This is a genomic window from Actinoplanes sp. NPDC048988 (assembly GCF_043197815.1).
Lineage (GTDB): Bacteria > Actinomycetota > Actinomycetes > Mycobacteriales > Micromonosporaceae > Actinoplanes.
The window spans coordinates 542,713-597,318 of sequence record NZ_JBICTW010000004.1; the positions used below are offsets into that span (position 1 = coordinate 542,713).

Consider the following 54,606-nt stretch of genomic DNA (forward strand, 5'->3'; position numbering starts at 1 on the left):
GGCTACCGGGTGGTGCTGCTGCACTCGGGCGACGACGCACCGACGAAGGCCCTGACGAAGGGCGTCCGCGACTGGGCGAAGGACGAGGACGTCGACCTGCGCGAGGTGGCGGCCGACCCCGGCAACCCGATCGACGACATCGTCACGGCGATGAACCTGAAACCGGACCTGATCGTCAGCGCCGGCAACCCCCTGATCGACGCCCTGACCACCGTCAGCGCCAACCACCTGGACCAGCACTTCCTGGTCGTCGGAGCCGAACTGGCCGAACCCACGGTCAACGTGACAGCGGCCGACTGGTCCGGCGCCTCGTTCCGCGGCGAGGGCCTGGGCATGTCCTCGGCCTACGACCCGGCGTCGTTCACCGAGTCCCGCTGCGCCGCCGCCATCCGAGCCGGCGTGGCCGCGGTCCTCACCGGCACCACCGGCATCGTCCTCTGGCTGGACAAGGTCTAAGTCTCAGAACAGGGTGGTCCCCAGTTCTCGCCTCAGTTTTGAGTAGAGTGTGACTGACTCTGGCCCGGTGCGAACCCACATGAGCGCCCCCGTGAGTATCCGATCGACGTTGGCAGGAAGGTCTGCCCAACGGCCGGGCGTGAGCCGCGTGTCCAATTGTTCGTCATCATCCCACTGGGATTCCTTCACGACGCCCCTGCTCCGCAGCAGATCCGCAATCGCGTACCAGGCCGAAGAAGACCATCCGGCCGGGAAGTCGTCCTTCGCCCCAGCCCAGTCCGCCAGATTGTCCAAGCTGCCAAAGAGACAGACGCCGACGCGTTCACCTTCTGAGGTGGCGACTTCGGTGTAGGTCACCACGCCGTTATGTCCACCGGCGTAGCGAGCGAACTCGACTCTGCCGTGCCCCTTGGCTATCTCCACTCGCGTCGACTTGGCGAAGTCCTCAACCGCCGAGGAGCCTAGGAAGTCCAACGTGGCCTTGGCGATCTGGTCTTTGGAATTGACCAGTAGGCATACTTCCTGACCTTCGACACGGTGACACTGTACGGCGTCTACGGGTTACCGGGGCGATCTGGTAATTGCCGGACCGGCAATGGCGGCTGGGCCGTCGATGAGCGCCACTGAGGCGCATACCGTGGCAAGTCACTGCGGAGGTGAAGGCGGTCTCCGGCACTATGAAGTCAGCCACCTGCCGCTGGACCCTCGCTGTCAGCGGAATCGATAGTGAGATCCTTGCCGAATGTGGGAACCGGTGACGATCGGTGAGTCCGGTGCGACTGTCATGGTCGACCGGCGCAACGGTTTGTATCGAAAGGTGTCGGACGATCCGCGGGACGACTTGGTGGGTGAGGGCGCGCGCCTGTCCTGGCTGCGTGAGCACGGCATTCCCGCCGCCGAGGTCATCGATTGCCGTCCCGGTCTGCTCGTGACAGCCGAGGTGCCGGGCGTGTCGGCCGCCGAGAAGTGGCCTGAGGCATCCCGTCCGCGCATCGTCGACGCCCTCGCCGACATGATCCACGCGTTGCACGCGCTGCCGATCGCCGAGTGCCCATTCGATCGCCGTCTGTCCGTGGTGATGCCTGAGGCATTGGCGGCCGACGTGGACCTCGACGATGTGGACGATGAGCGCACGGGTTGGACGCGAGACGAACTGGTCGCCCAACTGATCTCCACCCAGCCGTCGAAGGAAGACCTGGTGGTCTGCCACGGCGACCTGAGCCTGCCCAATGTGATGCTGGATCCAGAGACCTGGCAGGTGAGCGGCTTCATCGATGCCGGCCGGCTGGGCGTGGCCGACCGCTGGGCCGATCTCGCCCTCGTGGTCAGGTCGCTCACGGAAGATTTCGATCCGCGGCGTGAGCCCCGGCCGGCTGACCGGTTCTTGAACCGTTATGGCATCGAACTTGATCCTCTGAAGAACGATTTCTACCGTCTGCTCGACGAATTCTTCTGAACCTGAACGGCCGGTGTGCGGTTCTCGCGGCGGATGACCAGCCGCAGACCCGACCAGGTCGTGTCAATGGCACAGACCTTGTTGTCGACCAACCCGGTCGGCAACGCGACGTCGCGGATGACGTCCTCGGTGACGTCCGTCGGCACCTTCGACGCCCGCTTGGGCCAGGCGACCCAGAAGCCGCCGTCCTGGGCCATGCCGCGTCTGACCTCGCCGAGGCGGGACTGCAACTCGTCGCGTTCGGTCACGAACAGCACGATCACGTCGGCCGGCGCGCCGGCGGCCAACTCGGGCCGGACGACGACCCCGGCGGGCAGCCCATCCAGAGTGGCCACGAAGCCGGCCGGCGCGCCGAGAAGTACGACCCGGTGGCCCGGCTTGATGCCGAGCTTGCGGTACAACGGCGTACCCGAATAGCCGGCCATGTCAGCCACGCTGCCCTTCCCGTCGTCGGTGGCTCACGGATATTAGCGCGCATGCGCGACAGCTGACGGCGATCACGTGGCCGCCCAGGCGGCGGCCATGGGACCGAACGCGCGCATGTCGGCCACGCCGCCGGCCATCTTGTTCATCGTGTAGGCGTACGTGGCGCGAGCGTCCAGGTCGATGACAGCCAGGGAACCGCCCGCGCCTCCCCAATAGAGGGTGTTGGGGCTCGGCATGAAGTCGCCGCCCACCGCGAAGCCGAGGCCGAACCGTACGGGCAGGCCCAGGATGAGGTCGACGCCTTCGATCTGGACCTCGAGGGCACGACGGCGTGCCGCCTCCGAGAGCACACCGCCGCCGCAGGCCAGGATGGTGTGGATCCGGGCCACCGAGCGGGCGTTGCCGGTGCCGCCGCCGGCCGGGATCTCGGCCGCCCGCCAGGCCCGGGTGTTGGCGACGGCCGTGGTCAGGCGCGGGTTGTGGGCGGCGTTGTCCGGCAGCTCGGTGACCTCGCCCGAGAACGCCTCCTCCGGCGGCGGGATCAGCTCGACGACCCGGTGCTCCTCCGAGGCGGGCAGCCCGATGTGGAAGTCGGCGCCCAGCGGCTCGGCTATTTCCGATCGAAAGACGGTTCCCAGGGTACGGCCGGTGACGCGCCGGACGATCTCACCGATCAGGAAGCCCTGGGTGACCGCGTGATAGCCCGAGGCGGTGCCGGGTTTCCAGAACGGTTCCTGAGCGGCCAGCAGCGTGGTGACCTTCTCCCAGTCGTAGAGGTCTTCCGGCTCCAGCGGCGCACGCCAGCCCGACAATCCGGCCGAATGGCTCATCACCTGCGCGACCGTGACCTCGTCCTTGCCGCCGGCCGCGAACGCGGGCCAGTAGCGGGCCACCGGGGCGCCGAAGTCGAGGTCGCCCCGGTCGGCGAGCAGCAGCGCGGTCAGTGCCGCCATCGTCTTGGTGATCGAGTAGACGTTGACGATCGTGTCGCGCTCCCACGGGCGGGTGCGGGCCGCGTCGGCGTGCCCGCCCCACAGGTCGGCCACGATCTCGCCGTCGACGGTCGCGCAGAAGCTCGCACCGACTTCGAGCCCGTCGGTGAAGTTCTGTTCGAACGCCGCGCGTACAGGGTCCATGTCCGCAGCACATCAGCCGCGTCAAGCGAATTGGCCGTCGGCGCCGCGCGGCCGGCGCGAGAGCATGGGTGCATGCGAGTTCTGGGGCTGCTCGGCGGCATGAGCTGGGAATCGACCGACTACTACTATCAGCGGCTCAACCGTGGGGTGCGGGAGCGCCTCGGCGGGCTGCATTCGGCGCACAGCGTCACCTACACGGTGGACTTCGCCGAGATCGAGCGGATGCAGGTGGCCGGGGCCTGGGACGAGGCCGGGAAGTTCCTCGGTGAGTGCGCGCGGAAGCTGGAGCGGGCCGGCGCCGAGGGCCTGATTCTCTGCACCAACACCATGCACCGGGTGATCGGCGCCATCGAGGACGCGGTCGACATTCCGGTTCTGCACATCGCGGACGGCACGGCGCGGGCGCTGCTGGACGACGGCGTCAAGGAGGTCGCTCTGCTGGGGACGCGCTACACGATGGAGCAGGACTTCTACCGAAAGCGGCTGGAAGCGAACGGCCTCACCGTCGTCGTTCCCGATCAGGAGGACCGGGACACCGTGCACCGGGTCATCTTCGACGAGCTCTGTCAGGGGCGGGTCGAGGAGGGCTCACGCCAGGCGTACCTGCGCATCCTGGAAAAACTGCCGGCGGAAGCGGTGATCTTCGGGTGCACGGAGATCGGTCTCCTGCTGGATCAGGAGCAGAGCCCGTTGCGGGTGTACGACACCACGCTGCTCCACGTCGAGGCCGCGCTCGACTGGATGCTGTCAGAGGGCTAGCGACCGGTACGTGCTGCCGTGGAAGACCAGCGGCGGCACGGACTCGTCGGCGTCGAGGTCGTGCACGCGCAGCAGGATGATGTCGTGGTCGCCGGCCGGTATCTCGCGGTCGATGGAGCAGTCCAGCCAGGCGCTGGAGCCCTCCAGGAAGACCGCGCCGTCGGGGCTGGTGCGCCAGTCGAGCGCGGCGAAACGATCGACGTCGCGGGCGCTGAGCTGGCGGCCGGCCTGTTCCTGGTGGGCGCCGAGCACGCTGACGCCGAGACGGCCGGCCCGGCGCAAGGTGGGCCAGGTGGTGGAGGTGTGCGCCACGCAGAGCGAGACCATCGGCGGGTCCAGCGACACGGAGACGAACGAGTTGGCCGCGAGGCCGGCGGGCTTGCCGTCGACGAGCGCCGACACGACGGTCACGCCGGTGGGGAAGGAACCGAAGACGCGCCGCAGGCGCAGCGGTTCCAGCGCCGACTGCATGGTCATGGGCGGCTCTCCTGTCCGAGGGGGAGGGCGAATCGGGGGATCGCCGGGGTGCCGGTGGTGGTCAGGTCGGCCAGCAGCCGCCCGATCGCCGGCGTGAACTTGAAACCATGCCCGGAAAAGCCGGCGGCAATCACCAGCGGCCCGTGGCGGTCGACGACGAAGTCCGAGGTCGGGGTGGTCGTGTAGGTACAGCTGATCGGCACGTCACGGTCCGGGTCGACCCCGGGGACCCATTGCCGTACGTAGTCACGAAGGCGTTCCGCCCGTACGGGCTCCGCGGCGTAGTCGCGTACGTCCGGGTCCACCACCGGCCCGTTCCCGTGGAAGCCCACCTTCACACCCTCGCCGGGGGTGAGCAGCCCGTAGACGCCGGCGCCGCCGTCGTGGTGGATGAAGCTGGGCCATGAGAGCCCGGGGAGCGGCGTGAAATGGGCCGGTTGTTCCTGGGTCACCCGCAGGGGCAGCAGGCCGGGCAGCAGCTTCGACGTCCAGGCGCCGGCCGCCACGACGACCCGGCGCGCCCGCAGGGTCGCACCGGCCGTGACGACCTCCACGTCGTCGTCCCCGCGCACGGTGATGGCGGTGACCTCGGTCTCGTGCCGCACGTCGGCGCCGAGCTTCGACGCGGCCGTCTGCAGAGCGGCCACCGCGCGGTCGGCGTGCACGCGCCCGCTGGACGGGTGGAAGAAGACCGGGCCGGTGAAGCGCAGCCCCGGCCAGCGCGCGGTGGCCTCCTCCTTCGGGAGCCACTGGCCGGGCACCCCGGCCGCGGCCAGGGCCGCGGCGATCGGCTCGATCGACGTGCGGTCGCCGTGGTCGACCCCGCCGGTCAGCTCGACCAGCGACGGGTCGAGTTCCCGCCACAGGTCGAGGGCTTCGCGGGCCAGCGTGATGTAGTCGGGCTGCGCGTACGCGAACCGGAAGATCCGCGACGCCCCGTGCGAGGCGCCGTGCTTGTGCCCCGGCTCGAACCGTTCCAGCAGCGCCACGTCGGCGCCGCGCCGGGCGAGCTGCCAGGCCGCGGCCGAGCCCATCGCCCCGCCGCCGACGACGATCGCGTCCAGTGTCATAGCGTCAGTCCCAAGTTGTCGCGGAGGGTGCTGCCGCGGTAGTCCTCCTTGACGATGCCGCGCCGGCGTGGTTCGGTCGGCGGGCCGCCGACCACGAAGTCGTGCGTGCGGTCGCCGGCGATGCCGTTGATCGACAATACGTCGCGAACACCGGCCTCGAATCTTTCCGGTACGGCGGCGGCCAGCTGCTCTGGGGTGCCCGCGACCGACCAGCGGCCGGTGTCCCGCGCCACCGCCCACGAGGGAAGCGGCTCGTCCAGCTTTTCTTCGGACAAATCGACCGCCCCACCGAGCATGTCAGGGCGTCCTCCGGCATCGGCAGGGCAGTGAAGACGACCGCGGCTTCCCGCTGTCCCGCAACGCGTTCACCACGTCGAGGGCCACCAGCTTGACCGTATCCTTTGTGGACGGTCGGGTCCGGGCCGGCTCGTACGAGCCCGGGGGTCACGCCGGGGTTTTCTCGCCGGCCTCCACGGCGATCGGCAGCCTGTTCTCGGCCGGCGGCAGCGGGCAGGTCGCGAACTCCGTGTAGGCGCACGGCAGGTTCGTGGCCTTGTTGAAGTCGAGCACCACGGAACCGTCGGCGGCGGGAGCGTCGATGGCCAGGCTCCGGTTGGCCGCGTACGTGGTCACGCCCGAGGTCTCGTCGGTGAACAGCGCGAAGAAGGTGCCCGGCGCGTGCCCGTTGAACACGGTCAGGGCGAGCGGGGTGCCCAGCGCCTCGAACTCCACCCGGCCCGGCGACTCGTACACGTGCTCCAGACCCTCGACGGCCGCACCCACGGTGATCTGCCGCGGCTCCTCGAACGGCACGTAGCGCCCGCTCAGCTCCCACTTCTCGGTGGGCTCGAAGGCCGGGGTGCCCCGATATCCCGTACGCACCGGGTTGTCGGGGTGCCGGGGCCGCACGATGTCGAAGCCGCTGCGCTTGGCCACCTCGATCACGGCGTCGCCGTAGCCGGCCGTGACGCCGCCGCGCTCGGGCAGCACCCCGAAGCTGTGCCGGCCGGTCACCTCGGCGCCGTCGACCGTCAGGGACTCGCCGTCGGTGAGGTCGACCACTACGCCGTCCGGTCCGGTGCTCCACTCGCCCGGGGCGTCGGTGAAGCGCTGCGGGGTCTCGTTGAGGAAGTTGAGGCTGGTCACCGCGAGGAACCCGTGGCGGTCGGCACGGTTCTGCTCGTGCGCGGCGTGCCACTCGGCCCAAGTCTGCTTCGTCATGCGACGACCATATGCCTACTTGCCCGGTAGGAGATAGGTGGTGCTAGTCTCGATCTGGAGGTCATGAGCGCCAGTGACAAGCCCCGGCTCGCTGGCCGGCAACCCTTGCGTTCGCGATGGGGTGCCCCGGGTGAGGACCAGGCTCGCGCCGAAGACGACGCGGGCAAGCGCGGGCCCGCGGTGGGTCCCCGACCCATGCGGAGGCACATCCATGTCCGACGAACTCGACATCATCGGCGCCGACCTCACGGTTGATCTTCCCGACGGCCGTACGGTGCGTTTCGCCCACCTCGACTACGCGGCCTCGGCCCCGGCCGTCCGGGTCGCCGCCGACGCCGTGACCAGCCTGCTTCCGCTGTACGGCAGCGTGCACCGCGGCACCGGCCGCCGCTCGCAGAAGTCGACCCTCGAGTACGAGCGCGCCCGCGACATCGTGGCCGAATTCCTCGGCTGCCGCCCCGGCGACGAGGTCGTCTTCACCCGTAACACCACCGATTCGCTCAACCTGCTCGCCCGCTCGCTCCCCGAGGGCACCACCACGATCGTCTTCGACGGCGAGCACCACGCGAACCTGCTCCCCTGGCCCTCCCCGGTCCGCCTGCCCGCGCCCACCTCTGTCGCCTCCGCGCTGGCCGCCGTCGAGCAGGCGCTGTCCGCGGTGAGCGGCCCGGCACTCCTCGCGGTGACCGGAGCCAGCAACGTCACGGGCGAGATCTGGCCCGTCCGCCAACTGGCCGACATCGCGCACGCCCACGGCGCCCGGGTCGTCGTCGACGCGGCCCAGTTGGCTCCCCACGTGCCCGTCTCTCTCGACGATCTCGGCGCCGACTACATCGCTTTGTCCGGGCACAAGCTTTACGCACCTTTTGGCGCCGGGGTTCTGGCCGGCCGTCAGGACTGGCTCGACGAGGCCCAGCCCTACCTGTACGGCGGTGGCGCCAGCGCCGCCGTCGGCGACCTCGCCGGCGACGTCACCTGGGCCACCGGCCCCGCCCGCCACGAGGGCGGCACCCCCAACCTGATCGGCGCGGTGGCCCTCGGCGCGGTCTGCGACGCGCTGCTGCGCGCCGACCGGGCCGCCCTGCTGGACCACGAGCAGAGCCTGCTCGCCGGCCTGGACGGCGTCTCCCTGTTCGGCGGCGAGGTCCCGCGCGTCGGCATCGTCTCCTTCGCCCTGCCGGACCCGTCCGGCGTCGCCGAGCGCCTGGGCCGCGACTACGGCATCGGCGTGCGGGCCGGCCAGTTCTGCGCCCACCCGCTCGTCCGCCGCCTGACCGGCCACGCCACCACCGAGGGCTGCGAGACCGCCCCCGGCCTGCTGCGCGCGAGCTTCGGCCTGGGCTCCACCGCCGAGGACGTCACCCGCCTGGTCGACGCCCTCACCGACCTGCGGCTCCTCTAGACCCTCGAGATCGGCGTGGGCTCGGGCAGCTGCCCGAGCCACCAGTCGGCCGCGGTGCGGAAGTCCTCGTCGACGGGCAGGGCCGCACCCTCGACCGCCCGACGCCAGGCCATGGCCCGGGACACGCGAGCCAGGCGGAAGGCGAGCGAGGCGGAGCGGCGAAGGCTTTTCAGCGACCCCAGGTCCGACCAGACTTCCAGGTACGCGTCCCGAAGCCGCTCCGCCCGATCCGCACCGGCCACACCCAGCGCGACGAGCAGCGACCCGAACGGATGCCCGACGCTGGCGTCACCCCAGTCGAAGAACCGGAACCCGGCGAAGACGTTGTCGTCGAGTGACCGCCGTCACCGAGATCGCGCAGCGTCGGCCCGGCGTCCGCCGTGAGAAGCCAGCCCCGCTCGGTGTCCACCGCGATCGGCGCCAGCGTCCGCCCCGGCACCCACTCGGCAAGCGCCGCCGCCAGCCCCGCCTCATAGCGACACCCGGTGATGTTCGCCTTGAACCAGCGGGCCCCCGCCCCCGTCATCACCCGATGCGAAACCGACCACGGCCGCACCCGAACCTCTTCAACAGCCCCCACCGCGGGCGCGTCCAGATGCCCGGCGGTCCACTCATGGGCACCCGCCACCCACTCCGGATCCCGCCAGTCGTTCTCCCTCATCGCGTCTTTCCTGCTCAGGCCGGGGTCGGCAGGCAGAACTCGTTGCCTTCCGGGTCGGTGAGGCTCACGGGCTCGAGGTTGGTGACGCCGGGACCCCCGCTGGAGAGCGTCCAGCCCAGCGCCGCGTCGTCCCGGGCCTTCATGGTGATCTGCACGAGCCGTGTCGCCATGCGGACGACCCTAGACGGTCATGGCAGGCTGCCACACCATGACGGCAGGCGCGGAGGAGCTGGCCGCCGGTGCTCTCGACTGGATGATCGAGTCGGTGCCGGCGGGCGACCACTCGCTGTACAGCGGCGGCGCGGGTGCCGTGCTCGCGCTGCTGGAGGGTCACCGCCACTTCGGCGACAATCGCTACGGCGACGCGGCTCTTCGAGGTGCGGCCGCCCTGGCCGAGGTCGACGACTGCTCGTTGTATTTCGGCTTGACGGGTACGGCGGTCGCCCAGCGCGCGGTGCATCGCCTGCTCGGCGACTCGTCCGCCGGGAGGGCCGCGGACCGGGCTCTGCGGCTCGTCCGCTCGCGGTTCGACGGGGAGCGCTGGGGCCCCATGTTCGAGCTGCTGTTCGGCAACGCCGGGATCGCCCTGGGCGCTCTGCACGCCGGCGATCCGGAGCTGGCCGTCCTCGCGGCGGCGCCCTATCTCGACACCGCCGACCCGACTCCCGGCGGGGTCAACTGGGCGGTCCGCCCGAGCCCGCCGCGGTCCCACCACATCGCGCACGGAACCCTCGGGATCGTCTACGCCCTGGCCGCCGTGGGGGCCGCCGCCGGTCGCGGCGACTTCCTCGAGGTGGCCCTGGCCGGCGCGGCCGACGTGGTGAGCCGCGACGAGGCGGGCCCCGACGGCTTCCTCGTCCCGCATTCCGACCCGCCGCACCGGCCGGAACTGATCGAGCGCTACAGCTACGGCTGGTGCAACGGCCCCGCCGGCGACGCCCAGGTCTTCCGGCTGCTGGCCGCTGTGACCGGCGACAGCGCCTGGACCGCACTGGGCGACCGCTGCTGGCACACCGTCACACACTCGGGGCTTCCGCACCGCGTACGCCCGGGTTTCTGGGACAACAGCGGCCGCTGCTGCGGAACGGCCGGGGTTCTCGCGCTGGCCTGCGACCGCCACCTCGAGCGGGGTATCCCGCTCGACTTCGCCCAGGTGCTGGTCGACGACCTGCGGGCCCGGGCCACCGTCGACGCCTCGGGCGCACGCTGGTCGAACCACGAGCACCGCGCGGCGCTCAGTGCCCTCCCGCCGGAGCCCGGCTGGGCCATGGGCAACGCCGGCATCGCCCGCGAACTGCTGCGCTTCGCCCGGCTCACCCAGGGAACGGACCCGGCGTACGCGGTGCCGTGGCCGGACCATCCCCCATCATCCTGAGAAACGTGGGCCGCCGGGGCCCGATCACCTCGGCCGGATGCGATGCCGCTGACATCGTTGCTTGATCGGCGGGGAAAGTGTCGTAGGGGCTTGCTAGGTTCTCGGCACTGATCCGCCAGGAGTCGTCTCGGCCGAAGGAGTCCCGTGACCATCAACCACCACCTGACGACCTTTTTCGGGCTGCCCGTCGTCGACCTCGAGGACGACAAGGATCCGGCCGACCCGGCGGCGGTGGCCTGGCGGATCGACATGGAGGACTTCGAGGCGTCGCCCGCGGAGTTCGAGGCCGCGTTCGAGCGGGTGCTGAAACGCAGCGGGCCGGCGGGGCCGACCGCGCTGATCGTGGGTGAGTGGGGTTCGGCGTACGAGACGAAATTCCCCTATGACCTTCTGATCCGCAACGCCGGGCGGCTGGGCGGGCTGCGGGCGCTGTTCGTGGGCGAGATGAGCTCCGAGCAGTGTGAGATCTCGTGGATCAACCAGTCCGACGTGACGCCGTTGCTCGCGGCCCTCCCGGCTCTGGAGAGCTTCTGGGTGCGTGGCGCCCAGGGGCTCGAGCTGGAGCCGCTGCGCCACGAGGGTCTGCGCGAGCTCGTCATCCAGTCCGGCGGTCTGCCGGCCACCATCGTCCGGGCCGTCGGGGCCTGCGACTTCCCCAACCTCACCCATCTGGAGCTGTGGCTGGGCGTCGACAACTACGGCGGTGACGCCCGTCCCGACGACCTCGCGCCGATTCTGAGCGGGCGCGCCTTCCCGGCGCTGACCCGTCTGAGCCTGTGCAACGCCGAGATCGCCGACGAGCTCGCCGCCGCCGTGGCCGCCGCGCCGGTGGTCGCCCGGCTCACTCGGCTCGACCTGTCGCTCGGTGTGCTCGGTGACGCGGGCGCCGAGGCTCTGCTGGCCGGTCAGCCGCTCACCCACCTGACGATGCTCGACCTGCATCACCACTTCATGTCCGAGGAGATGATCCAGCGCGTGATCGACGAGTTGCCCGACGTCATGGTCGTCGCGTCCGGCCGTCAGGACGAGTCGCGCTGGGGCCGGTACACGGTGGTCGCCGAGTAATGCGGCTCGCCGTCGTCGGCAACCCGGAGAACCGCCGGGTCGCCCTGTTCGCCGCCGCCGTCCAGCGGGCCGGCCTGCCCGCGCCGGAGGTCTTCCCGTGGCGTGACGTGCTGCGGGACGGGCGCGTCCCCGGTCCGGGCACGCTCGTGCGCATCGACTCGCCGGGCGAGAACGCGGAGGTCGGCGCGCTGCTGCGGGAGCTGGGCGGCGGCCGTCCGGCCGGGCCGGCCGAGCATGGCGAGATCGTCGGCGCGGCGGCCGCGTTCGCGGGGCTGCGGGTGGCCCTCGGCCGGGTCGAGGCGGGCGGTGGCGTGCTGCTCAACTCCCCCGCCGAGATCCTGGCGATGACGGCGAAACCGCGCTGCCACGCCCTGCTGACGGCGCGGGGTGTCCCGGTGCCGCCGGCTCTGGAGCCGGTGCACGACTACGCGTCGCTGCGGTCGGCCATGGCCCGGGCCGGCTGGCCCCGGGTCTTCGTCAAGCCGGCCTACGGTTCGTCCGCGTCCGGGGTGCTGGCCCTGGCCGCGGCCGGGCGGCGGGTCACGGCGGTCACCTCGGCCGAGCTGAGCGGTGGGCGGCTCTTCAACAACTTGCGGGTACGCCGGTACGACGGTGAGCCGGTGATCGCGTCGATCGTCGACCGCCTGGCGCCGGACGGGCTGCACGTCGAGCGGTGGTTCCCGAAAGCCGCCCTGGACGACCGCGTGCTCGACCTGCGGGTGGTCGTGATCGCCGGCCGGCCGCGGCACGTGGTGGTGCGGGCGAGCCGGTCGCCGATGACGAACCTGCATCTCGGCAACGCCCGCGGCGACGTCGCGGCGGTGCGGGCGGCGGCCGGCGAGCGGGCGTGGGAGGCCGCCATGCACACGTGCGCCCGGGTGGCCGAGTGCTTCCCCGGCAGCCTGCAGGCCGGTGTCGACCTGATGTTCCGGGCCGGGTGGCGGGAGCACGCGGTGGCCGAGGTGAACGCGTTCGGCGATCTCCTGCCCGGCGTGCTGGTGGACGGTCTCGACACGTACGGGGCCCAGGTGGCCGCGATCAAGGAGATGGCGTGCGCGACCTGATCGGCAGTCACGATCTGCTCTTCGTCACCCTGGACACGCTGCGGTACGACGTGGCCGCCGAGTGCCTGGCCCGCGGGCGCACTCCGGAGCTGGCCCGGGTGCTGCCCGGCGGCGTGTGGGAGCGGCGGCACAGCCCGGCCACCTTCACGTACGCGGCTCACCACGCCTTCTTCGCGGGGTTCCTGCCGACGCCGGTGACCCCGGGCCGGCACGAGCGGCTGTTCGCGGCCCGGTTCGCCGGCAGCGAGACCAGCGGGCCGGGCACGTTCGTGTTCGACGCCGCCGACCTGCCGTCGGGCCTGGCCGCCGCCGGCTACCACACGGTCTGCCTGGGCGGGGTCGGCTTCTTCAACCCCGGGGCGCCGCTCGGGCGCGTGCTGCCGGGGCTGTTCGCCGAGGCGTACTGGGAAAGGGGTTTCGGGGTGACCGAGCCCGACTGCTTCGGCGCGCAGATCGACCGGCTGGCCACGATCGTGGAAGGTCTGCCGGCCGGGCGGCCGCTGTTCACCTTCGTCAACGTCGCCGCCCTGCACCAGCCCAACAAGCATTACGTGCCCGGCGCCACCGAGGACGGGCCGGCGACGCAGGCGGCCGCCCTGGAGTACGTGGACGGGCTGCTCGGGCGCCTGTTCGCCCTGGTCACGAGCCGGGGACGGCCCTGCCAGGTGATCATCTGCGCCGACCACGGGACCCTGTACGGCGAGGACGGCCACGTCGGCCATCGGGTTCCGCACGAGGCCGTGTGGACAGTGCCGTACGCCGATTTTGTTCTGGACGCCTCATGACCCTCGACGATTCGCCCTACCAGGGCTATCTGTACGCGTACCCGCACAAGACCGCCTATCGGAAACTGGATCCGCGCCCGCCGCTGAGCGAGGTGTGGGCGGCCGAGCCTCAGGACGCGCTCTTCGGGTACGTGCATCTGCCGTTCTGTGAGATGCGCTGCGGCTTCTGCAACCTGTTCACGCGGGCCAACCCGCCGGCGGAGCAGGTGACGGCGTACCTCGAACAGCTGCGGCACCAGGCCGCCGCCGTCAAAGACAGCCTCTCCCCCGGCGCGGCCTTCTCCCGGATCGCGATCGGCGGCGGAACGCCGACCTATCTGACCGCGGGCGAGCTCGAGGAACTGTTCGCGATCGTCGGCGGCGTGTTCGGCACGGCCGCGGTGCCCATGTCGGTCGAGACGTCGCCGGCCACGGCCACGCCGGACCGTCTCGCGGTGCTCGCCGCGCACGGCGCCACCCGGGTCAGCATGGGCGTGCAGAGCTTCCTCGAGTCCGAGGCCCGCGCGGCCGGGCGCCCGCAACGGCAGGCCGAGGTGGACCGCGCGCTCGACGTGATCCGGGAGGCCGGTGTCCCGGTGCTCAACGTCGACCTGATCTACGGCATCGACGGGCAGACGCCGCAGACCTGGCAGCACTCGCTCGACGAGGCGATCCGGCGGCGGCCCGAGGAGCTTTACCTTTATCCGCTGTACGTGCGGCCACTGACCGGGCTCGGGCGGCGCGCCCACGCGCGCGCCGACTGGGATTCCGAGCGGCTCGCGCTCTACCGGCAGGCGGTCGAGGTGCTGACGGCGGCCGGATACGAGCAGCACTCGATGCGGCAGTTCCGGCTCGCCGGCGCGCCGGTGCCGGACGGGCCGGACTACTGCTGCCAGGACGACGGCACGATCGGGCTGGGGTGCGGCGCCCGATCGTACACATCGGACCTGCACTATTCGTTCGACTACGCGGTCTCGGTCTCCGAGGTACGGGCGGTGATCGACGACTACCTGGGCCGGCCGGCGTCCGATTTCGCGTACGCCGAGATCGGCTTCCGCCTCGACGCGGCCGAGCAGCGACGGCGGTGGCTGCTGAAATCGTTGCTGCGTACGGAAGGCGTGGATGCCGCCGCCTACCACAAGCGGTTCGGCACGCCGTACGACGAAGACTTCCCGCAGCTCTCCGTGCTCGTCGACAAGGGCTGGCTGGCGGGCTCGGCGCTGACCGCGGAAGGGCTCGCGCACTCCGACGCCATCGGCCCGTGGCTGGTCTCGGGGACGGTCCGCGAGGCGATGGGGGCGTACGTCACGCGATGAGAGACCTCTACGTGCTCTACCGGGGGCCGCTCGCGAGCTGCAACTACGACTGCCCGTACTGCCCGTTCGCCAAGCGGGTCGACCCGCCCGCGCTGCTGCGCGCCGACAAGGCCGACCTGCTCCGGTTCACCGACTGGGCCGCGGCGACCACCGACCGGCGGCTGTCGGTGCTGTTCACGCCATGGGGCGAGGGGCTGACCCGATCCTGGTACCGCGACGCGATGGTGCGCCTGTCACACCTGCCGCACGTGGCCCGGGTGGCGATCCAGACCAACCTGGCGGCCCGGACAGGGTGGCTGTCCGAGGCGAACCCCGACGTGGCGGCGCTGTGGGCGACCTACCATCCGGGGCAGGTGACCCGGTCCCGGTTCCTCGCCCGCTGCCGGGAGCTGGACGCGCTGGGGGTGCGCTACTCGGTGGGCGTGGTCGGGCTGCCCTCCCACTACGAGGAGGCGGCCGCCCTGCGGTCCGACTTGCCCGCCCACGTGTACATGTGGGTCAACGCGGCCGAGGGACACGTGTACTCGGCCGCCGAGGAAAGCCGCTGGACGGCCCTGGATCCCCGCTTCGGCGACAGCGTCCGCCCGCACGCGTCACTGGGCCGGCCGTGCCGGGCCGGCGAGGACGCCATCTCGGTGCTGGGCGACGGCACGGTACGCCGTTGCCACTTCATACCGGCGCCGATCGGCAACCTCTACGACGGCTCGTGGCGCGCCGGCCTGCGGCCCCGCGCCTGCACCAACGCGCTGTGCGACTGCCACATCGGCTACGTGCACCTCGAGCCCTTGCGACTGCGCGACGTGTACGCCGAGGGCCTTCTCGAACGCATTCCACACGCCTGGCCGGCGACGCCCGAAAGTGTCGTACCCACCCGATAGCGTGCGTCCATCCGAGGTCGGCGAGTGGGGAGGAATCCGATGTACAGGCAGGGCGATGTGCTGATCATTCCAGTGGCCGAGGACGAGGTGCCCGTCTGCGCGCCCGTCCCCCGCGACCGCCGCGGCCGCATGGTCCTGGCCCGGGGCGAGGCCACCGGCCACGCCCACGTGGTGGGCGGCCCCGGCCTGCAGCTGCTGGCCGACGTCGACGACCTCGAGCGCATGTTCATCGACGTGCCCACCCACGGCCGGGTGAGCCACGAGGAGCACGGCCCCATCTCCCTGCCGGCCGGCCACTACCGGGTGGTCCGCCAGCGGGAGTACATTCCCGGCGCCTTCCGCCCGGTCGCGGACTGAGGGGCCGACGATGCAGCTGACCCCCGCCCAGGAAGCCATGTCCGCCGCCATCGAGGACCAGTGGCTGGCCACCGCCGTCGCCACCGGCCCCGCCACCCGCGCCGCCGCCGAGTCCGGCGTCCGAGAGGCCTACCGCCTGGCCGGCGCCACCCCACCCGAACGCATCTTCTGGCTCGGCTCCCCCCGAGCCGGCGCGGCCGCTTTCGCCCTCCTCACCGGCGCCTTGCAGCCCAGCGCCGCGCCCGCTTTCCCTTGGCGTGACGACGCCACTTCGCCTTCTCCCTCCTCCGCCTCTCCCCCGGCTGCTTCTCCCTCGCCCACCTCTTCTTCACCCGCTTCTCCGCCGGCCGCCTCCTCCTCCGCCCCTTCTCCCGCAGCCTCCTCACACGCTTCTTTCTCGCCAACCTCCTCCTCACCCGCTTCTCCCTCGCCCACCTCCTCCTCACCTGCTTCTCCCTCGCCCACCTCCTCCTCACCCGCTTCTCCGTCGCCCACCTCTTCCTCGCCCGACCTTTTCTCGGCGAGCGTCACCGCACCTCCGTCTCCCTCGGCGTCATCCGCTCCCGCCGCCATCGCCTCTCATCCCTCCTCGCTTGGCGCCGTGTGGGGCAGCGCGGCGCCCGAGTGGTTCGCTGAGGTCTGCGCGGAGTTGCGCCGGCAGGGTTGGGAACCCGGCGATTCGGCCGGGTCGTCGCCGCCTCACCCCGGCGAAGTGAACGGGGCGCCGCCTCACCCCGGCGAAGTGGACGGGGCGCCGCCTCACCCCGGCGAAATGGACGGGGCGCCGGTGCGCCTGGGTGGAGTGGCCGGGGCGTCGCTGCGTCGCCGGGTGCGTACGGAGCCGTGGGCGGCGGCGCGGCAGGCCGCTGTCGATGCTCTGGGCGGTGACGGGTGGGCGCAACTCAGCGCGGCCGCCGGGCGCCGGTCGTGGCCGCTGGTCATGGATCTGGTGGCGAGCCGGCTGCGCCTGCGGCTGAGCGAAGACCTCGCCGCCGACTTTCCCGGCGCCGCCGGCCGGACCTTGCGGAGCGCTGTTCTCGACGCGATCTACGGGCAGCACGACGGCACCTGGCTGGCCACCTTCGAGGCGGCCGACCGGCTGGCGCCCGAGGCCGGTCTCCTGGCGCCGCTGTCCGGCCTGGCCGCGGTGGCCCAGCATGCCGGCTGGTGGTGGGCGACCGAGCGGTTCGCCGTCCTGACCGAGCGCCCCACGCGGCTGACCCGCGACAACGTCGGCCGGCTGCATCGCGGCGAGGGCCCGGCCATGGAGTTCCCCGACGGCTACGGCCTCTGGGCCTGGCGCGGCATGCCGATCCCGCCGGAGCTGGTGGCCGAGCTGCCCACCCTGACCGTGGCCCGCATCCAGCAGGAGGAGAACGCCGAGCTCCGCCGGGTCATGCTCGAACACTTCGGCTACGAGCGCTACCTGCGCGAGGCCGGCGCCCGCAACCTCGGCTCCGACGAGACCGGCACCCTGTGGCGCCTCGACCTGCCAGGCGACGAACCCCTCGTCATGGTCGAGGTGGTCAACTCCACTCCCGAGCCCGACGGCACCAGCCGCGTCTACTGGCTTCGGGTTCCCCCGGAGACCAACTCCGCCCGGGAGGGCGTCGCCTGGACGTTCGGCCTGACCGCCGAGGAGTACCACCCCTCGATCCAGACCTGACACCCGGCCGAACCCGGACTCGAACGCCGACCAGGGCTGGAAGGCTCACCTCATCCTGGCGGGAGGATGAGGTTTGCCGGTTGGCTCGACAGACTTCTCGCTGCGGCGATCGGATCCGACCACCGCCGCTGAACTCGCGGAAGGGAACGTCGATGGCCACCGGAGAAGCACCAGTCCTTGAAGCCCTGATCGACATCAACGCGGTCGCGCTCGCCCGCACCGAACTCGCCCCGGGCACGGTTCTGCTGGCCCGGATCGCCGCCCTGGCCGCCGTCGACGCTCCGTCGGCGTCCTACCTTCTGCACATCGGCCCGGCGGTGGAGTCCGGTGTGAAGATCGACGACGTCCAGGACGTCCTGGTCGCCATCGCGCCCATCGTCGGCGCCCCGCGCGTCCTCAAGGCGGCCGCCGCGATCACCGAGGCGCTCGGTTTCGCCTTCGCCATCACCGAGGCCGCCCTGTCCGCCGCCGCGGCCGAGGCGAGCAGTGGCGCGGCTGCGGCGAGCAGTGGCGCGGCTGCGGCGAGCAGTCGCGAGGCCGCCGGCGCCTGATCCGATCCCACGGTCGCCGCGGGCCTCGGAAGAGACCCGCGGCGGCCGTTCAGTTCCGCTACTTCAGGTAGGCCTTGTCCTTCATTTGCAGCTCACGGATGTTCATCATCACCAACATGTGCAGGTTGTAGCTGCTCAATCTGTTGTGCGAGGAATACATGTTCGACAGATCGATACCCATCCGCACCGTGGCCTTGTCCCCGATGTCGGTCTGCCCGGTCAGCGGGTTGCTCGGAATGACGTTCGGGAGCTGCAGATAGGTACGGCCGATACCCGCCTCGGTGCCCACGTATCCGAAGTGGATGTTGGACCAGACGTCGTAGTAGAGCTCGTACGACGTCTTCGGAATGTCCGATCGGCATTCACACAGCCGGGGATCGATCGGCCAGTTCACCATCATCCGGAGCTGGGACTTGTGGTCCCAGGGGCCGCCCGGGCGCGTCCGCAGCGCGTACTTCGTCACCGGCTCCGACGTACACAGGACGCTTCCGTTCGAACCGCACCTGGCCATCGCCTTGCGGATGTCACGGACGAACTCGCTGTTCGCGTTCGCGATCATCTCGTCCACCATGAAGTCCAGGAACGTGCAGTACGTGGTGAATCCCGGCGGGTTCTCGCAGGGGTTCAGCGACTCGGAATCCTTGCGCCGCTGCTCCCGGTAGGCATCCATGGTCTCCCGCGCCGCGATCGCCGCCTGAGCCTTGCTCTGGCCGGCGGCGATGGCCGACTTGCGCGCGGCGGCCGCGGCGGCCGACGCGCTCTTGGCCGCGGCGGACGCGCGGTTGGCGGCCGCCTGTGCGTTCTTGGCCGACCGGATCGCCGACTTCTCCGCCTTGCGGGCGGTCGCCGCGGCGTTGTTGGCCTGGTTGGCCGAGTTCGACGCCTTGGTCGCCGAGTTGTTGGCCCGGATGGCGGCGTTGCGCGCGTTCGTCGCGTAGGTCGCCGCCTTGGTGGCCGAGGCGTCGGCCCGGTCGGCGGCGTCCTGCGCCTCGTCCGCCGACCCGTGCGCCAGGTAGGCGTACTGGGCGGCCAGGTCGGCACTCCGCTGAGCGGTCGACGCGGCCTGGTGCGCCTCGTTGAGCAGGCTGTCGACCCGGGCCAGGTGAACCACGGTGTTGTCGTCACGGCGTTGCGCGTAGTACTGGTCCACGTCGAGGAACCGGCGGATGTAGCTGATCGGCCCGCTCAGTGCGGCCTGCGCGGCCGCGCGTACCTCGGATCCCTTCGGAGCCGCCGACAGAACCTGCGTCGTGGCGACGACGGCGTCCTGCTCCGCCGCGTAGTCCTGACCGGTGAGCAGGAACTTCTCCCGGTCCTGGTCGCTGCCGTTGAGCGCCGTGGTGCCGGCCGCCTTGGAGGCCGCGCCGCCCGCGTTCATGATCGCGGTGATCTGCGCCCGCTGGTAGTCGGCCTTGCCGGGATAGACGCGAGTGCGCAGGAACGCCTGCACCTCGCTCGGCGTGGCGTCGAGCTTCGCCTTCGCCGCGTCGGCCAGCGCCTGCGGCTCGCCCGTGACGCTCAGGTCGAACAGCTGGTCGCGGTCGTCCTCGTCGGCGGCGGAGTCGAGGTCGGTCCGGAGGAACGCCACCACGTCGTCCTCGCTCCCGACCAGGGCGTCGCCCGCGGCGGTCTGCACCCAAGCACCGTCGGTGGTGAGCAGCTGCAGTGCCGCCTGCCGGGTCTTGCTCACGATCGTCGCCGTGTCCGTGGCCTGCCGCGCCTCGGCCAGCAACTGGACCGTGGCCGCGTTCCAGCGCTCGCGCACCGGAAGGTTCACGGCCGTCAACGCCGGAAGCTCGTCGAGCTGGTCCAGTTCGGCGTCCTGCGCGGCCAGCGCCTCCATCTTGGCCTGCGCCGTACGGGCGGTGAGCTGCTCCGCCTCGGCACTGCGGGCGGCGGCGTCCACCTCGTCGGCGGTCGTCGCGGCCTGAGCCGCGATGGTGGCCGCCTCCTGAGCGCGGGCGGCGTTCTCGTCGGCGCTCTTGGCCAGGTCGGTCGCCTCGCCGGCGTGCGCCGCCGCGGTGTCGGCCGCCTCGGCCGACCGCCGGGCGTGGGTGGCGGCGTCCCGGGCGTACTTGCCGGCCAGCTTCGCCGCCGCGGCGGCCCGCCGGGCCAGCGCGGTGGCCGCCTTGGCCGCCCGGTCCGCCTCGGCTGCCTGCCGGGAGGCCTGCGCGGCCGCGCGCTTGGCCTTGGCCGATTCCTTCTTGCTCACGTTGGCGTTCTTGCTGGCGGTGTTCGCCGCCGCCCCGGCCTCGGCGGCGTTGCCGGCGGCGGAGGTCGCGGCATCCGCGGCGTCACTCGCGTCCTCCGCGGCGAGCGCGGCCTGGTCGGCCAGCAGAGACGCGTCGTCCGAGGCCCGGGCGATCTCCAGCGCGTCCTTGGCCGAGGCGGCCGCGGCCGCGGCCTTCGTCTTGTCGTGGGCCGCGTCCCGGGCCGCCTGGCGCGCCTTGATCGACGCCTGGCTGGCCCGGACGGCGGCCTGGGACGCGCGGGCCGCCGCGGTGGCGGCGGTCTTCGCGGCCGCGACCGCGGCCCGGGCGGCCCTGGTCGCCTTCTGCGCGGCGGCCGCCGCCTCACGTGCCGCCTCGGCCGCTCGGGCCGCCGCGGCGTTGGCCTTCTGCATCGAGTCCTTGGCGGCCGCGGTCTCGTCGGCCGCGCGCTTGGCCGCCTGCTTGGCCGCCTGCGCCTGCGCCTTGGCCTGGGCCGCCGCGCGTTTCGCGGCGAAGGTCTCCTCGGCCGCGGTCTGGTTCGCCGCCGTCGCCTGGTCGACCAGGGTGCTGAGGGTGGCGACCTCCTCGTCCCGGGCCTGGGCGATCTCGTAGCCGACGACGAGGAAGTCCTCGATGTCCTCCGGGCCGCCCTGCAGCGCCGTTCGCGCCGCTTCGCGGACGATCGGCCCGCCGGAGCTCATCAGCTGGGTGACCCGCACCTCGCGGTCGGTGGCCCGCGCCGCGACGAAGCCCGTGGCCAGGAATTCCTTCCTGGCCTCGGGGGTGCCGTCGATGGCGGCCCGGGCCGCGGCCTTCACGGCCGGGCCGGTGGCCGACGTCAGCAGCTGAGTGACCGCCACCTCGTTGTCGACCTGGTCCGGCGTCTGCCAGCCGGTCGTCAGGAAGGTGTGTACGTCGGCGTCGCTTCCGTTCAGCGCGGTCTGCGCGGCCAGGTGGGTGGCCGGCCCGCCGGTCGACACGAGCCGTACCGTCCGCAGCCGTTCGTCCTGTGCCAGAGCCTCGGCATATCCCTTGCTCAGGAACGCGCTGACGTCGCTGTCGGAGCCGGCCAGGGCCGCGCCCGCGGCCCGGCTGACGTTGGAGGCGGTGCCGAGAGCGTCAGCCGGGCTGACCTTGGCCACCAGATCCTCGTCGAGGTCGCCGATCCGGTCGGCGGCGGTCGGCGAGACTCCGCCGTTGGCCGCCAGAAGCACCTGCAGAACGCGCTCCCGGTCGGTGAGCTGGGGCTCGGCCGCGATCGCCGGCTGGGTGAGGCCACCCGCCACCAGGGTGCCGGCCACCAACACGGCTGACATGGAGGCAGCGGCCGTACGGAATGAGATGCGGCCGGTCATATCCGCAGCTCCAGAAGCGTCGCGGCGTCCCGGCTCTCGCCGATGCCGATGCCTTCCAGGTCGTTGGGCTGGACCGTCGTCGTCTCGGACTCGCCCTCCACGGTGTAGTGGGCGACGACCTCGTGCGTGTCGTCGGCCCACACCTGGAAGGCGCCGACCAGGACCATTTCCACGAATCCGTGGTCGCCGCGGAGCTGGAAGCAGTAATCGTTCTTGATGCCCCGGTCGTCGAGCGAGACCGCCTTGATCTGGGTCTCGCCCAGGACGCATTCGACCTTGACCAGGTTGCCGTCACCCCGGGTGAGGGTGATGCCCGGGTCCGCGCTGCCGTCCGGGTAGCTGAAGTCCTCCACCAGCGGGGCGGAGGCGACGTTCTCGTCCTTGGCGCTGGCGGCGCCGCTGGTGAGGGCGACCAGGCCGCCGACCAGGAGCGCGGTGGCGGCGAGCACGGCCGCTACCCGCCGATGACGTATCGGTGCCGACATTGAAGTTCCCCTTTGTTTCTGCACATGGGCCACGATCGAGCGATTCGACGCCGGTGAATCAGTCACGAGGGCCGAAGACGATCGGGTCGGCCCAGTCGACGCCGAAGCGGACCCGGTTGGGGTAAAGGAGCAGGTTGCCGGCGTTGTCCTTGGCGAGCAGCCCGGCCCGGGTCTCGCTGCCGAAGGTGACCGGAACGAGGTTGGACCGGGTCAGCCAGCCGCTGCCCGAGCCGGTGTCCACGGCGGGCACGAACTGGGATCCGTCGGCCTTGCCGGCGTAGATCCGCATCTTGCCGGTGGTGGACTCCACGGTCTGCAGGTCGTCGTAGTCGTCGGTGTCGAACTTGGCGACCTGGAGTTCCTTCAGGCCGCCCCAGCCGGTGCCGTACTGCACACCGGCCGCGAAGGACCCGCCGGCGGCCGTTCCCCGGTACAGGATCAGCTGCTGGGTGGAGCTCTTCACGACCAGCAGGTCGTCGTACGCGTCGCGGTCGACCTTGCCGACGGCCACGTCACGCAGGTCGGTGGTCCAGCCGGCGCCGATCTGGACGCTGGTGCCGAACGAGCCACCCGCCGCGGTGCCGGGGAAGTAGACCTGGGCGTTGGTCGTGCCGTTGATGGCCAACAGGTCGTCGTAGGAGTCGCGGTTGATCCGGCCGACCGCGAGTTCCCGCAGGCTGCCCCAGCCGGTGGCGATCTGCACGCGGGAACCGAACGTGTTCGCGGAGGTGCCGGGGTGCATCCAGGCGACACCGGCGGCGTCGATGCCGAGCAGGTCGGTGTAGTTGTCGCGGTTGAACTTGCCGGTCACGATGTTCGACAGCTCGCCGGGCTGCGGCGCGCTGACCTTTCCGGGCGCCGCGACGCGGTTGGTCCATCCGGCCTCGGCGGTACGCGTGTGCAGCCACGACTTTCCGGCGGAGTCGACCTCGACCAGGCCGTCCAGACCCGTACGGTCGATCTTGGCCTTGGTGAGAGAGGTCGCGGTGTTCCAGCCCGTCCCCGAGCCGGTGTCGGCGCCGGGCTCGAACTGCGAGCCGTCCGGCTTGCCGGCGTAGATGAACAGCTTGCCGGTGGTCGACTGAACGGTCACCAGGTCGTCGTACGCGTCGTTGTTGAACTTGCCGACTTGCAGGTCTTTCAGGTTGCCCCAGCCCAATCCGTACTGCACACCGCCGGCGAAGGAGCCGCCGGCCGCGGTGCCCCGGTAAAGGAACAGCTGCTGAGTGGAGGTCTTCACGACCAGCAGGTCGTCGTACGCGTCCCCGTCGACCTTGCCGATCGCGATGTCCCGCAGGTCGGTGGTCCAGCCGGCGCCGATCTGGACGCTGCTGCCGAACGAGCCACCCGCGGCCGTGCCGGGCCAGTACACCTGGGTGTTGTTCGTGCCGTTGATACCGGTCAGGTCGTCGTACGCGTCGCGGTTGATCCGGCCGGTCTCGAGCTCACGCACGCTCGCCCAGCCGGTGGCGATCTTGACCTTGGCGCCCCACACGCCCGGAGTGGCCGTTCCGGGGTACAGCCAGAGGACGCCGGCGGCGTCGATGCCGGCCAGGTCCTGGATCCCGTCCCGGGTGAACTCGCCGGTCACGGTCTCGCGCAGGCCGTTCGGGGTGACGGCCGTGCTGGTCCGGATCCAGTCGGCCAGGTCGTCGGTGCGCGCACCGGCCGCCTCGCCCGTCCGGGTGTCCGGCTCGCCCAGGCAGCCCTTCTGACCCGACTCGACGCTGATGCCGACGAGCTTCGGGCCGGAGGCGGTCTCCCGGAACGCCGGAGCACCGGCGTCGCCCTTGCACAGGGTGGCGCCCGCCGAGGCGGCGCTGAGCTCGAACCGGCCGGCCGACACCGCGCCGACCGCGAAGTCACCGGCGTGCATACGGGTCGGCACCCACTCGGTGCTCGTCCGGCCGTAGCCGGCGATCCGCAGCGTCTCGCCTTCCTGAGGCGCGTCAGCGCTGAACGACACCGGCGCGATACCGCTGACCGTGGCCGACAGCTCGGCCAGTACCAGATTGCGATCCGGGTGCGGAACGAGCGCCGTCACCGCGAGCCGCTTACCGGCCGTCGTCGTCGTGACGTCGGCCCGCCCGACCAGGACCGTGGCCGGCTTCGCCGGCGCACCGGCGGTAACCGCCGCATCACCGACAGCGAAGCAGTCCTTGGCGGTGATGATCCACTGCGGGGCGACCAGCGCTCCGCCGCAGCCGCTCTGATCACCGAAATTGATCTTTGCTACGAAGGGCAGTGCCCCATCGGCGACCTCCTCGGCTCCGGCCACGGCCAGCGCCGAACCGCCCCCGAGAAGACCAGCGGCCAACGCTGCTGTCAGCAGGCCGCCTCCCCACACCTGCGCGCGTCTGCGCACGAATTACTCCCCGTGTCTCGACAGAGTTCGACCGCCCCAGCAGTCAGCCCGGCGCATGATGATCGATGGCCCGGCTCGCGGTGCAGCGTAGGTGATCAATGTGGACGGTGCGGCCCCATAGGGAGTGACAGATCTAACACGCTCCGCCGTTCACCACGATTTCGACTCAGCGGTGTCGACCGCGATCGCTCGCGCTCTATGATGCAAAGCCCCCGGACCTTCTGCCCTGGAGCGTCACCGATCACCGCCAGCGCCGCACCCACGCACAAATCGGGCGCTCTGGTACCCCAGCAGCGCACCCCCGTGACCGGGGACACGTCCACGCCGGTCCGGTCCCGACGGGCACCGTCCCCGGCCTCCGGCCGGTGGCTGTCGGTCACCGCCTGGGTCGCGCCCCTGCTGGCCGCGGTGACGTTCGGCGTCTGGCACCTGACGACCCCGGCGCTGTGGGCCGACGAGCTCGCCACCTGGGGCGCGGTGCGCGTCTCGTGGTCCCAGTTGTGGCAACTGTCCGGAACGGTGGACGCGGTGCTGGCGCCGTACTACGCCGTCATGAAGGTCTACACCGCCGTCGCGGGCACCTCGACCGCGGCGTTGCGCCTGCCCGGTCTGCTGGCCTTCGTCCTGACCGCCGTGGTGATCACGGCGATCGGCCGACGGGTCGCCGGCCCGCTGGCGGGCAGCGTGGCGGCACTGCTGTTCGTGGTCACGCCGACCACCTCCCGGTACGCGCAGGAGGCACGGCCGTACGCCATCGTGATGCTTCTGGCCGCGATCGCCGTCCTATGCCTGATCCGGCTCGTCGAGCGGCCCTCCGCCGGCCGCCTGGCCACCTACGCGGCGGTCACCGGCCTGGCCGGGGCGCTGCACCCGTTGAGCGGCTTGTTCCTGCTCGCGGCGCACGCGGTCGCGGTGGTGTGGTTGCAGTGCGCGAAAAAGACGGACGGCTGGCCGACGACCCTGCGCTGGCTGGCGGCCGCCGTCGTGGGCGCCCTACCGGCGCTGCTGCTGGCCTGGTGGGCCTCCGGCCAGACGGCCCAGGTCTCCTGGATCGGGCTGGTCGGCCTGTCCGGCTTGCAGGCGTTCCCCAGCTCGCTGTTCGGATCGGCCGCGGTCGGCGGCCTCCTGCTGGTGCTCGCGCTGGTCGGCCTGCGCCCCGAGCCGGCCCTGGTCAGCATCGCCGCCACGGCCCTGATCCCGACCACGCTCATGCTGAGCGCGGGTGCGGTGATTCCGATCTGGGTTCCCCGGTACGCGCTGTTCTCGCTCCCGGCCATCGCCCTGCTCGCCGCCACGGCCGCCGTGCGTTTCGGGCGTACCCAGGCCTTCCTCGCGATCGGCCTGGCCGTCCTGCTCTCCTGGCCCAGCTACGTCAGCCTGCGCCTGGTCGACGGCCACGGCCAGGACTCGGAGAACATCGCGGCGGTCATCGGCCCCCGCTACCGCCCGGGCGACGTCGTGGTCTTCCCCGACACCCACCCGAGCATCCCGTGGGCGGCCCGCGACATCTACGAGCGCTACCTGCCGGCCCCACGCCCGCCCGACGTGCTGGCCCGCACCCCCCAGCGCCGCGACGGCAAGTTCCTGGCCACCGAGTGCCCCAACGCCGCCTGCCTGGGCAACCCACCCCGCATCTGGGTGGTCCGGATGGACAGCCCCACCGACCCCCTGCAAGACATGAACCCGGGCAAACGCCAACGCATCAACCAGTCCTACCGGACGGTCCAGCGCTTCCCCACCAAACTCCTCGTAGTGGTACTGCTGGAACGAAAAACTCCCACTCCCACCCGCTGACGTTCAGGCGGCGCCGCGTTCGCCGGCGGCCCGGCGGCGCAGGTTCGGGTCGAGCACGGCCGGGGGTACGTAGGCCTGGTCGAGGCGGGTGACGTCGGTGCCGGGCGGGACGATCGCGTCGATCCTTTCCAGGATGTCGTCGGTGAGCGCTACGCCGAGGCCGTTGAGCAGGTCGTCGAGCTGTTCCACGGTGCGTGCGCCGAGCAGCGTGCTGGTCACGCCCGGGTGCGCGATGGTGAAGGCCATGGCGAGGTGGGCCAGCGGCAGGCCGGCCTCGCCGGCGAGCGGGACGAGCTGTTCGACGACGTCGACGCGGCGTTCGTCGTTGAGGTGTTTGAAGTAGCGAGCGCGGCTCAGGTCGTTCGGCCGGCCCTTGCGGACGCGGCCGGTGAGCATGCCCTGCCCGAGCGGGCCCCACACCAGCGTGCCGAGGCCGTAACGCTGCGCGGCCGGCAGCACGTCGTTCTCGGCGCCGCGGTTGAGGATCGAGTAAGGCAGCTGCTCGGTGCGGAAGCGTTCCAGCCCACGCCTCTCGGAAAGCCAGTGGGCGTCGGCGATGTCGACGGCCGGCGTGTTGGACGATCCGATCGCCCGCACCTTGCCGGCGCGGATCAGGTCGGTGAGCGCGGAGAGGGTCTCCTCGATGTCCGTGTCCGGGTCCAGCTTGTGCACCTGGTAGAGATCTAGGTGATCCGTCTGCAGGCGGCGGAGCGAACTCTCCACCGCGGTCATGATCCAGCGCCGGGAGCCGCCCTGCTGATTGGGGTCGGTGCCGGCCGGCCGGCCGAACTTGGTGGCGAGCACGACGGCGTCCCGCCGCCCCTTGAGCGCCCGGCCCACGACTTCCTCCGAGTCTCCATAGGCGTCGGAGGTGTCGATGAGGTTGATCCCCGCGTCCAGCGCCTTGTGGATCACCCGGATCGAATCCTCCGGGTCCGGGTTGCCCACCCGCGTGGCGAACATCAGCGCGCCGAGCCCGTACGGGCTGACTTTGATGCCGGTCCGGCCCAGGGTGCGGTAACGCATGATCGTCTCCTCGGGGTACGGTGACTGAAACGGAAAGCCTTTCCGGAATTATACGGAAAGCTTTTCCGGAACAGCAAGGGAGGCGACGGTGCCGGAGACCACCGGTTCAAGGGCGAGCATGGGTACGCGCCGGAAGCGAACCGACGCCCAGCGCAACCTCGAGTCGCTGCTCGAGGCCGCGAAAGCGGTCTTCATGACGTCGGGGGTGGACGCGCCGGCGAAGGAGATCACCGACCTGGCCGGCGTCGGAGTCGGCACGCTCTACCGGCACTTCCCCCAGCGCTCCCACCTGATCAAGGCGGTGATCGAGCGCGAGATCGACGCCTGCGCCGACGCCGGCCCGGCGCTGGCCGCCGAGCACACGCCCGCAACCGCCCTCGCCCGATGGCTCGACCGGCTCACCGAGTTCGTCGCGACCAAACGCGGATTCGCCGCGGCGCTGCACTCGGGCGACCCCGCGTACGACGGCCTCTCCGCCTACCTGATGGAAAAGCTGGCGCCGGCCCTGGGATCCCTGCTCGACACCGCGGTCACCGCCGGGGAGATCCGCCCCGAAGTCAGCCCACAGGACCTGCTCTACGCGGTCGCCAAACTGTGCACGCCCCTGCCGACCGAGGAACCCGACCACGGCCGTCGCATGGTCACGCTCATCGTCGACGGACTTCGGACCGGCAACACCAGCGCCGCGCCACCTTTCGCCAACCCGGGCCGATCCGGACCGGTGGCGGACCGCAGGGAGTAGCCGCCCAACGACGGCGCTGACCGACAGCCCCATCGCAAGTACTTCCACGACCTGCGGCATACGCACCGCACATGGCGCGGCTGGTGAGGTTTCCGGGCCACACGGCACGAGGTCACCGCGGAGTTTGCTCCGCCGGCCGACCGGTAGAAGAGCCTCCAGCCGCAGCTCAGCAGGCCACCGGGCGATGGAAACACGATCAGGGGACTAGGCCTGGGCGCTCAACGTAACGCCGCGCTCCTTGCCCCAAGAGCAGAAAAGCTCCCAAATTTCGGGAGCCATCTACGATCCGGTCGGCGGGTATCCGCCTGACCTGCGGAAATATGTGGGCGATACTGGGATCGAACCAGTGACCTCTCCGGTGTGAACGGAGCGCTCTCCCGCTGAGCTAATCGCCCTCAACGGAGTCAGACTCTACTAGACGCCGGCCCGTGGGGGCGAATCAGGGGTCACGTCAGCAGTTTGCGTCCCTCGTCGATCAGGTCGATGCCGAGGCTGAGGCGGACCGAGATGTAGACGATGGCGCACACGAAGGCGCAGCTGACCAGGCCCACGATGATTTTGATGGGCCAGGACTGGCGGGCTATCCAGTGGGTCCAGCCCTGTACGTGCCTCTTCGTGAACTCGAGCAGCTTCCTGGCCCACGCGAACTCGATGGCCCAGATGGCCAGGCCGAGGATCACGATCGCCCAGCCGGGGCCGGGGAAGGGGATCAGGACGATGCCCACGGCGACGACGATGGCGCCGAGTGTGGCTACTGAGATCTTGAGGGCCAGCCGGCCTGTCGGGTTCGCGCGGATCTTGTCCAGCACACCGAGTGGGGACTGATCTTCGTCGGGTTTCGTAGTCATTTCATCCCCCAGTGTTCCGGGTCCCCGTCACTACCCGGGAGGAATGGACGTTACCGGAGTAAGTCAACTGCTGGACCACCCGACGCCGGGCGGAACCGAGTACTTGGGCAGAACAGGACAAGATATCGCTTTTCGTCTTGTACCAAAGGGTTTTCGGAACCGTCTTCCCACTACTGGGTGAGATCAGCGTATGGCGGAGCGTAACGACAGGGATCACCTGAGTATGGGAAACGCGGGGTTCACCAGCCTCGCAGCGGTGCCGGGGGGAGTTCGTCCATGAGTACCATTCGTCCAACGACCGTCGAGGTCGAGACCTCGCTGCGGCTCGTAGCGCCTGACGCCACGGCACTGCCCGTGCGCGCCAGTCTGCGTTACGACCCAGCCGACCCGTATGCGGTCCACGTGTTGTTCCACGCAGAATCAGCCGGTGGGGAAGCCGTGAGCTGGTCCTTTGCGCGGGAACTGCTCGTGACCGGGCTCGATGAGCCCGCGGGCATCGGCGACGTCCGGGTGTGGCCGTGGGCCACGCCCCGGGGGGATTTCGTCGCCCTGGCGCTGTCGTCACCCGACGGCAACGCGCTGTTCGAAGTGCCTCGCAGCGTCCTGGTCCGATTCCTCCGGCGCACCTATGTGGTGGTGCCGCGCGGGCGGGAATCGGAACACCTGGACGTCGACGCGGCGGTCAACCGGCTTCTCGCCGGTAGATAGAAATACAAAGAAGCGACCCGCACGGACACTGCCGGTCCGTGCGGGTCGCTCTTTTACGAGCGCAAAATCAACAACCGGACAAATAGCGGAATCCGAGTCAAGAAACGGACATATCCGTGCCTGCGGGTGAATAACTCCCCGACCACGGAAAACATCGTCCGGACCAGGGATGCGTCGCTGGTCATCGGCGGTTACCGTCGGCGCGATGTCCCTTGCAGCCTCGCGTGACACCGCGACCAGTTTCCGCCCGCCCGGCTGGGCGGGCGTCGGCACCTGCGCGCTCGACGCCACCGGCTCGGGGGCGCCCGAGCGGCTTCCTTTCCACGTGCTGCTGCTGGCGACGGCCGGCCACGGCGCGGTCGAGGTCGACTTCTTCGCGCACTCCTGCCGGCCGGGCACGCTGCTCTGGATCCGGCCGGGCCAGGCGCTGCGGGTGGGCCGCAACGGCCTGACCGCGTCGGCGATCACCTTCGAGCCCCATCTGGCCGGCGACGAGGAGCCCGCGGTCGGGCGCTGGCAGCTGCGCGGCGAGGACGAGGACGCCGTGATCAGCGAGTTCGCGCAGCTCGCGGTCGACTGCGACCGGCACCGCCGGGGCCCGCTGGCCGGCGAGTTGCTGCGCCACCAGCTCCGCGTCCTGCTGCTGCGGATCGCCCTGCTGGCCGGGGCCGACAACGCCGGGCCGGAGAGCCGTACCTACACGCGCTTCCGGTCGATGCTCGAGTCCGGTCATCCGCACAGCCGCCGGGTCGAGGACTACGCCGACGAACTGAACTGCTCGGTGCGTACCCTCACCCGGGCCTGTCTGTCGATGACCGGCCGCACGGCCAAGCAGGTCGTCGACGACCGGGTCGCCCTGGAGGCGCGCCGGCTGCTCGCCTGCACCTCGCTCTCCGTGGCCGAGGTGGGCCGTCACCTGGGGTTCGCCGAGCCGACGAACTTCGGCCGCTTCTTCCATCGAGAGGTCGGCATGAGCCCGGGACAGTTTCGTGCGGACGCCGCGCACGGACCCCGGCAAGCCATTCCCGCACAGCGACGGCCACCTGACAGAGGGTAATCCCCATATATCCGTGGGGTATGTGTGAGTCGCTGGCGCCGACGAGGCATTATGGGTATGTGCAGATCTCCGCGCGCGGCGACTACGCGGTCCGGGCCGCCCTCAGTTTGGCGCGGGCCTACCCGGCGCTGATGTCCGCCCAAGCCATCGCCCAAGACCAGGAAATGCCCCGCAAGTTCCTCGAGGCGGTGCTGGCCGACCTGCGCCGCGCCGGTGTGGTCCGGGCCCAGCGAGGCGCCGAGGGTGGCTACACACTGTCACAACCCCCACGCGATGTGATGATCGGCCAGATCATCAGGGCCGTCGATGGGCCGCTCGCCGGCGTGCGCGGTCTCCGTCCTGAGGAGACTCAGTACACGGGCGCGGCCGAAAACCTGCCCAACCTCTGGATCGCCGTGCGCGCCGCCATCCGCGAGGTGCTCGACGAGGTCAGCCTGGCCGAGGTGCTCAGCGGCCGGATGCCGGCCCACGTCCGCAAGCTCACGACACGCCCGGACGCGTGGCAGCCCCGTTAGACAGCCAAGTTTGCCGATTCGGCGAATCGGGAATCGTCGGCCCATCCCCGACACCCCCACGAAGGGACATAGAGCGATGGGCATCGTCTTCCGGAGCCGCAAGAAGTTCGGCCCGCTGATCCTGAACTTCACCGAGAACGGTTTCTCCTCGTGGAGCTTCAAGATCGGCCGCTGGTCGTGGAACTCGCGCACCCGCGCGCACCGCGTCGACCTGCCCGGCCCGCTGTCCTGGAAGCAGGACAAGAGCCGGTCCTAAAGCGAGATCACGACGTCTCCGCCGAGGCGGCCGTGCTCGGGTGACCGGGAGACCGTTCCCGCGTCCACCAGCGAGTGCAGCACCCGGGTGGCGTCGGCCGCCCGGTAGACCGTCTCGGTGAGCGCGAAGGTCCGCAACTCCGTCACGGTCGCCGGGCCCCGCTCCAGGAACGCCAGCAGCTCGCGGCGAAGCGGACCCGGGTGCGGCGTGAGCGAGATGTCGATCAGGTGCCGGTCCGGGTCGCCGGGGTCGCGGTAGCGCACCCCGGCGAACTCGTCGACCGCCCACAGGGTCTCCTTGAACCCTTCGAGGCTCTTGCCCAGGGTGGTTCCGTAGATCAGCAGTTCGCCCGGCTCGTCCGAGACGGCAAGCTCCACCCGCGTGACCAGCGGCCATCCGGCCCGATAGGGGCCGGGGTCGGCGCCCGGCGGCAGGATCAGCAGGAACTCGGCCGGCCGGCCGGCCGTCAGCGCCGCGACCGTGGCCGGCGCGGGACTCACCCCGGCCGAGGCGCCATCCAGAAAACCCAGCAGCGGTACGCGCTGAGCTCCGATCGCCGTCAGCGCCACCGGCAGCATCGTGTCCGTCGGGCCGGAGATCGCGTGTACCGGGAAGGCGTCCAGCGCCGGCACCTCGGCGCCCGTGGCCACCATGGACAGCTCGCGACCCCGTACATAATCGGCTTGATCGGCCAGCACCCGAGCCGCCGCCGAGGCCGCCAGGCCGCCGTCCGCGTCGGCGTAGCCGTGCGCGTAGACCACCCGCCGGGCCCGGTGCAGCGCCGCGGGCGCCCACGCCTCCAGATGGCGGATGAGCAACTCGCGCTTGACGATGGCGATCTCTTCGACGGACATATCTGATTTCTATCCTGCCTGGCCAGCGCAGATCGGACTGGGTGTTCGCGCCTGCTGACTTGTACCTACGGTATTCACGCGAGCACTATGAGATATATGGCCGCTCCTCCGCTAGCCGAGCTCACCCACCGCGCCCAGACGTTGACGTCGGCCGGCGATCTCGTGGGCGCTCAGCGGGTCCTGGCCAATGTGCTCGACCCGGCCGCCGCCGACCCTCGCCAGGCCAGTCCCGACCTCGCGCTCGCGGCCGCGCTGCACGCCCGCATCCTGATCGCGCTCGGCGACGTGCAGAGCGCGCGCGTGTGGGCCGAGTTCGCGCACGCGGCCGAGGAGCGCCTGCACGGGCCGCACGACGAGCGTACGGTCGCCGCCGCGGCCACCCACGCGGCCGTCCTCCAGCGCATCGGCCAGTTCGGGCACGCGGCCCGGGTCTACCGCCGGCTGGTCGGCGACCTGACCGAGATCGACGGCCCGGACACGCCCCGCGTGCTGGCCGCCGAGGCCGATCTGGCCACCGCCGAGCACGCCGCCGGCCACTGCGGCGCCGCCCGCGGCCGGCTCTCCGCGGCCTGGCGCCGGCACAGCCGCCTGTACGGTGACGCCGCTCCGGCCGGCATCAAGATGCTGGCCCGGCTGGGCGCGATGGAACGCGACTGCGGCCGCGACGCCGAATCCCGCGATCACCTGGCCAAGGCGCAGGAGCTCTGCGCCCGTTACCTGCCGGCCGATCATCCGCTGGTCCGCCAGGTGGCGGCGCTGGCGGCGGCGCCGGCCTCGCCGAAGCACGCCTGCAAGGCCCAGGAGGCGGGCGTCACCACGGTGGAGACTCCGGGCGTACGCCATCTGCCGTTTCCCCGGCGTCCGACCGTGCCCGACCCGAGCGAGGGTTTCCCGCCCGAGGAGCCGGCCGACAACCGGGCCACCGACCCGAACGGCACGGTCTATCAGCAGCCGCTGTACCTGTCCGACGTGCATCAGGCGCCGGGTGACCTGACCGGCCGGCACGCGCGAGCCGACACGCCGCCGCCGATGCCGGGCCAGCGCGCGCCCGACTACGGCCCGGACGGGCGCCCGCAGCCGGTCGGCTCGGCCCCGGCGAGCACGTACGAGCCGCCGCCCAACACCGAGCGCCGCCTGCCGGTCCGTACCGAGCAGCCGCCCGCCCCGCGCCGCCGCCAGCCCTTCATCCTGGCCGCGGTGCTGGTCGCGGGCATCGCCGCCGCCGTCGCCGTGGTCGCGTTGACCCTGCCGGACGCCGACGGCGCCACCGGCCCGCCGCCCCCGCCGGCCACCACTGCGGCGGCGCCGTCGGCCCAGGCGACCAGTAAGGCGCCGGCCACGTCCAAGCCACCGGCGGCCAAGGCCGATCCGGGCGCGCCGCAGAACGTGCGCCTGCGGGACAACCGCGACAGCGTGGTGCTCCAGTGGACGTACCCGCAAGACGCCGAAGGCCCGATTCTGGTTTCCGGCGGTCGCGCCGGGCAGGATCCGAAACCCTTCCAGCAGCTGCCCGCCGGCAGCGGCGATTACGTGGTGTACGGCCTGAACGAGAACCTGAACTACTGCTTCACCGTGGCCGTCGCGTACTCGAGCAACCGCATCGCCACATCGGCTCCGGCCTGCACCAAGCGCTAAAAGCATTGATAAACATAAATCTTGTCATCCCGGTTCGGTAATACGATCGGCGGTATGTGAGCTCATTTCCCCAGGTCACAGCGGATCTGCCGGGGGTTGGGGAGAAATGCCCGCATCTTGAAGGATGCATCGACGTCTGCCAATACTGAGCCCGGTACGCCGCATCAGGCGTCATCCCCATCCCCCGGGAGGAACCGTGCTCAACCGGAAGCTGCGCCGACCGATCGTCGGCCTGGCGGCATCTGTGCTCGTCGGCTCCACGCTCATGGCCTTCTCGCCCGCGTCATCCGCGGCGGCCGCGCCCGGCGCCGACCCCTCGTTCGCGCCCTCGGCGCTCGCCGGCAAGCTCGACGCCCAGTTCGGCGCCAGCATCGCCGGGTCGTACATCGACGACGCCGGCAAGGTGGTCGTGAACGTCACCGACGCGGCCACCGCCCGTTCGGTCACCGCCGCCGGGGCCACGCCCCGCTTCGTCGCCCGCAGCGGCGCCAGCCTGGCCGCCGCCGACAACGCCCTGAAGGCCGAACTCAAGACCCCCGGCACCGCGTTCGCCATCGACCCGGTCAGCAACCAGGTCGTCGTGTCCGTCGACAGCACGGTCACCGGCGCCAAGCTCGCCGCCGTCCAGGCCACCGTGGCCAAGCTCGGCGACCGCGCCCGCATCGAGTCGGCACCCGGCACGATCTCCGTCAAGATCTCCGGCGGCGACGCGATCTACGCCGGCGGCGGCCGCTGCTCGCTCGGCTTCAACGTGCGCAACAGCGCCGGCACGAACTACTTCCTGACCGCCGGCCACTGCACCAACATCGGCTCGACCTGGACCAACGGCTCGACCACCCTGGGCACCCGGTCCGGCACGAGCTTCCCGGGCAACGACTACGGCATCGTCCGCTACACGAACACGACCATCACCAAGACCGGTGGCGTCGGCTCGCAGGACATCACCTCGGCCGGCACCCCGGCCGTCGGCGCGACCGTCTACCGCCGCGGCTCCACCACCGGCACCCGCTCCGGCCGGGTCACCGCGCTGAACAGCACGGTCAACTACGCCGAGGGTTCGGTCTCCGGCCTGATCCGCACCACCGTCTGCGCCGAGCCGGGCGACAGCGGCGGCCCGCTGTACTCCGGCACCACCGCGCTCGGCCTGACCTCGGGCGGCAGCGGCAACTGCTCCTCCGGCGGCACCACGTACTTCCAGCCGGTCACCGAGCCCCTGAGCGTCTACGGCGTCTCGGTCTTCTGATCCATCGACACCGAAACAGCCCTGCCCGTACGGGTGGGGCTGTTCCGGTGTCGACAATCAACCACGCCATGAACGAGCGAGACACACTGGCCCAGTTCCTCGACCAGCACCGCGAGTGGACGCTGGCCGCCCTCGACGGCCTGACCGAGGCCGACGCGGCGGCCCGCCTGCTCCCGGCGACCACCATGACCATCGGCGGGATCGTCAAGCACCTCGCCCACATGGAAGACCTGTGGTTCACGCACAAGCTGCTCGGCGAGCCCTACCCGGAACCGTGGGCGTCCGCCCCACCCGGCGAACAGTGGGCTTGGAGCTCGGCGGCGGACGACTCGGTGGACGAGCTCCGCACGCTCTACATCGAGGCCTGCGCCCGCAGCCGAGCCGCCGTCGCCCGCATCGACGACCTGGACACGCGGGCCGCGCTGCCGTCGTTCGGCAAGGCACCGGTCAGCCTGCGCTGGCTGTGGACCCAGATGATCCGCGAGACCGCCCAGCACCGCGGCCACCTCGACCTGATGCTGGACGTGATCCGGGCCAGGAGCACCGAGAAACCTTCCTCGCACTAGCGAACGACCGAATTGTTCGTGCGCCGGCCCGGTGATGTCAGCGGCGGAGATTCGGGCCAGAAGATCAAGCGCCACGCTGTGCCCCAGCGGCGTCATTTCGGGCAGGGCCGCGACCAGGACGGTCGCGACCGGCGCGCAGCCCTCGCAGGGACCTGCCACGGACAAAAGGATGCGCTCGATCCAGACGCCGAGCCGGGCTGCCTCATGCGGGGCCAGTCGAATCGAGCGATGTCGTCGTCGATGCTCACGTGAGGACCTTCGTACGGCGATGGTGTGAACAGGTTGCCCACACCTCGAAATCTCGCCCCTCGAAGCCATGGACCGCCCGGTCTCAGCCTATGTAGATCAACAACATAGGCTCCCGCGGTGCCTCTCAAGGTCCGGTTCCGCCCCGACACCCCCTACCTCGGTTCACTCGCCGGCTTCGCCCTCGCGGCCGTCCTCGGCCTGATCCTCGTCCACGGCGACAACACCGTCGGCACCATCGCCACCGACGGCTCCGGCCTGGTCGCGCTTGTCCTCGCCCTGCCGCTCATTTTGAGCACCGTTCTGCGGATCCCGGTCCTCACCGTCGACGACAAGGGCATCCGGCTGCCCAACATGCGCCTGACCTGGCCCCACATCGCCCGGCTCACCGAGACGGTGGGACCCCGCCGCCGGCCCGTTCTCCTGATCGTCCCGGCCAATCCGGCGGCCGCCCTGCGCCTGATGAACCCGCTGCAGCGCGTGCAGTACCAGGCGGTAATCGCTCAGTATGGAACCCCGTTCATCGTGGGAGACCGATGGCTGGACGCCACCCTTGGCGAGATCCAGGCGGCTGCCGCCCGCCTCCGCCCCGCGCAGCCGACCCCGCCAGCCGCCGGGCAGCCGGCGCGGAGGACGGCCCGGATCGTGGGCCTGATCGCCCTCCTGCTGGTGCTGGTGCCGGTCACGCTGATGCTGGGGGCCTGCGCCCTGTTATTCCTTCTAGGACCGATCTTCGATCCCGATGAGGTCCCGTTCGGCCTTGCGCCGATCCTGGCCTTCCTGGCTCTCACCGCCGGCGCAGTCTTTTGCGTCTACCGTCTCACGCGCAGCCTCAGACGTTAGGTCCGGCGGGGCGTCCCGCCCGAATCTCGGCGGCCTCACCGGAAAGCCGCCACATGACGTTCGGTCCACACCGCGAACAGCCGGGCACGCCGCCGGGTCCTCGACCTGAGGTAGAGCTAGCTCTACCTCAGGGGTAACGCAAACTCACCCGGCCGCACTATCTCTTGTGCCATCGCGCTGTGCGAGGCCGGTCTTTACCGTCGTCCTATGCTTTTACGACCGATAAAAACCGAACCGGTACCAGGTTCCGACGGCAAAAAGGTTCGGCTGCATTCGGGGTCCGCGATCGGGTTTCTGCTGGCATTCGGCATAGCTTTGGTGGCGGCCTTCGTGCTCGCCCCCGCCGCCTTTCTCAGGCCGACTTTCGGGGCTTACGACAGTGAGGCGAATCTGCAGGACGCCCTCGGGCGTGCTCTCGTCGAGTACTGGCGAAGCGGAACCGCGGCGTTGCCCGCCCGCCTGGCGACCCTGGTCGACTACTGGTTCGAATGGCATGTGATCAAGGTGGCGATCAGCGCATTGCTGGTCGTCGTCCTCGCGCTGCTCGCCACCGCGCTGTGGCGGAGATACGTGCGAGGCCGGCCCGGATACGCGGCGGTTGCCACGGCCGTAACGGTGTTGACGGTTCTCGCCACGGGAGTGCTGATGGTGAACATCCAGGCGACGGCCGTACCGTTGGTCGCGTTGCTGCCGCTGTTATCCGGTAGGACCTCTGAGGGAAAGCTCGCGCCGGTGTTGAGTGAGATGCGCGAAGGGCTGACCGCCTCGACCAGTCCGCATGCCGGTTCCGGCGCGCTGACGCTACTGCTCGGCGAGGTCGCGCGATATCACTGGGTCATGGCTGCGGTTTCTGCCACGCTGATGGTGGCGACCGGACTGGTGAGCGCCCATTTCTGGAGGCGGCGTATCGCCAGGGAACCGAGCGCCACGCGCGTCCGATTCATGCACCGTACACTCGGTGTCACCATGGCCCTGACCGCTTGTCTGCTGCTATTCGTGACAGCGGCCAGCACAGTCTCGGCGCTGGACCCCGCCACCTCACTGCTCGACGTCCTAGGAGCAGGCTGACCGTGGCGACGAGCGTGTGGCGGGCGATGGGGGGCAACCCCGTCCGGTTCGTCCTGTCGCGATGGCTCTGGCGCAGCCTGGCCTATGTCGTCAGTAGCGTGGCGGTCAGTGCGATCGCCTGGCTGGCCGTTCTACCGCTGCTGCTGTTTCCGCCGCTGCTGATGCTCGTCGGCATACCTATCGGGGCGCTGGAGCGCCACCGGCTCGGCCTCGTGGAGCCGCTCGCAGTCCCCGACCCGCACGCACCCGCGCCCCCGGGCGGCTGGGCATGGGTGCGGCGGCGGGTAACCGAGGCTGCCACCTGGCGCGAACTCGGCTATTGCGGATGCCTGCTGTCGGTGCTCGCGCTCCTCGACCTGGCTGCGGTGTTCGTCCTGCTCACCTGCCTGCTGCTGCTGGCGCTGCCGCTGTTGGTCGGGTTGGGCGTGAACGTCCACCTCACAATCGGCACCTGGGCGGTCGAGACCGTCGAGCAGGCGTGCGCCGTCGCCGGCCTGGCCGGGATGCCCGCGACGGTCGTCACCCTGTACGGGATCAGCGTGATCGGCGGCGCCCAGGCCGCCTTCGCCAAGTGGCTGCTCGCGCCCACGGGTCCCGAGATGAACCGCCAGGTAGAGGAGCTGGCCCTGTCACGCAGCCGGTTGGTCGACGCCTTCGAAGCCGAACGCCGTCGGATCGAGCGAGATCTGCACGACGGCGCGCAGCAACACCTGGTACTCCTGACGATGAAGCTGGGCTTGGCCGAGCGGCATATGACCGGCGCGGACGGACGGGCCCGCGAACTCGTCGGCGAGGCCCACGACCAGGCCCGGCTGGCACTCGTCACCCTGCGGGACCAGATCCGCGGCATCCATCCTCAGGTCCTCACCGATCTCGGGCTGACCGAGGCGGTCCGCGAACTCGCCGAACGGTGTCCGATTCCGGTCGAGCTCGATCTCGACGTGTCCGGCCGGCTGCCGCCCGAGATCGAGTCGACCGCCTACTTCGTGGTCTCCGAGGCCATGACCAATGCGGTACGACACGCCGCAGCTACTCGCATCCAGATCAGTGGCAGACTCGCTGAGCAACGGCTGACGCTGACCATCGTCGACGACGGCACCGGTGGCGCCGAACCGTCACTGGGCACGGGCATGCGAGGGCTGGCCGACCGAGTGGCCGTCGTGGCCGGCGCCCTGGAGATCAGCAGCCCACCGGGGGGACCCACCACTGTGCGAATGGACCTGCCGTGTCGCTGCGAATAGTGCTTGCCGAAGACGCCGCGCTCATGCGGGCCGGCCTCGTCAGCCTGCTCGAAGGACTGGGCCACACCGTGGTGGCGGCGGTCGGTGACGGTGACGCGATGATGGTGGCCGCCCGAGAGCATCGACCCGACCTGGTCGTCACCGATGTCCGCATGCCGCCCGGTTTCACCGACGAAGGGCTGCGTGCCGCGGTGACCCTACGCGCCGGCGACCCGAGCGCGGCGGTTCTCGTGCTGTCGCAGTACGCGGCCACCGCGTACGCCGCTGAACTGCTCGGGCCGTCCGGTCAGGCCGGAGTCGGCTATCTGCTCAAGGACCGCATCGGCGAGATCGCCGATTTCTCCGACGCGGTGTCGCGGGTCGCGGCCGGTGAGACCGTCATCGACCCCGACGTGGTACGGCAGTTGCTGGACCGCCGCCGCACGACGAACCCACTCGACCGTTTGACCGCTCGGGAGCGGGAGGTGCTCGAGCTGATGGCCGAAGGCCACAACAACCCGTCCATCGCCCGAGCGCTCGGAATCAGCGACGCCGCAGTGGCCAAACACATCGGCAACATCTTCACCAAACTCGACCTTCCCGATGCCGACGGCCATCGCCGCGTCCTCGCCGTCCTGACATACCTGCGAAGCTGACCGCGCCCGAGCCGGCGTCGGCCACGACTGCGCAGACAGCGCAGACAGCGCAGACAGCGGCCTCGCCCGTACCTGCCGGGGGCGCGGTGGTTGCGTGGGGCGATACGGCGGCGGTCGGTGCTGGGGAGTGTCAGTCGAGCTTTGGGTGGTCGTAGAGCAGGCTGGCGGAAAGGTTGGGGATGGTGGCGCCGGTGGTGAGGGTGAGGGTGAGGGTGGTGGTGTCGCTGTTCGCCTCGTCGCGGCCTTCCGGGTACCAGGCGGCGAAGTAGCCGTCGCGGACGGTGGCGTGCGCCGTTCGGGACGAGTCGCCGTTTCCGGAGCGTACGGTGATGTCGACGCCGGTCACCTGAGAGCCCAGGTGGCCCGCCATGAGCCGGATGTAGCCCTCGTCGGTGCGCAGCTGGCCCCACGTGTACAGCTCGACGCCGGTGGCGCCCAGCTGTTCGGTGCTGCTCAGCACGGTGAGAATGCTGGACTGGCGCACGTCCCCGTTGTGATCACGGAAGCAGGTCCGGCTTCCGCTCGGCGTCACGGCATTGACGTACGCGTAGTCACCGCGGGTCTCGCCGACGACGATCCGCGCGGCGCCGGTCTCCTCCGCCGGCACGCATTTGGCCACGATGTCGCGGGCCTCGGCGGCCGAGACCGGCCCCGGATCGGGGGTCCAGGAAGCGTACGCGGGCCCGCCGGCGATCAGGCCGGCGAGCAGGGCGCCCCCAGCGGCGAGCGCCGCCGCCACGCCGGCGATCCGCAGGCGGCGCCGGGGGCGGGATGCGACCGGCTCCGAGCCCGCGCTCCGGTCGGTGCTGACGATGCTCTCCAGCAGGTTCTGGGCCCGGGCCTGGGTGACGCGAGCGGGCGCCGGGCCGGCGGCGGACCGGATGGCGTGGTCGAGTTCGTCGTTGGTCATGCGGGGCCTCCGGGTGACGCGGTATGGGCAGGCGCGGGGGAAGGTGCGGGTCCGGGTTCCGGCTGCTGGCGCAGGTGCCGGCGCAGGCGGCGGCGGGCTCGCAGCAGGCGCAGGCTGAATGCCGTCCGGGAGATGCCCAGCACGTGGGCGGCTTGAGGGCCGGTGAGGTCCTCGATCGCGGTGAGCGTGAGCGCTTCCTGGTCGGCCGCGGACAGTTGCTGCCAGGCCCGGGTCAGGTCGACGTGGGCCGCCACCGCGTCAGCGTCACCGCCGGTGTCCCCTTCCGGTTCCCGCAGGATGCGCAGGGCGAGCTTCCGCTGCCGCTGTTCGCTGCGCTGCCGGTTGCGCAGCAGGTTGTGCGCGACGGTGAAAAGCCAGGCCCGGGCCTCGTCGAGGGAGTCCGGCACGTCGTCCAGGCGCCGCCAGGCGACCAGGAACGTCTCGGCGACCACGTCCTCAGCCACGGCGAGGTCGGCCCGGCGCTCGGCGAACACCAGCAGGTCGTCGTACGCGGCCTCGAAGAGCTCGCGGAAGGCGGCTTCCGCGTCCGCCGTTGCCCGGTTCACGATTCCCTCACGCTCGGGTCGCCCGATCTGCCGTGATCGGTTGCCGCCGGCCCCGCACGAAAACGCGGATCAAAGGTGCGAGCGGACGCTCGACGTAGCGGTGGATCAGCCAGGCCACGGTGAGCAGGACGACGACGGCTCCCCCGATCAGTATCGGCGCCGGCAGCCCGGTCGCGGTGTGAAAGGTGCGGATCAGGCTGTAGCCGACCCGCTGATGCAGCAGGTAGAACGGGTAGGTGAGCGCGCCCGCCGTGCCCAGCCAACTCCAGGTGATTCGGTCGGTGGCGCCGAGGGCGATGGCCAGCAGGATGCCGTACGCCATGGTGAGCAGCACCGGCGCCGGCCAGACCGCGACCTCGAAGCCGGGACGCAGGTCCAGCGCCCGTACGTGCACGTGGTGCAAGCTGACCAGCCAGCAGGCGGCCAACAGCGCCCACGACCACCGGTCGGAGCGGTCACGGCGCAGCATGAACATGGTCATGCCCGCGATGAAGTACGGCGCGAAGTCCGGCATCACGACCTGCTCGAGCGATGCCCCCGGGAAGGCCGGCAGGAGCACGGCGGCCGTCAGCCATCCGGCGCCGAGCAGCCGCACCCGCTTGCCGGTGAGCCCGGCGGCGAGCATGCAGGCGACGATCAGATAGAACCGGAACTCACACCAGAGCGTCCAGTACACGGTGTCGACCAGCGGCCTGTTCAAAGGTTCCGCCAGCATCGTCAGGTTGATCAGCACGTCCGGGCCGCCTGGCAGGGGCGGAAACGGCAGTCCGCCGCTGATCGGCAGCACCGTGCTGACCACGGCGGTGATCAGGACGCACACCCATAAGGCCGGGTACAGCCGGGCGGCGCGGGAGGCGGCGAACCCGCGGAGGGTGCGCCCCCAGCCGCTCATCAGGATGACGAACCCGCTGATCAGGAAGAACACTTCGACGCCGAGGAAGCCGTAGATCAACACCGGCGCGGCGTCCGGGAGGAAGTACGCGGGTGGGTGCACCCCGTCCAACCGCCAGGAGTCCCCGAAGTGGTAGCCGGCCACGGCCAGCGCGCACACCAGCCGCAATCCGTCCAGCGCGTACAGCCGAGGCGTGCGTTCAGGCGCGGGGCCGGACTCACCTCGCACGGCCGCGGGGGCGGGGGCGAGACTGACTGTCGTCATCGGCTGCTCCTGGTGATCCGGGGGGACGTGATCGCGTCCGGTCACACATGTGCAGCGCGGGCTCCAGAGCTACAGGTGATACAGCTCACTCTCTGAACAGAAGGTCAGGGGCCGGTCAGGCCTTGCGATCGTCGACCCGCTCCTCGCCACGGCGGCGGAGGAGTTTGAGGCCGGGGAGGCCGGCGATGGCCAGGTGCAGGTCTTCGGTGACCTCGAGGAGCTTGTGGAGGTCGGGCCCGACCTGGTCGAGCTTGTTCAGCAGAGGCATCACGTCATCGACGAGGTGCGAGCGCAGGGCCGGCAGGGTGTCGATCATGCGGATGGCGGCGGTGACCTCCTCCTGCGAGAGCTCGTCGACGAAACGGCGGGCCAGTGGGGCGCCCTTGCGCAGCGGCCCGGCGTACTCGTTGAGCAGGCCGGTCGCCTCCTGGGCGGCCGATTCGGCCTGGCCGACCACGCCGGCGGCGGCGTCGCTGATACCGCCGGCCTTGTCGACCAGGGCGCCGGCCCGGTCGGCGGTCGTGCCCGCGCGGTCGACCAAGGCGCCGGCGGCGTCGGCGGTGGTGGCGGCTCGCTCGACCAGGAGGGCGGCGGCGTCGGCGGTCAGAGCGGCCCGCTGGACCAGGGCGTCGGCGTCGCCGGCGGTGGAGCCGGCTCGGTCTACCAAGGTGGCGGCGGCGGTGGCTGTCTGCCGGGCGTCGGACACTGTCTTCTCGGCTGTGTCGACGACTGTCGAGACGCGGTGGATCAGGGTTTCGGCCTGGTCGGCTATCACCGTCACGCGGCTGACCAAAAGTTCGGCCTGGCCCAGGAGGCCGACCACCCGTACCGGGACGGTGACGGCGGCCGCCGCTGTCTCCACCACCTGACCGACGGCGGCGCGGGTCAGGTCGGCGACGGTGGCGGGAGACAAGAACGGGAAGCGCATTCTTCCATCATGCGCCAGCGGGACACCTCACGTTTCGTGACCGTCGGCGCGCCATCGGTGGAAAGTCACTGTCAACTTCTTATGTACCGGGGGTCGGGTCGCCCATGATGCGGTCGGACACGGCACTATGGCAGGCGTGCGACGTACGCGAAACTGGATCTTGGCCGTGGCGGCAGTGGGGGTCCTGGGAGGTGCGGGGTTGGTCGGCGCGGGAATGATGAACGACGACGACGGCGGTACGCAGGCCGTGGCCGGTACGTTCGAGGGCGCGACCGCCCCGGCGGCGAAAGCCACCACGACCGCCGCGCCGGCGCCCGCGCCCCGGGTGACGACGCCGGCCGGCCCGACCGCGGCCGAGCTGGCCGCCGCCGAGCGGGCCAAGCGGGTCAAGGCGCTCGACGCCGCCCTCAAGAAGTACGCGGCGTCCACGCCCGAGTTCTCCGTGGCCGTGCTCGACCGGCGGACGGGGCAGAAATACTCGTACCGCGGCACCGAGAAATACGAGACCGCCAGCGTGGTCAAGGTGCAGGTGCTGGCCTGTCTGCTGCTCACCGCGCAGGACGCCGGCCGCGATCTCACCTCGACCGAGCTGGCTCTGGCCAAGCGCATGATCCGGCTCAGCGACAACGACGCCACCACCTCGCTGTTCAGCAAGCTCGGGCGGGCGCCGGCGGTGGGCGCCTGCAACAAGCGGCTCGGCTTGACCCAGACCAAGGTCAGCAGCTCGTGGGGCCTGACCCGCACGACCGTCGACGACCAGGTGCGGCTGCTCGGTGAGCTGGTCGACACCAAGGGGCCGCTGGACGCCGACTCCCGCAAGCTGGCCTACACGCTGATGAGCACCGTCGACGCCAGCCAGGACTGGGGTGTGCCGGCCGCCGCGCGGACCGGCGAGAAGTTCACCGTCAAGAACGGCTGGCTGGCCCGTTCGACCGAGAACAACCGCTGGATCATCAACACGGTCGGCCGGGTCACCGGCAGCGGCACGGACGTCTCCATCGCCGTCCTGTCGCACAACAACGGCACCATGTCCGGCGGCATCTCCGTGGTGGAGAAGGTCGCCAAGATGACCCGGCAGTACCTGAAGTACTAGGCCTCCGACGGCGTTTCGGGGGAGGTCGACGAGGGGGCCTGGGCGGCGGCCGTACGGCGTTTGCTGATCCAGGAGATGCTCTGGTTGACGATCAGGATCAGGGCCACGGCCGCGATCACGCCCTGCCACGGCTCGGGGAAGATCGAGCCGCCGGCCACGCCGATCGTGGCGTAGACCGTGGCCCAGAGGGCGCAGGCCGGGGCGTTGGCCACCACGAAGGTGCGCCACGGCATGCCGAGGAAGGCCGCGGCCAGCAGCACCGGCACCCGGCCGCCCGGGATGAGCCGGGAGACCAGCAGCACCGGGACCTGGCTGCGGTGCAGGCGCTCCTTCACGCTGACCAGGTGTTCCTCGTCGCGCAGCCAGCGCATGCGGCGGGCCAGTTTCTCGCCGCCGACCCGGCAGACCGCGTACATGACCAGGTCTCCGACGTACGCGGCGGCCGCGCCGGCCGCGATGACCAGCACGATGGTGAGCGGGCGGTGTTCGTGGAAGGCCAGGGCGGCGGCGCCGCTGACGGCGGCGCCGGTCGGCACGACCGGGATGATCGCGCCGAAGGCGACCACGGCGAAGAGCCAGGCGAGCGCTCCGAGCAGGGCCATCACGCCGTACGGCCGATCGTCAGGGTCTCGCCGTGCGCCAGCACGCGCACCTGGGTGTCGGGAGCGATCAGCTCGGCGTGCCGGACGAACTGGACGCCCGGGTCGTGGAACATGTGCGAGCGCACCCGGCTCAGCCCGATCGGCCAGAACGTGCCGTAGTGCACGGGCACGGCCCAGCTGGCCTTGGCCCGGTGCACCGCCTCGGCCGCGGCGGCCGGGTCGAGGTGGTGGGTGGCGCTGAGCGACGGGCCCCAGCCGCCGACCGGGATGAGGGCCAGGTCGAGCGGGGCGAATTCGCTCATCTCGTCGAACAGGCCGGTGTCGCCGGCGTGCCACGTCCGGGCGGCGCCCTCGATCACGTAGCCGACGGCGATCGCCTTGTCCCGCGACCACGGGCCACGGCCGCCGTCGTGGGCGGCCGGGACCGCGCGCACCTTCAGGCGCCCCACGGTGGTCTCGTCGCCCGGCGCCAGCTCGACCGTGCGGTCCGCGTACGCCGAACCGAGGGTCTTGGCGACGAAGGCGCGGGCCCCGCGCGGCACGATCAGCGGCGGCTCGCCCTCGACCGCGCGCAGCGACGCCAGGTGGAAGTGGTCGACGTGCAGGTGGGACAGGAGCACGCCGTCGGGCGCGCCGGGCAGCCGCGGTGTCGGGCCGGCCATCCGCTTGAGATGGGCGAAGCGGTCGCTGAGCACCGGGTCGGTCAGCAGGGTCGTGCCGGAGTCGGACAGCCACACGGTGCTGTGGCCCCACCAGGTGACCGAGGTCGTACTCACGGGTTCACGGTACAGAGCCGCTTCAGCGCGCGGCCGCACGCACGGGCGTACAAGTGCTGGAAGAAGACCGCGACCGGACCGCCCAGCCGCATCAAAGGCCTGGCCGGACGGCTGTAGGCCGTCACGGTGAACCAGACCCTGTCCCGCTCGTCACGCTCGACCACGAACGCCTCCTCGCCCGAGGCCTGATGGCCGGGGAGGGTGCCGTATCCGAACCCGATCCGGTCGCCCTCGAGCGACGACCAGACGACCTCGCAGGGGACGGTCAGCGGGCCGGCCCCGACGCTGAGCCGTACGCCCGGCGCCGCCGGCGATGCCGAAGCGGTCACCGTGGCCCCGGTGGCCCGGTGCATGCGGAAGGTCACCACCGCCTCACCGGCACGGCGGTGGAGATCGGCGCCCGTACCCAGGGGGGTCCGATAGAACAGGTGGCGGAAACCGGGCGGCCGCTCGCCCGTGCGCGTGCCGCCGACGGGCGAATAGGTCAAGTCACTCACTCCCCCAGTGTTTCCCATCCGGGTGACGAATGATTCTCGAGTGTCTCGGGCAAACTGTGCGCGTGACCGGACCCCGCAGTGCAGTCGTCTACAACCCCGCCAAGGTGCCCGACCTCGATCAGCTGCGCCGGATCATCGGCGAAGGTCTGTCGAGCGTGGGCTGGCCCGAGCCGTCCTGGTACGAGACCACCGCCTCCGATCCCGGCCGGGGCCAGGCCGAGCAGGCCGTGAAGGACGGGGCCGAGCTGGTCTTCGCCTGCGGCGGCGACGGCACGGTGATGGCGGTGGTGACCGCCCTGGCCGGCTCCGACGTGACCATGGCGGTGCTGCCGGCCGGCACCGGCAACCTGCTGGCGGCCAACCTGGGCCTCGGCGCCGACCCGGCGACCGGCGTGCAGGTGGCCATCGAGGGTGGCCGGCGCCGCATCGACGTGGGCGTGGTCGAGGGCGGCCAGTGCTTCGCGGTGATGGCCGGCATGGGCTTCGACGCGCAGATGCTGGCCGGCACGTCCGAGACGGCCAAGAAGAGGATCGGCTGGCTGGCGTACGTCGGTGGGGCCCTGCGCCATCTGCGGGACCGCCCGATGCGGGCGCGGATCGTGCTCGACGGCGGCCCGCCGATGCCCCGGCAGGCGCGGACCGTGATCGTCGGCAACGTGGGCCGGCTCCAGGGCGGCGTACGGCTGCTCCAGGAGGCCGACCCGGCCGACGGCAAGCTCGACGTGGCGATCCTGAGCCCGAACAACCTGGGTCACTGGGCGCGGCTGTCGTGGGCCGTGGTGCGCCGCCAGAAGCGGGTGCCGCTGATGGAGACGTACTCGGCCGAGCGCGTCGAGATCCACACCCGGCAGGTCCAGCCGCGGCAGCTCGACGGCGACCTCATCGACTCCGGCCGCCAACTCAAGATCCACGTCAAGCCCTCGGCGCTTCTGCTCTGCGTTCCGGTTCCGGCCGGCGATCCCGATCTGGCGTACGACGTGAGCAGCGCGGCGGAAGCAGCCGAGGACATTCGCGAGGCCGCGCGTGAGTAGTACCTCGCCGGTCCCCGAGACGCGCGACATGAGCGGGGACGAGCTCTCCGCCGACGACGCTTTCCTGGCCCTCAAGAAGTACGGCCGGTGGCCGCTGATCCGCGACGCGTTCGTCCGGTTCCGGTACGGCGACGGTTTCAGCCACGCCCGCGCGTTCGCGTTCCAGCTCTGCCTGGCGATCGTGCCGTTCCTGATCGCGCTGGCCGGTCTCGCCGCCGACCTGGGTGTCGAGTCCGGCGGTCAGGTGGTGGCCGACACCGTGCTGGCGCTGACCCCGGGCGCGAGCGACCCCCTCGTACGGGACCTGCTGGAGAACGACGAGCGCACCCGGGACGCCGGCGAGGTCGCGCTGGCCCTCGGCCTGATCACCGGGATGGTCGCGCTGACCACCGCGATGGCCCAGATCGAGCGCGGCGCCAACCGGATCTACGGCGTCGAACGGGACCGGCCGGCCCTGTTCAAATACCTGCGGGCGACCTTGCTCATGGCGTTCGCCGGCGTGCCCGCGCTGATCGGCTTCCTGCTGCTGGTCGCCGGCCGCCCGTTCGGCGAGGCGGCGGAGTCGCACTGGGAGTGGGGCGGCACGCTGCGGGTGGCCTGGGACGTGGTCCGCTGGCCGCTGAGCCTGGCCCTGATCGTGGTCGCGGTCGGGTTGCTGTTCAAGTACAGCCCGCGCCGCCACCAGCCCGGCCTGACCTGGCTGATCTTCGGCGCGGTGGTGTCGACGGTGCTGTGGTGGATGGCCAGCCTGATGCTGGCCGGCTACGTGCGCTTCGGCCCCTCGTTCGGCGCCACGTACGGGCCGCTGACCGCGATCATGGCCTTGTTGCTGTGGGCCAACCTGACCGGGATCGCGCTCTTCCTGGGCATCGCGTTCGCCGCCCAGCTGGAGGCCGCCCGCGTCGGCGTACCCCAACCGGCCGTAGCCGACAAATGGGAACCAACCCCCGAGCTACCGCATCAGAGGCACCACGGTGTACGGAAGGAGCCCACCGGGTAAATCGGGTCCACCCCCGATCGATTCCCCTGGAGGAACCCGCCGTGACCGACGAACACCGCGTGGTCGAGCGCGCCGGCTGGGCACCCGTGCGGCACTTCGCCGAGCGCAGCGTCGCCGGCCTGGCCGCGGTGGTCCTGGCCGGCCTGGCGTTCGGTACGTTGTTGCTGCTCGTGCGCTTCCACTGGACGCCGCTGCGCGAGCTCGACCAGTCGATCGCCTCCGGTCTGAACGACCTGGTCGCACCCCACCCGGCCGTGGTCAAGGTGCTCACCACGATCACCGCGGCCGGCGGGCGGACGACCCTGTTCGCCCTGACGATCATGATGATCCTGCTGCTGCTGATCCGCCGCCTGCCTCGGCTGGCGATCTACCTGGCGGTCACCGGCCTCGGCGCGCTGCTGCTCGACCCGTCGCTGAAGGCCCTGGTCGGCCGGGTCCGCCCGGTCGTCGCCGACCCGATCGCGTACGGGCAGGGCAACAGCTTCCCGAGCGGGCACACCCTCGGGGCGACCATCGTGTACGGGATGCTGGCGCTGGTCATCCTGTCGGCGACCCGCCGCTTCCGCCCGCTGGTGATCACGCTGGCCGCGGTGGTGATCGTGGCCGTCGGCCTGACCCGCATCGCGCTCGGCGTGCACTTCCTCTCCGACGTGCTGGCCGGCTGGTTCCTCGGACTGGCCTGGATCAGCGTCACCGCGTACGCCTTCCGGGTGTGGCGCCGCGAGGCCGGCCACCCCGACCACGCGCTGACCGAGGGCCTGGAGCCGGAGGCCAAGACCGACCTGGCCCCCGCGCCGGCCGAGGACCGGGTGCTGCCGCACCCGTGGGCGAAGGGCGCCGAGATCCTGGTCGGCTGGGTGCTCACGTTCGGCCTGCTCTACGTGGTCGGCTACTCGCTGACCCGCTGGACACCGTTCGCCGGCTTCGACGACGGCGTACCGCGCTGGCTCCAGACGTTCCGCACCGAACGGCTCGACGACCTCAGCTGGGCGGCCAGCAAGGCCGGCGACACCCACGCCATCCTGCTCATCTCGCTGGTCTTCTGCCCGCTCGCGCTGGCCCTGTGGCGCCAGTGGCGCCCGGTGCTGTTCCTGGTGCTGACGATGGTCGGCGAGCTCACCCTGTTCCTCTGCTCGGCGGCCGCGGTCGGCCGCCCGCGTCCCCCGGTCGAGCAGCTCGACGGCCAGATGCCCACGTCGTCGTTCCCGTCCGGGCACATCGCCGCCACCATGTGCGTCTGGGTGGCGATCGCGGTGATCTGCATGGCCCGCGTGCACCAGTGGTGGCGCTGGGTCTTCGTCGGCCTGGCCGTCCTGATGCCGGCCATCGTGGCGCTCTCCCGCATGTACCGCGGCATGCACCACCCGTCCGACATGCTCGGCGCGGCCCTGCTGACGGCCTGCTGGATCGGCGTCCTGTACTGGGTGATCCGCCCGAACGCCCACGCCGTGACAGTCTCCGAGGCAGCATCGGAAGTCTCCCGTCCGCGTTCGGAGCCGGTGGCCGCATGAAGTTCATGACCTGGAACATCAAGACCGGCGGCGGCAAGCGTCTGCCGGCCATCGCCGCGGTGATCAACCGCGCCAAGCCGGACCTGCTGGCCATGCAGGAGTTGCGCGACTTCGCGCCGTCTTTCGCGGAGTCGGTCGGCATGGTGCCGTACGTGTCCCGCTCGGTCTTCGGCCAGCCGGTCGCCGTGCTGGTCCGGCCCCCGCTGACCGTCTCGGCCAGCGCCGAGGTGCGGTGGCAGCTGCACCACGCGGCCTCGATCGTGCGGGTGCCCACGTCGGCCGGCCTGCTGACCGTGGTGAGCGCGCACCTGAACCCGTTCGCCCCGTACCGCCGCATGCGCGAGGCGATCTGGCTCGCGCACCGCTACCGCGCCCACCCCGGCCCCACCCTGATCGCGGGCGACCTGAACGGCCTGAACCCCGGCACCGACCACACGGCGACGCTGGCCCCGCAGCCCGGCTTCCTGCGCCGCCGCCACCTCGCGGCGGACGGCTCGGCCGACACCCGGGCGGTCGGCGCCTTCCTCGACGCCGGCTTCGTCGACCTGTGGAACGTGGCCGGTTCCGGCAACCCGCTGACCGTGCCCACCACGAACGGCGGCGGCCGCGAGTTCTCCCGCATGCGCCTGGACTACGTGCTGGCCAGCCCGTCACTGGCCGGATTCGCCCACGACATGACGGTCATCCGGGGCGACGAGACCGAGTACGCCTCGGACCACTACCCGGTGGCGGTGACCCTCGATCTATAGGATCACCTCCGCCAGCAGCGTGGCCGGAACCAGCCCCTGATCGGGCCGGTCGTAGTTGCCGGTGACGATGGCGGCGACGAGCTCCCGGCCGGGAACCACGACGAGGCGTTGCCCGCCGTTGCCCATCGCCGCCACGAACCCGTCCTCGACATACCACTGATAGCCGTAGCGCGGCCCCCACTCCGTCACGAACCGGGGCCGCAGCATGGCCTCGATCCAGCCGGCCGGGACGATCCCGCGACCGCCCGCCAGCACGAGCTCACCGATCCGGGCCAGGTCGCGCGGGGCGAGCCGCAGCCCCGAGGCCGCCGACGGCACGCCGTCCCGGCCGGTCAGCCACCCGAAATCCCGGATGCCGAGCGGCCCGAACAGCTTCCCCGCCGCGTACTCGGGCAGGCTCCGCCCGGTGCCGTCGGCGAGCAGCTTGCCGAGCAGCGCGGTGGCGCCGCCGCAGTAGGACCAGCGCTCCCCCGGCGGCCCCACGATCGGCCGCTCCAGCACGAACCGGTACCGGTCGGCGGCCATCTCCATCGCGATCTCGGCGTTGGCCGGGCTGTCGTACGGCGGATCCTCCCGCCACTCCAGCCCGAGCGACATGGTGAGCGCGTGCTCGACGGTGAGCCGCGCCCGCCCGGCGTCGCGCGCGAGATCGGGATAGTCCGGGAAGTAGCGCAGAAGCGGCTCCTGGGGCTCCGGAACCAGCCCTTCGCCGAGCGCGATGCCGTAGAGCAGCGCGGTCACGCTCTTGGTGACCGAGCGGAGGTCGTGCAGAACCGCGGGCCCGAACGCGACGGCGCCCAGCGGGGTGGCCCAGCTGACGTCCGGCCCCTCGCCGTAATGCTCCAGCACGGTCCGGCCACCCTGGACGACCACCACCCCGTGCAGGCCGTCCAGCTCACCGGCCGCCAGCAGCTCGTCCAGGCGCTCACGCATCGATGTCGTCACGGAAGACAGCCTGGCACGATCGGCGCCTCGACGGCCCGTTGTCCACAGGGGAAAAAAGTGTGCCGGATTTGCCCGCTTTCACAACTCCGCGACGACGAAGCCCGTGGTCATCGAGGGGACCTGGGCCACCACCCGGCCGTCCGGGTCGAGGACGCTGGTCGGGCCCCAGCCGACGCGGCCGGGGTCGCGCTCACCGGTGACGTCGGCCGAGACGATCCACAGGCCGGTCTCGCGGGCGCGGTCGGCGCGGATGGCGTGGTGCAGGTCCTTCCAGTGCTCGGCCTTGTCCCTCGGCATCATGTTCTGCGACGACACGAGCAGGACCCGGGCACCCCGCGCGGCCACGGCGGCGGCCACGGCCGGGAAGCGGGTGTCGTAGCAGATGTTGATGCCGAAGCGGACGCCCGCCAGGTCGAAGACCGGATAGTCGTCGCCGGGCGTGAAGACGGCCTCGCCGGGAACCAACCGCGTCTTGCGGTACGCACCGAGCAGCCGTCCGCCGTGGATCACCGCGGCGGTGTTGTGGAAGCGGTCGCCGTCGCGTTCGAGCATCCCCAGCACGAGGGCGGGCCGCAGCGGGGCCAGCCGCCGGAGGATCGCCGCGAAGGGCGGCGAGTCCAGGGCCAGGGCGTGCCGGCGTACGTGGTCGCCGGTCACCAGATAGCCCTGAAGAAAGCCCTCCGGAAAGAGCAGCAGGTCAGCACCGGCGGCGTCGGCGGCGAACCGCTCGACGCAGGCCAGCGCCGCCTCGACGTCACCCAGGATCTCCGGGGTCTGACACGCCGCGATCCGCACCGGGCCAGCGTAGACCGAGGCCGCCGTGATCTGGGACGAGGAGGTGACGAGCGCGCGGCGAACGTGGTGGACGCTGGATCAGGCCGGAACCGGGGACATGCCGCAGGCCAGGACCCGGGCCTGGGCTCGGATCTCCGGGACCGCGGTGGTCTCCCAGCGGGCGCCCCGGCGCAGCGGGCCGATCAGCCACAGGTTGTCGCGGGCGTGGCCGTCGGCGCCGATCAGGTGGCCGGCGTCGTCGATGTCCAGGCCGAGGCCGTGCGGGCCCACGCGGGCCTGGCCCGCGTCGAGCAGGCTGCCCACGAATCCGCCCGCGGCGGCGGGGAGGCGGCCGGGGCCGGCGCAGTTGATGACCGCGCCGAACCACTGGACGCCCGCCTCCAGCTCGACCAGCAGGCCGCCGGCGGGTGGGGCCGTCATCGAGCGGACGCCGCCCGCGCGGACCTCCAGGCGGCCTTCCGCGCGCAGTTCGGCCACCCGGCTGCCCACCGACGGGGCCATCCGGTGGCGGTGACACTCCCACGGGCGGGCCAGGTGGCGCAGGAACGCCTCCTGCTCGTCGGGGGTCAGCGCGGTCCAGAGCTGGTCCAAATACGGGCGCAGGCCGTCGACCACCGCGCGCCAGTCGCCGGCGCGGGCCGCCTCGGCCCGGACCGCGCGGACCACGTCGCGCAGGGTGGTGCAGTCGTCCAGGGCCAGGCCGACCGGCGGGGCCGCGACCGCGGTGTGGGTCAGCGGCAACTGACCTCGGCGGCTGACCGCCGTGATCGGGGCGTCGCGGTCACGGTCGGCGGTGAGGGTCAGCGCCACGTCGACGGCGGTCAGGCCGGCGCCGACCAGCATCACCGGCACGTCGGACGGGATGGCGTCGAGCACGCCGGGCGCCCACGGGTCGGCGATGTAGTCGGGGTGGTCGGGGCGGGCCGCCGGCTGCGCGGGAGCCGGGTTGCCGGTGGCCACCACGATCTCGTCGGCGCGCACGGTCGAGCCGTCGTCCAGAGCCAGGCCCCCGGTGACGAGAGCGCGGGCACGGGCCGGCCGCACCTCGAGTCGCTCACCGAAGGAGGCGGCCGTCTCCGCGAAAACCGACCGCAGGTAGCGGCCGTACTCCGTCCGCGGGCGGAAGTCGTCGGGGGTGCTCCCGGACCACCGGGTGAAGTGCCCGAGGTCGTCGGGGTCGGCGCTCATGGCGCCGGCCCGGGAGTTGAGCAGATGCCACGGGCGGGCCGAGCCGTAGGCCAGGCCGCCGCCCGGCTCGTCCGGCTCGATCAGCACCACCCGGTCGTCGCCGCCGCGCAGCAGCTCCCGGGTGGCCAGCACGCCGGCGCAACCGCCACCGACGACCGCTACGGTCCGCTTGGACATGTGTGGAACCCCGATCAGGAAGAAACAACGACAGCGGCGTCGTCGGCCAGACGGTAGCCGAGCCCGTAGACCGTGGTGACGACCTCCGGGTCGGACAGCTTGGTGCGCAGGCGGCTGACGTGCACGTCGACCGTGCGGTTGGTGGTGTGCGTGTGCCCCCACACCTGGGCCAGCAGCTGGCTGCGGCTGAACACCTGGCGCGGGTGCCGGGCCAGGAAGAGCAGCAGATCGTACTCGAGGCGGCTCAGGTCGAGCGGCTGCCCGTCGCGGGTGGCGGTGCGCGCTTTCGGGTCGAGCCGCAGGGCGGTCCCGCCGACCGGTTCGACGGCCACCTCGACGGCCGTGCCGGCCGCGTCGACCAGGTCGCGCAGCGCGGCCAGCACCCGGTCGCGGCCGGCGCCCTCGCCTCCGGCGATGCTGATGGTCACCGTGACCGGCGGCTCGGCGAGGTCGGGCACCGGTCGCAGGCGGGCGATGCGGGAGCGCGGAACGGGCGGATGGGCGACGGCGAGCGCGGACATGTGGGTCCTCCTCGGGGGTGCGGGCCGGTGGGCCGCTGGAATAATACATTTCCTATCTGTTCGATAGGTCAAAACACGCGCAACGAGGGCGGACTCACACCTCCAGCGGTGGGTCGTAGGCCCGGATCGGCGGCAGCGGCGCGGGCGCACCACGTCACCGTCGGCGACACCGCGGGCCTGCGGGTCGGCCGGACGCATCCGCACCGGCTCGCGACCGGACCGCTTCGCGGCCTGCGAGAATCCGCCCATGTCGAACGGGGAGTGCAGCCGCGTGGCGGTCTGATTGCAGATCAAGACCATTTCCCCGTACGCCGGTGAGCCCGGCCGAGGCGCATAGATCGGGCATCCCGGGCATTCCGGATAGCCGAA

The 54,606-nt window shown here is 71.2% G+C and carries 58 protein-coding genes, 1 tRNA gene and 1 riboswitch (2 of these 60 cut by a window edge); of the genes, 31 read left to right on the forward strand and 28 right to left on the reverse strand.

The window, feature by feature from the left end:
• Positions 1-456, forward strand: partial view of a hypothetical protein gene (locus tag ACGFJ7_RS16870; RefSeq protein ID WP_360240304.1) — the 3' portion only. The gene continues 207 nt to the left of window position 1, outside the view; the window shows 456 of its 663 coding nt (coding positions 208-663); its start codon lies off the left edge, out of view; its stop codon occupies positions 454-456.
• A gap of 3 nt (positions 457-459) precedes the next feature.
• On the opposite strand, the gene ACGFJ7_RS16875 is transcribed toward ACGFJ7_RS16870, so the two are convergent.
• Positions 460-813, reverse strand: a complete 354-nt coding sequence (locus ACGFJ7_RS16875) for a hypothetical protein (RefSeq protein WP_360240306.1) — start codon at positions 811-813, stop codon at positions 460-462.
• Between the two features lie 385 nt (positions 814-1,198).
• On the opposite strand from ACGFJ7_RS16875, the gene ACGFJ7_RS16880 reads away from it, so the two are divergent.
• On the forward strand, positions 1,199-1,912 hold the full coding sequence (locus ACGFJ7_RS16880; protein WP_392642650.1) for an APH(3') family aminoglycoside O-phosphotransferase: 714 nt from the start codon (positions 1,199-1,201) through the stop codon (positions 1,910-1,912).
• Here the strand turns inward: ACGFJ7_RS16880 and ACGFJ7_RS16885 are convergent.
• Entirely contained in the window at positions 1,885-2,337 is a 453-nt protein-coding gene (locus tag ACGFJ7_RS16885; RefSeq protein ID WP_360243472.1) for a DUF3052 family protein, read from the reverse strand. The two genes, ACGFJ7_RS16880 and ACGFJ7_RS16885, sit on opposite strands and share 28 nt — an antisense overlap.
• Positions 2,338-2,409: 72 nt before the next feature.
• Entirely contained in the window at positions 2,410-3,474 is a 1,065-nt protein-coding gene (locus ACGFJ7_RS16890) for a serine hydrolase domain-containing protein (protein ID WP_360240312.1), read from the reverse strand.
• Between the two features lie 72 nt (positions 3,475-3,546).
• On the opposite strand from ACGFJ7_RS16890, the gene ACGFJ7_RS16895 reads away from it, so the two are divergent.
• On the forward strand, positions 3,547-4,233 hold the full coding sequence (locus ACGFJ7_RS16895; protein ID WP_360240315.1) for an aspartate/glutamate racemase family protein: 687 nt from the start codon (positions 3,547-3,549) through the stop codon (positions 4,231-4,233).
• Here ACGFJ7_RS16895 and ACGFJ7_RS16900 read toward each other — a convergent pair.
• The 4 genes from ACGFJ7_RS16900 to ACGFJ7_RS16915 all read right to left on the reverse strand — a co-directional run bounded on the left by ACGFJ7_RS16900 (position 4,222) and on the right by ACGFJ7_RS16915 (position 7,001).
• Positions 4,222-4,710 carry a flavin reductase family protein gene (locus ACGFJ7_RS16900; RefSeq protein ID WP_360240318.1) on the reverse strand — a complete coding sequence of 163 codons (489 nt, stop codon included), beginning with the start codon at positions 4,708-4,710 and terminating at the stop codon, positions 4,222-4,224. The genes ACGFJ7_RS16895 and ACGFJ7_RS16900 overlap by 12 nt on opposite strands.
• A complete protein-coding gene (locus ACGFJ7_RS16905; protein WP_392642651.1) occupies positions 4,707-5,780 on the reverse strand; it encodes an FAD-dependent oxidoreductase in 1,074 nt (357 codons plus the stop codon). The genes ACGFJ7_RS16900 and ACGFJ7_RS16905 overlap by 4 nt, the downstream gene beginning before the upstream one ends.
• On the reverse strand, positions 5,777-6,076 hold the full coding sequence (locus ACGFJ7_RS16910; RefSeq protein WP_392642652.1) for a hypothetical protein: 300 nt from the start codon (positions 6,074-6,076) through the stop codon (positions 5,777-5,779). The genes ACGFJ7_RS16905 and ACGFJ7_RS16910 overlap by 4 nt, the downstream gene beginning before the upstream one ends.
• A 148-nt stretch (positions 6,077-6,224) precedes the next feature.
• Complete coding sequence (locus ACGFJ7_RS16915; RefSeq protein WP_360240327.1) at positions 6,225-7,001, reverse strand: DUF1684 domain-containing protein; 777 nt, start codon at positions 6,999-7,001, stop codon at positions 6,225-6,227.
• 59 nt (positions 7,002-7,060) lie between these two features.
• A riboswitch (SAM riboswitch) is annotated at positions 7,061-7,177 on the forward strand.
• A 35-nt stretch (positions 7,178-7,212) separates the two neighbouring features.
• Between ACGFJ7_RS16915 and ACGFJ7_RS16920 the strand changes: the two genes are divergently transcribed.
• On the forward strand, positions 7,213-8,403 hold the full coding sequence (locus ACGFJ7_RS16920) for an aminotransferase class V-fold PLP-dependent enzyme (RefSeq protein ID WP_360240330.1): 1,191 nt from the start codon (positions 7,213-7,215) through the stop codon (positions 8,401-8,403).
• 169 nt (positions 8,404-8,572) lie between these two features.
• Here ACGFJ7_RS16920 and ACGFJ7_RS16925 read toward each other — a convergent pair whose 3' ends face one another.
• Together ACGFJ7_RS16925 and ACGFJ7_RS16930 are read right to left on the reverse strand one after the other, a co-directional pair.
• Positions 8,573-9,064, reverse strand: a complete 492-nt coding sequence (locus ACGFJ7_RS16925) for a hypothetical protein (RefSeq protein ID WP_360240333.1) — start codon at positions 9,062-9,064, stop codon at positions 8,573-8,575.
• A 14-nt stretch (positions 9,065-9,078) separates the two neighbouring features.
• Positions 9,079-9,234, reverse strand: a complete 156-nt coding sequence (locus tag ACGFJ7_RS16930; protein ID WP_392642653.1) for a hypothetical protein — start codon at positions 9,232-9,234, stop codon at positions 9,079-9,081.
• A 38-nt stretch (positions 9,235-9,272) separates the two neighbouring features.
• Between ACGFJ7_RS16930 and ACGFJ7_RS16935 the strand changes: the two genes are divergently transcribed.
• From ACGFJ7_RS16935 to ACGFJ7_RS16965, 7 genes are all read left to right on the forward strand, one after another.
• Complete coding sequence (locus ACGFJ7_RS16935) at positions 9,273-10,439, forward strand: lanthionine synthetase LanC family protein (protein ID WP_392642654.1); 1,167 nt, start codon at positions 9,273-9,275, stop codon at positions 10,437-10,439.
• A gap of 144 nt (positions 10,440-10,583) precedes the next feature.
• Positions 10,584-11,504: an STM4015 family protein gene (locus ACGFJ7_RS16940; protein WP_360240342.1), complete on the forward strand. Its 921-nt coding sequence runs from the start codon at positions 10,584-10,586 to the stop codon at positions 11,502-11,504.
• Positions 11,504-12,568, forward strand: a complete 1,065-nt coding sequence (locus ACGFJ7_RS16945) for an STM4014 family protein (protein ID WP_392642655.1) — start codon at positions 11,504-11,506, stop codon at positions 12,566-12,568. Before ACGFJ7_RS16940 ends, ACGFJ7_RS16945 begins: the two co-directional genes overlap by 1 nt.
• A complete protein-coding gene (locus ACGFJ7_RS16950) occupies positions 12,556-13,353 on the forward strand; it encodes an STM4013/SEN3800 family hydrolase (protein ID WP_360240348.1) in 798 nt (265 codons plus the stop codon). Before ACGFJ7_RS16945 ends, ACGFJ7_RS16950 begins: the two co-directional genes overlap by 13 nt.
• Positions 13,350-14,648, forward strand: a complete 1,299-nt coding sequence (locus ACGFJ7_RS16955; RefSeq protein ID WP_392642656.1) for an STM4012 family radical SAM protein — start codon at positions 13,350-13,352, stop codon at positions 14,646-14,648. The genes ACGFJ7_RS16950 and ACGFJ7_RS16955 overlap by 4 nt, the downstream gene beginning before the upstream one ends.
• The gene (locus tag ACGFJ7_RS16960) at positions 14,645-15,526 is read left to right on the forward strand and encodes an STM4011 family radical SAM protein (protein ID WP_392642657.1); all 882 of its coding nucleotides are present in this window, start codon (positions 14,645-14,647) and stop codon (positions 15,524-15,526) included. Before ACGFJ7_RS16955 ends, ACGFJ7_RS16960 begins: the two co-directional genes overlap by 4 nt.
• Positions 15,527-15,583: 57 nt before the next feature.
• Entirely contained in the window at positions 15,584-15,883 is a 300-nt protein-coding gene (locus tag ACGFJ7_RS16965; RefSeq protein ID WP_392642658.1) for a hypothetical protein, read from the forward strand.
• A 212-nt stretch (positions 15,884-16,095) separates the two neighbouring features.
• Here the strand turns inward: ACGFJ7_RS16965 and ACGFJ7_RS16970 are convergent, their stop codons facing one another.
• The gene (locus ACGFJ7_RS16970; RefSeq protein ID WP_392642659.1) at positions 16,096-16,359 is read right to left on the reverse strand and encodes a hypothetical protein; all 264 of its coding nucleotides are present in this window, start codon (positions 16,357-16,359) and stop codon (positions 16,096-16,098) included.
• A gap of 311 nt (positions 16,360-16,670) precedes the next feature.
• Between ACGFJ7_RS16970 and ACGFJ7_RS16975 the strand changes: the two genes are divergently transcribed.
• Together ACGFJ7_RS16975 and ACGFJ7_RS16980 are read left to right on the forward strand one after the other, a co-directional pair.
• Positions 16,671-17,549, forward strand: a complete 879-nt coding sequence (locus ACGFJ7_RS16975; RefSeq protein WP_392642660.1) for a DUF6745 domain-containing protein — start codon at positions 16,671-16,673, stop codon at positions 17,547-17,549.
• A gap of 152 nt (positions 17,550-17,701) precedes the next feature.
• Positions 17,702-18,100, forward strand: a complete 399-nt coding sequence (locus ACGFJ7_RS16980; protein ID WP_360240366.1) for a carboxymuconolactone decarboxylase family protein — start codon at positions 17,702-17,704, stop codon at positions 18,098-18,100.
• A 58-nt stretch (positions 18,101-18,158) separates the two neighbouring features.
• Here ACGFJ7_RS16980 and ACGFJ7_RS16985 read toward each other — a convergent pair whose 3' ends face one another.
• The 3 genes from ACGFJ7_RS16985 to ACGFJ7_RS16995 are packed head-to-tail and all read right to left on the reverse strand — an operon-like array spanning position 18,159 to position 24,515.
• Positions 18,159-21,626 (reverse strand): polymorphic toxin type 44 domain-containing protein, encoded by a 3,468-nt coding sequence (locus tag ACGFJ7_RS16985; protein WP_360240369.1) that lies wholly within the window; start codon positions 21,624-21,626, stop codon positions 18,159-18,161.
• Positions 21,627-21,661: 35 nt separating this feature from the next.
• Complete coding sequence (locus tag ACGFJ7_RS16990; RefSeq protein ID WP_360240372.1) at positions 21,662-22,150, reverse strand: hypothetical protein; 489 nt, start codon at positions 22,148-22,150, stop codon at positions 21,662-21,664.
• Between the two features lie 58 nt (positions 22,151-22,208).
• A complete protein-coding gene (locus ACGFJ7_RS16995) occupies positions 22,209-24,515 on the reverse strand; it encodes a S1 family peptidase (RefSeq protein WP_392642661.1) in 2,307 nt (768 codons plus the stop codon).
• 303 nt (positions 24,516-24,818) lie between these two features.
• Between ACGFJ7_RS16995 and ACGFJ7_RS17000 the strand changes: the two genes are divergently transcribed.
• Entirely contained in the window at positions 24,819-26,309 is a 1,491-nt protein-coding gene (locus ACGFJ7_RS17000) for a glycosyltransferase family 39 protein (RefSeq protein ID WP_392642662.1), read from the forward strand.
• A gap of 3 nt (positions 26,310-26,312) precedes the next feature.
• On the opposite strand, the gene ACGFJ7_RS17005 is transcribed toward ACGFJ7_RS17000, so the two are convergent.
• Positions 26,313-27,335 (reverse strand): aldo/keto reductase, encoded by a 1,023-nt coding sequence (locus ACGFJ7_RS17005; RefSeq protein WP_392642663.1) that lies wholly within the window; start codon positions 27,333-27,335, stop codon positions 26,313-26,315.
• 118 nt (positions 27,336-27,453) lie between these two features.
• On the opposite strand from ACGFJ7_RS17005, the gene ACGFJ7_RS17010 reads away from it, so the two are divergent.
• A complete protein-coding gene (locus ACGFJ7_RS17010; RefSeq protein WP_392642664.1) occupies positions 27,454-28,077 on the forward strand; it encodes a TetR/AcrR family transcriptional regulator in 624 nt (207 codons plus the stop codon).
• Positions 28,078-28,400: 323 nt separating this feature from the next.
• On the opposite strand, the gene ACGFJ7_RS17015 is transcribed toward ACGFJ7_RS17010, so the two are convergent.
• Both ACGFJ7_RS17015 and ACGFJ7_RS17020 read right to left on the reverse strand, forming a co-directional pair.
• Positions 28,401-28,472 (reverse strand) — tRNA-Val (locus ACGFJ7_RS17015).
• A gap of 51 nt (positions 28,473-28,523) precedes the next feature.
• Complete coding sequence (locus ACGFJ7_RS17020; RefSeq protein ID WP_360240384.1) at positions 28,524-28,925, reverse strand: TIGR02611 family protein; 402 nt, start codon at positions 28,923-28,925, stop codon at positions 28,524-28,526.
• Positions 28,926-29,201: 276 nt separating this feature from the next.
• Here ACGFJ7_RS17020 and ACGFJ7_RS17025 point away from each other — a divergent pair, with 276 nt between their 5' ends.
• From ACGFJ7_RS17025 to ACGFJ7_RS17040, 4 genes are all read left to right on the forward strand, one after another.
• Positions 29,202-29,633, forward strand: a complete 432-nt coding sequence (locus ACGFJ7_RS17025; RefSeq protein ID WP_020514863.1) for an SsgA family sporulation/cell division regulator — start codon at positions 29,202-29,204, stop codon at positions 29,631-29,633.
• 205 nt (positions 29,634-29,838) lie between these two features.
• Complete coding sequence (locus ACGFJ7_RS17030) at positions 29,839-30,690, forward strand: helix-turn-helix transcriptional regulator (RefSeq protein WP_360240387.1); 852 nt, start codon at positions 29,839-29,841, stop codon at positions 30,688-30,690.
• A 59-nt stretch (positions 30,691-30,749) separates the two neighbouring features.
• Entirely contained in the window at positions 30,750-31,205 is a 456-nt protein-coding gene (locus ACGFJ7_RS17035; RefSeq protein ID WP_097325192.1) for an Rrf2 family transcriptional regulator, read from the forward strand.
• Positions 31,206-31,281: 76 nt separating this feature from the next.
• Positions 31,282-31,461 (forward strand): DUF4236 domain-containing protein, encoded by a 180-nt coding sequence (locus ACGFJ7_RS17040; RefSeq protein ID WP_097325190.1) that lies wholly within the window; start codon positions 31,282-31,284, stop codon positions 31,459-31,461.
• On the opposite strand, the gene ACGFJ7_RS17045 is transcribed toward ACGFJ7_RS17040, so the two are convergent.
• Positions 31,458-32,315, reverse strand: coding sequence for a hypothetical protein (locus tag ACGFJ7_RS17045; RefSeq protein ID WP_360240391.1), 858 nt, complete (start codon positions 32,313-32,315; stop codon positions 31,458-31,460). The two genes, ACGFJ7_RS17040 and ACGFJ7_RS17045, sit on opposite strands and share 4 nt — an antisense overlap.
• A 96-nt stretch (positions 32,316-32,411) precedes the next feature.
• Between ACGFJ7_RS17045 and ACGFJ7_RS17050 the strand changes: the two genes are divergently transcribed.
• The 7 genes from ACGFJ7_RS17050 to ACGFJ7_RS17080 all read left to right on the forward strand — a co-directional run bounded on the left by ACGFJ7_RS17050 (position 32,412) and on the right by ACGFJ7_RS17080 (position 39,792).
• Positions 32,412-33,950 (forward strand): fibronectin type III domain-containing protein, encoded by a 1,539-nt coding sequence (locus ACGFJ7_RS17050; RefSeq protein ID WP_360240394.1) that lies wholly within the window; start codon positions 32,412-32,414, stop codon positions 33,948-33,950.
• Between the two features lie 196 nt (positions 33,951-34,146).
• On the forward strand, positions 34,147-35,193 hold the full coding sequence (locus tag ACGFJ7_RS17055; protein WP_360240397.1) for a S1 family peptidase: 1,047 nt from the start codon (positions 34,147-34,149) through the stop codon (positions 35,191-35,193).
• Positions 35,194-35,261: 68 nt separating this feature from the next.
• Positions 35,262-35,759, forward strand: coding sequence for a DinB family protein (locus tag ACGFJ7_RS17060; RefSeq protein ID WP_392642665.1), 498 nt, complete (start codon positions 35,262-35,264; stop codon positions 35,757-35,759).
• 366 nt (positions 35,760-36,125) lie between these two features.
• Positions 36,126-36,848 (forward strand): hypothetical protein, encoded by a 723-nt coding sequence (locus ACGFJ7_RS17065; protein WP_392642666.1) that lies wholly within the window; start codon positions 36,126-36,128, stop codon positions 36,846-36,848.
• Positions 36,849-37,055: 207 nt separating this feature from the next.
• Positions 37,056-37,916, forward strand: coding sequence for a hypothetical protein (locus tag ACGFJ7_RS17070; RefSeq protein ID WP_360240406.1), 861 nt, complete (start codon positions 37,056-37,058; stop codon positions 37,914-37,916).
• Positions 37,917-37,918: 2 nt separating this feature from the next.
• A complete protein-coding gene (locus ACGFJ7_RS17075; RefSeq protein WP_360240409.1) occupies positions 37,919-39,157 on the forward strand; it encodes a sensor domain-containing protein in 1,239 nt (412 codons plus the stop codon).
• Positions 39,148-39,792 (forward strand): response regulator transcription factor, encoded by a 645-nt coding sequence (locus ACGFJ7_RS17080; protein ID WP_360243475.1) that lies wholly within the window; start codon positions 39,148-39,150, stop codon positions 39,790-39,792. Before ACGFJ7_RS17075 ends, ACGFJ7_RS17080 begins: the two co-directional genes overlap by 10 nt.
• Positions 39,793-39,922: 130 nt before the next feature.
• Here the strand turns inward: ACGFJ7_RS17080 and ACGFJ7_RS17085 are convergent, their stop codons facing one another.
• The 4 genes from ACGFJ7_RS17085 to ACGFJ7_RS17100 form a co-directional block, all read right to left on the reverse strand.
• The gene (locus ACGFJ7_RS17085; RefSeq protein WP_360240412.1) at positions 39,923-40,702 is read right to left on the reverse strand and encodes a hypothetical protein; all 780 of its coding nucleotides are present in this window, start codon (positions 40,700-40,702) and stop codon (positions 39,923-39,925) included.
• Positions 40,699-41,268 (reverse strand): RNA polymerase sigma factor, encoded by a 570-nt coding sequence (locus ACGFJ7_RS17090; protein WP_360240415.1) that lies wholly within the window; start codon positions 41,266-41,268, stop codon positions 40,699-40,701. Before ACGFJ7_RS17090 ends, ACGFJ7_RS17085 begins: the two co-directional genes overlap by 4 nt.
• Positions 41,269-41,275: 7 nt before the next feature.
• The gene (locus tag ACGFJ7_RS17095; protein ID WP_360240418.1) at positions 41,276-42,424 is read right to left on the reverse strand and encodes an acyltransferase; all 1,149 of its coding nucleotides are present in this window, start codon (positions 42,422-42,424) and stop codon (positions 41,276-41,278) included.
• 115 nt (positions 42,425-42,539) lie between these two features.
• The gene (locus ACGFJ7_RS17100; protein WP_360240421.1) at positions 42,540-43,352 is read right to left on the reverse strand and encodes a hypothetical protein; all 813 of its coding nucleotides are present in this window, start codon (positions 43,350-43,352) and stop codon (positions 42,540-42,542) included.
• A gap of 127 nt (positions 43,353-43,479) precedes the next feature.
• Between ACGFJ7_RS17100 and ACGFJ7_RS17105 the strand changes: the two genes are divergently transcribed.
• Complete coding sequence (locus ACGFJ7_RS17105) at positions 43,480-44,445, forward strand: serine hydrolase (RefSeq protein ID WP_360240424.1); 966 nt, start codon at positions 43,480-43,482, stop codon at positions 44,443-44,445.
• On the opposite strand, the gene ACGFJ7_RS17110 is transcribed toward ACGFJ7_RS17105, so the two are convergent.
• From ACGFJ7_RS17110 to ACGFJ7_RS17120, 3 genes are read right to left on the reverse strand one after another with little or no spacing between them, the layout of a single operon-like run.
• Positions 44,442-45,047, reverse strand: coding sequence for a VTT domain-containing protein (locus ACGFJ7_RS17110; protein WP_360240427.1), 606 nt, complete (start codon positions 45,045-45,047; stop codon positions 44,442-44,444). The two genes, ACGFJ7_RS17105 and ACGFJ7_RS17110, sit on opposite strands and share 4 nt — an antisense overlap.
• Complete coding sequence (locus tag ACGFJ7_RS17115; protein ID WP_360240430.1) at positions 45,047-45,823, reverse strand: MBL fold metallo-hydrolase; 777 nt, start codon at positions 45,821-45,823, stop codon at positions 45,047-45,049. The genes ACGFJ7_RS17110 and ACGFJ7_RS17115 overlap by 1 nt, the downstream gene beginning before the upstream one ends.
• A complete protein-coding gene (locus ACGFJ7_RS17120; protein WP_360240433.1) occupies positions 45,820-46,320 on the reverse strand; it encodes a DUF1990 domain-containing protein in 501 nt (166 codons plus the stop codon). The genes ACGFJ7_RS17115 and ACGFJ7_RS17120 overlap by 4 nt, the downstream gene beginning before the upstream one ends.
• Before the next feature lie 29 nt (positions 46,321-46,349).
• On the opposite strand from ACGFJ7_RS17120, the gene ACGFJ7_RS17125 reads away from it, so the two are divergent.
• From ACGFJ7_RS17125 to ACGFJ7_RS17140, 4 genes are read left to right on the forward strand one after another with little or no spacing between them, the layout of a single operon-like run.
• On the forward strand, positions 46,350-47,351 hold the full coding sequence (locus ACGFJ7_RS17125; protein WP_392642667.1) for a diacylglycerol/lipid kinase family protein: 1,002 nt from the start codon (positions 46,350-46,352) through the stop codon (positions 47,349-47,351).
• Entirely contained in the window at positions 47,344-48,351 is a 1,008-nt protein-coding gene (locus ACGFJ7_RS17130) for a YihY/virulence factor BrkB family protein (protein WP_360240439.1), read from the forward strand. Before ACGFJ7_RS17125 ends, ACGFJ7_RS17130 begins: the two co-directional genes overlap by 8 nt.
• A gap of 41 nt (positions 48,352-48,392) precedes the next feature.
• Positions 48,393-49,862, forward strand: coding sequence for a phosphatase PAP2 family protein (locus tag ACGFJ7_RS17135; protein ID WP_360240442.1), 1,470 nt, complete (start codon positions 48,393-48,395; stop codon positions 49,860-49,862).
• On the forward strand, positions 49,859-50,611 hold the full coding sequence (locus ACGFJ7_RS17140) for an endonuclease/exonuclease/phosphatase family protein (protein ID WP_360240445.1): 753 nt from the start codon (positions 49,859-49,861) through the stop codon (positions 50,609-50,611). Before ACGFJ7_RS17135 ends, ACGFJ7_RS17140 begins: the two co-directional genes overlap by 4 nt.
• Here the strand turns inward: ACGFJ7_RS17140 and ACGFJ7_RS17145 are convergent.
• The 4 genes from ACGFJ7_RS17145 to ACGFJ7_RS17160 form a co-directional block, all read right to left on the reverse strand.
• On the reverse strand, positions 50,606-51,544 hold the full coding sequence (locus tag ACGFJ7_RS17145) for a serine hydrolase domain-containing protein (protein WP_360243479.1): 939 nt from the start codon (positions 51,542-51,544) through the stop codon (positions 50,606-50,608). The two genes, ACGFJ7_RS17140 and ACGFJ7_RS17145, sit on opposite strands and share 6 nt — an antisense overlap.
• 90 nt (positions 51,545-51,634) lie before the next feature.
• Positions 51,635-52,351 carry a carbon-nitrogen hydrolase family protein gene (locus ACGFJ7_RS17150; protein WP_360240448.1) on the reverse strand — a complete coding sequence of 239 codons (717 nt, stop codon included), beginning with the start codon at positions 52,349-52,351 and terminating at the stop codon, positions 51,635-51,637.
• 78 nt (positions 52,352-52,429) lie between these two features.
• Positions 52,430-53,716 carry an FAD/NAD(P)-binding protein gene (locus tag ACGFJ7_RS17155; protein ID WP_360240451.1) on the reverse strand — a complete coding sequence of 429 codons (1,287 nt, stop codon included), beginning with the start codon at positions 53,714-53,716 and terminating at the stop codon, positions 52,430-52,432.
• A gap of 14 nt (positions 53,717-53,730) precedes the next feature.
• Positions 53,731-54,606 carry the 3' portion of a winged helix-turn-helix domain-containing protein gene (locus ACGFJ7_RS17160; RefSeq protein ID WP_360240454.1) on the reverse strand. Its footprint extends 684 nt past the window's final position, so 876 of the gene's 1,560 nt are visible here — the last part of the coding sequence; its start codon lies beyond the right edge, outside the window; the stop codon is at positions 53,731-53,733.

Bases quoted from the DNA above. Each gene is read 5' to 3' on its own strand.
- ACGFJ7_RS17050 (WP_360240394.1), top strand. From the start codon at position 32,412: ATGGCCGCTCCTCCGCTAGCCGAGCTCACCCACCGCGCCCAGACGTTG.
- ACGFJ7_RS16900 (WP_360240318.1), bottom strand. From the start codon at position 4,710: ATGACCATGCAGTCGGCGCTGGAACCGCTGCGCCTGCGGCGCGTCTTC.
- ACGFJ7_RS17010 (WP_392642664.1), top strand. From the start codon at position 27,454: ATGGGTACGCGCCGGAAGCGAACCGACGCCCAGCGCAACCTCGAGTCG.
- ACGFJ7_RS16990 (WP_360240372.1), bottom strand. From the start codon at position 22,150: ATGTCGGCACCGATACGTCATCGGCGGGTAGCGGCCGTGCTCGCCGCC.
- ACGFJ7_RS16930 (WP_392642653.1), bottom strand. From the start codon at position 9,234: ATGGCGACACGGCTCGTGCAGATCACCATGAAGGCCCGGGACGACGCG.
- ACGFJ7_RS16945 (WP_392642655.1), top strand. From the start codon at position 11,504: ATGCGGCTCGCCGTCGTCGGCAACCCGGAGAACCGCCGGGTCGCCCTG.
- ACGFJ7_RS16955 (WP_392642656.1), top strand. From the start codon at position 13,350: ATGACCCTCGACGATTCGCCCTACCAGGGCTATCTGTACGCGTACCCG.
- ACGFJ7_RS17095 (WP_360240418.1), bottom strand. From the start codon at position 42,424: ATGACGACAGTCAGTCTCGCCCCCGCCCCCGCGGCCGTGCGAGGTGAG.
- ACGFJ7_RS17085 (WP_360240412.1), bottom strand. From the start codon at position 40,702: ATGACCAACGACGAACTCGACCACGCCATCCGGTCCGCCGCCGGCCCG.
- ACGFJ7_RS17025 (WP_020514863.1), top strand. From the start codon at position 29,202: ATGAGTACCATTCGTCCAACGACCGTCGAGGTCGAGACCTCGCTGCGG.
- ACGFJ7_RS17140 (WP_360240445.1), top strand. From the start codon at position 49,859: ATGAAGTTCATGACCTGGAACATCAAGACCGGCGGCGGCAAGCGTCTG.
- ACGFJ7_RS16880 (WP_392642650.1), top strand. From the start codon at position 1,199: ATGTGGGAACCGGTGACGATCGGTGAGTCCGGTGCGACTGTCATGGTC.
- ACGFJ7_RS17070 (WP_360240406.1), top strand. From the start codon at position 37,056: ATGCTTTTACGACCGATAAAAACCGAACCGGTACCAGGTTCCGACGGC.
- ACGFJ7_RS17105 (WP_360240424.1), top strand. From the start codon at position 43,480: ATGGCAGGCGTGCGACGTACGCGAAACTGGATCTTGGCCGTGGCGGCA.
- ACGFJ7_RS17155 (WP_360240451.1), bottom strand. From the start codon at position 53,716: ATGTCCAAGCGGACCGTAGCGGTCGTCGGTGGCGGTTGCGCCGGCGTG.
- ACGFJ7_RS17030 (WP_360240387.1), top strand. From the start codon at position 29,839: ATGTCCCTTGCAGCCTCGCGTGACACCGCGACCAGTTTCCGCCCGCCC.
- ACGFJ7_RS16925 (WP_360240333.1), bottom strand. From the start codon at position 9,064: ATGAGGGAGAACGACTGGCGGGATCCGGAGTGGGTGGCGGGTGCCCAT.
- ACGFJ7_RS16910 (WP_392642652.1), bottom strand. From the start codon at position 6,076: ATGCTCGGTGGGGCGGTCGATTTGTCCGAAGAAAAGCTGGACGAGCCG.
- ACGFJ7_RS17020 (WP_360240384.1), bottom strand. From the start codon at position 28,925: ATGACTACGAAACCCGACGAAGATCAGTCCCCACTCGGTGTGCTGGAC.
- ACGFJ7_RS16980 (WP_360240366.1), top strand. From the start codon at position 17,702: ATGGCCACCGGAGAAGCACCAGTCCTTGAAGCCCTGATCGACATCAAC.
- ACGFJ7_RS17060 (WP_392642665.1), top strand. From the start codon at position 35,262: ATGAACGAGCGAGACACACTGGCCCAGTTCCTCGACCAGCACCGCGAG.
- ACGFJ7_RS16920 (WP_360240330.1), top strand. From the start codon at position 7,213: ATGTCCGACGAACTCGACATCATCGGCGCCGACCTCACGGTTGATCTT.
- ACGFJ7_RS16935 (WP_392642654.1), top strand. From the start codon at position 9,273: ATGACGGCAGGCGCGGAGGAGCTGGCCGCCGGTGCTCTCGACTGGATG.
- ACGFJ7_RS17125 (WP_392642667.1), top strand. From the start codon at position 46,350: ATGATTCTCGAGTGTCTCGGGCAAACTGTGCGCGTGACCGGACCCCGC.
- ACGFJ7_RS17110 (WP_360240427.1), bottom strand. From the start codon at position 45,047: ATGGCCCTGCTCGGAGCGCTCGCCTGGCTCTTCGCCGTGGTCGCCTTC.
- ACGFJ7_RS16915 (WP_360240327.1), bottom strand. From the start codon at position 7,001: ATGACGAAGCAGACTTGGGCCGAGTGGCACGCCGCGCACGAGCAGAAC.
- ACGFJ7_RS16960 (WP_392642657.1), top strand. From the start codon at position 14,645: ATGAGAGACCTCTACGTGCTCTACCGGGGGCCGCTCGCGAGCTGCAAC.
- ACGFJ7_RS16890 (WP_360240312.1), bottom strand. From the start codon at position 3,474: ATGGACCCTGTACGCGCGGCGTTCGAACAGAACTTCACCGACGGGCTC.
- ACGFJ7_RS16905 (WP_392642651.1), bottom strand. From the start codon at position 5,780: ATGACACTGGACGCGATCGTCGTCGGCGGCGGGGCGATGGGCTCGGCC.
- ACGFJ7_RS16895 (WP_360240315.1), top strand. From the start codon at position 3,547: ATGCGAGTTCTGGGGCTGCTCGGCGGCATGAGCTGGGAATCGACCGAC.
- ACGFJ7_RS17145 (WP_360243479.1), bottom strand. From the start codon at position 51,544: ATGCGTGAGCGCCTGGACGAGCTGCTGGCGGCCGGTGAGCTGGACGGC.
- ACGFJ7_RS16885 (WP_360243472.1), bottom strand. From the start codon at position 2,337: ATGGCCGGCTATTCGGGTACGCCGTTGTACCGCAAGCTCGGCATCAAG.
- ACGFJ7_RS16985 (WP_360240369.1), bottom strand. From the start codon at position 21,626: ATGTCAGCCGTGTTGGTGGCCGGCACCCTGGTGGCGGGTGGCCTCACC.
- ACGFJ7_RS17045 (WP_360240391.1), bottom strand. From the start codon at position 32,315: ATGTCCGTCGAAGAGATCGCCATCGTCAAGCGCGAGTTGCTCATCCGC.
- ACGFJ7_RS17100 (WP_360240421.1), bottom strand. From the start codon at position 43,352: ATGCGCTTCCCGTTCTTGTCTCCCGCCACCGTCGCCGACCTGACCCGC.
- ACGFJ7_RS17040 (WP_097325190.1), top strand. From the start codon at position 31,282: ATGGGCATCGTCTTCCGGAGCCGCAAGAAGTTCGGCCCGCTGATCCTG.
- ACGFJ7_RS17005 (WP_392642663.1), bottom strand. From the start codon at position 27,335: ATGCGTTACCGCACCCTGGGCCGGACCGGCATCAAAGTCAGCCCGTAC.